The organism is Stutzerimonas tianxiuensis (assembly GCF_053470365.1).
Genome location: NZ_JBPVWS010000014.1, coordinates 1 through 56,037 on the forward strand (window position 1 = coordinate 1; position 56,037 = coordinate 56,037).

The 56,037-nt window shown below is 60.1% G+C and carries 54 protein-coding genes and 1 tRNA gene (1 of these 55 only partly in view); 28 read left to right on the top strand and 27 right to left on the bottom strand.

What is annotated here, in order from left to right; genetic code table 11:
• Nucleotides 1–162: 162 nt before the first annotated feature.
• From ACSSNI_RS16935 to ACSSNI_RS16980, 10 genes are all read right to left on the bottom strand, one after another.
• A complete protein-coding gene (locus ACSSNI_RS16935) occupies nt 163–342 on the bottom strand; it encodes a PA3496 family putative envelope integrity protein (protein ID WP_148926660.1) in 180 nt (59 codons plus the stop codon).
• Nucleotides 343–451: 109 nt separating this feature from the next.
• Nucleotides 452–1,090: an endonuclease III gene (nth, locus tag ACSSNI_RS16940; protein ID WP_148926659.1), complete on the bottom strand. Its 639-nt coding sequence runs from the start codon at nt 1,088–1,090 to the stop codon at nt 452–454.
• 20 nt (nt 1,091–1,110) lie between these two features.
• Nucleotides 1,111–1,824, bottom strand: coding sequence for an electron transport complex subunit E (locus tag ACSSNI_RS16945; protein WP_159968836.1), 714 nt, complete (start codon nt 1,822–1,824; stop codon nt 1,111–1,113).
• A complete protein-coding gene (gene rsxG / locus ACSSNI_RS16950) occupies nt 1,821–2,591 on the bottom strand; it encodes an electron transport complex subunit RsxG (protein WP_200638704.1) in 771 nt (256 codons plus the stop codon). Before rsxG ends, ACSSNI_RS16945 begins: the two co-directional genes overlap by 4 nt.
• Before the next feature lies 1 nt (nt 2,592).
• Nucleotides 2,593–3,621: an electron transport complex subunit RsxD gene (gene rsxD / locus ACSSNI_RS16955; RefSeq protein ID WP_200638705.1), complete on the bottom strand. Its 1,029-nt coding sequence runs from the start codon at nt 3,619–3,621 to the stop codon at nt 2,593–2,595.
• 90 nt (nt 3,622–3,711) lie between these two features.
• Complete coding sequence (rsxC, locus tag ACSSNI_RS16960; protein ID WP_200638715.1) at nt 3,712–6,570, bottom strand: electron transport complex subunit RsxC; 2,859 nt, start codon at nt 6,568–6,570, stop codon at nt 3,712–3,714.
• Nucleotides 6,567–7,142: an electron transport complex subunit RsxB gene (gene rsxB / locus ACSSNI_RS16965; protein ID WP_102835729.1), complete on the bottom strand. Its 576-nt coding sequence runs from the start codon at nt 7,140–7,142 to the stop codon at nt 6,567–6,569. The genes rsxC and rsxB overlap by 4 nt, the downstream gene beginning before the upstream one ends.
• Nucleotides 7,139–7,723 (bottom strand): electron transport complex subunit RsxA, encoded by a 585-nt coding sequence (rsxA, locus tag ACSSNI_RS16970; protein WP_019342223.1) that lies wholly within the window; start codon nt 7,721–7,723, stop codon nt 7,139–7,141. The genes rsxB and rsxA overlap by 4 nt, the downstream gene beginning before the upstream one ends.
• A gap of 790 nt (nt 7,724–8,513) precedes the next feature.
• Nucleotides 8,514–9,335 carry an enoyl-CoA hydratase gene (locus ACSSNI_RS16975; RefSeq protein ID WP_102835989.1) on the bottom strand — a complete coding sequence of 274 codons (822 nt, stop codon included), beginning with the start codon at nt 9,333–9,335 and terminating at the stop codon, nt 8,514–8,516.
• 191 nt (nt 9,336–9,526) lie between these two features.
• Nucleotides 9,527–10,771 carry an ABC transporter substrate-binding protein gene (locus tag ACSSNI_RS16980; RefSeq protein ID WP_200638717.1) on the bottom strand — a complete coding sequence of 415 codons (1,245 nt, stop codon included), beginning with the start codon at nt 10,769–10,771 and terminating at the stop codon, nt 9,527–9,529.
• A gap of 224 nt (nt 10,772–10,995) precedes the next feature.
• Between ACSSNI_RS16980 and ung the strand changes: the two genes are divergently transcribed.
• Complete coding sequence (ung, locus tag ACSSNI_RS16985; RefSeq protein ID WP_200638719.1) at nt 10,996–11,691, top strand: uracil-DNA glycosylase; 696 nt, start codon at nt 10,996–10,998, stop codon at nt 11,689–11,691.
• Between the two features lie 30 nt (nt 11,692–11,721).
• Here the strand turns inward: ung and ACSSNI_RS16990 are convergent, their stop codons facing one another.
• The 3 genes from ACSSNI_RS16990 to ygfZ all read right to left on the bottom strand — a co-directional run bounded on the left by ACSSNI_RS16990 (nt 11,722) and on the right by ygfZ (nt 14,286).
• Nucleotides 11,722–12,240, bottom strand: a complete 519-nt coding sequence (locus ACSSNI_RS16990) for a DUF4142 domain-containing protein (RefSeq protein WP_200638721.1) — start codon at nt 12,238–12,240, stop codon at nt 11,722–11,724.
• 215 nt (nt 12,241–12,455) lie between these two features.
• On the bottom strand, nt 12,456–13,292 hold the full coding sequence (locus ACSSNI_RS16995) for an HDOD domain-containing protein (protein WP_102835734.1): 837 nt from the start codon (nt 13,290–13,292) through the stop codon (nt 12,456–12,458).
• Between the two features lie 46 nt (nt 13,293–13,338).
• Nucleotides 13,339–14,286, bottom strand: coding sequence for a CAF17-like 4Fe-4S cluster assembly/insertion protein YgfZ (ygfZ, locus tag ACSSNI_RS17000; protein ID WP_448259704.1), 948 nt, complete (start codon nt 14,284–14,286; stop codon nt 13,339–13,341).
• A gap of 153 nt (nt 14,287–14,439) precedes the next feature.
• On the opposite strand from ygfZ, the gene ACSSNI_RS17005 reads away from it, so the two are divergent.
• Nucleotides 14,440–14,691 carry an FAD assembly factor SdhE gene (locus ACSSNI_RS17005; protein ID WP_102835736.1) on the top strand — a complete coding sequence of 84 codons (252 nt, stop codon included), beginning with the start codon at nt 14,440–14,442 and terminating at the stop codon, nt 14,689–14,691.
• Nucleotides 14,678–15,133 (top strand): protein YgfX, encoded by a 456-nt coding sequence (locus tag ACSSNI_RS17010; RefSeq protein ID WP_448259706.1) that lies wholly within the window; start codon nt 14,678–14,680, stop codon nt 15,131–15,133. Before ACSSNI_RS17005 ends, ACSSNI_RS17010 begins: the two co-directional genes overlap by 14 nt.
• Here the strand turns inward: ACSSNI_RS17010 and nadB are convergent.
• Nucleotides 15,102–16,715 (bottom strand): L-aspartate oxidase, encoded by a 1,614-nt coding sequence (gene nadB / locus ACSSNI_RS17015; protein WP_448259707.1) that lies wholly within the window; start codon nt 16,713–16,715, stop codon nt 15,102–15,104. The two genes, ACSSNI_RS17010 and nadB, sit on opposite strands and share 32 nt — an antisense overlap.
• A gap of 354 nt (nt 16,716–17,069) precedes the next feature.
• Between nadB and rpoE the strand changes: the two genes are divergently transcribed.
• The 11 genes from rpoE to pdxJ all read left to right on the top strand — a co-directional run bounded on the left by rpoE (nt 17,070) and on the right by pdxJ (nt 26,271).
• Nucleotides 17,070–17,651 (top strand): RNA polymerase sigma factor RpoE/AlgU, encoded by a 582-nt coding sequence (gene rpoE / locus ACSSNI_RS17020; protein WP_019342233.1) that lies wholly within the window; start codon nt 17,070–17,072, stop codon nt 17,649–17,651.
• A gap of 31 nt (nt 17,652–17,682) precedes the next feature.
• Nucleotides 17,683–18,282: a sigma-E factor negative regulatory protein gene (locus ACSSNI_RS17025; protein WP_448259709.1), complete on the top strand. Its 600-nt coding sequence runs from the start codon at nt 17,683–17,685 to the stop codon at nt 18,280–18,282.
• 8 nt (nt 18,283–18,290) lie between these two features.
• A complete protein-coding gene (locus ACSSNI_RS17030) occupies nt 18,291–19,238 on the top strand; it encodes a MucB/RseB C-terminal domain-containing protein (RefSeq protein WP_448259710.1) in 948 nt (315 codons plus the stop codon).
• Complete coding sequence (locus ACSSNI_RS17035; protein ID WP_448259712.1) at nt 19,235–19,684, top strand: SoxR reducing system RseC family protein; 450 nt, start codon at nt 19,235–19,237, stop codon at nt 19,682–19,684. Before ACSSNI_RS17030 ends, ACSSNI_RS17035 begins: the two co-directional genes overlap by 4 nt.
• Before the next feature lie 352 nt (nt 19,685–20,036).
• Nucleotides 20,037–21,836, top strand: coding sequence for a translation elongation factor 4 (lepA, locus tag ACSSNI_RS17040; RefSeq protein WP_102835742.1), 1,800 nt, complete (start codon nt 20,037–20,039; stop codon nt 21,834–21,836).
• Nucleotide 21,837: 1 nt separating this feature from the next.
• Nucleotides 21,838–22,692, top strand: coding sequence for a signal peptidase I (gene lepB, locus ACSSNI_RS17045; protein ID WP_159968822.1), 855 nt, complete (start codon nt 21,838–21,840; stop codon nt 22,690–22,692).
• 89 nt (nt 22,693–22,781) lie between these two features.
• Nucleotides 22,782–23,159 carry a DUF4845 domain-containing protein gene (locus ACSSNI_RS17050; RefSeq protein ID WP_102835744.1) on the top strand — a complete coding sequence of 126 codons (378 nt, stop codon included), beginning with the start codon at nt 22,782–22,784 and terminating at the stop codon, nt 23,157–23,159.
• Entirely contained in the window at nt 23,156–23,845 is a 690-nt protein-coding gene (gene rnc / locus ACSSNI_RS17055) for a ribonuclease III (protein ID WP_102835745.1), read from the top strand. The genes ACSSNI_RS17050 and rnc overlap by 4 nt, the downstream gene beginning before the upstream one ends.
• Nucleotides 23,838–24,749: a GTPase Era gene (gene era, locus ACSSNI_RS17060; protein ID WP_102835746.1), complete on the top strand. Its 912-nt coding sequence runs from the start codon at nt 23,838–23,840 to the stop codon at nt 24,747–24,749. The genes rnc and era overlap by 8 nt, the downstream gene beginning before the upstream one ends.
• A gap of 90 nt (nt 24,750–24,839) precedes the next feature.
• Nucleotides 24,840–25,532, top strand: coding sequence for a DNA repair protein RecO (gene recO, locus ACSSNI_RS17065; protein WP_448259715.1), 693 nt, complete (start codon nt 24,840–24,842; stop codon nt 25,530–25,532).
• Nucleotides 25,525–26,271 (top strand): pyridoxine 5'-phosphate synthase, encoded by a 747-nt coding sequence (gene pdxJ / locus ACSSNI_RS17070; RefSeq protein ID WP_102835748.1) that lies wholly within the window; start codon nt 25,525–25,527, stop codon nt 26,269–26,271. The genes recO and pdxJ overlap by 8 nt, the downstream gene beginning before the upstream one ends.
• Nucleotides 26,272–26,303: 32 nt before the next feature.
• Here the strand turns inward: pdxJ and ACSSNI_RS17075 are convergent, their stop codons facing one another.
• Together ACSSNI_RS17075 and ACSSNI_RS17080 are read right to left on the bottom strand one after the other, a co-directional pair.
• Nucleotides 26,304–26,510 carry a DUF2905 domain-containing protein gene (locus ACSSNI_RS17075; protein ID WP_148926642.1) on the bottom strand — a complete coding sequence of 69 codons (207 nt, stop codon included), beginning with the start codon at nt 26,508–26,510 and terminating at the stop codon, nt 26,304–26,306.
• A 40-nt stretch (nt 26,511–26,550) separates the two neighbouring features.
• Complete coding sequence (locus ACSSNI_RS17080) at nt 26,551–27,441, bottom strand: LysR substrate-binding domain-containing protein (RefSeq protein WP_448259790.1); 891 nt, start codon at nt 27,439–27,441, stop codon at nt 26,551–26,553.
• A gap of 156 nt (nt 27,442–27,597) precedes the next feature.
• Here ACSSNI_RS17080 and ACSSNI_RS17085 point away from each other — a divergent pair, with 156 nt between their 5' ends.
• Nucleotides 27,598–27,882, top strand: a complete 285-nt coding sequence (locus tag ACSSNI_RS17085) for a hypothetical protein (RefSeq protein WP_180981500.1) — start codon at nt 27,598–27,600, stop codon at nt 27,880–27,882.
• Here the strand turns inward: ACSSNI_RS17085 and cmoB are convergent.
• The 4 genes from cmoB to lon form a co-directional block, all read right to left on the bottom strand.
• Complete coding sequence (gene cmoB, locus ACSSNI_RS17090) at nt 27,879–28,841, bottom strand: tRNA 5-methoxyuridine(34)/uridine 5-oxyacetic acid(34) synthase CmoB (protein WP_448259717.1); 963 nt, start codon at nt 28,839–28,841, stop codon at nt 27,879–27,881. The genes ACSSNI_RS17085 and cmoB overlap by 4 nt on opposite strands.
• On the bottom strand, nt 28,838–29,581 hold the full coding sequence (cmoA, locus tag ACSSNI_RS17095; RefSeq protein ID WP_102835752.1) for a carboxy-S-adenosyl-L-methionine synthase CmoA: 744 nt from the start codon (nt 29,579–29,581) through the stop codon (nt 28,838–28,840). Before cmoA ends, cmoB begins: the two co-directional genes overlap by 4 nt.
• Before the next feature lie 96 nt (nt 29,582–29,677).
• On the bottom strand, nt 29,678–30,070 hold the full coding sequence (locus ACSSNI_RS17100) for a protease inhibitor I42 family protein (protein WP_448259719.1): 393 nt from the start codon (nt 30,068–30,070) through the stop codon (nt 29,678–29,680).
• Nucleotides 30,071–30,213: 143 nt separating this feature from the next.
• On the bottom strand, nt 30,214–32,595 hold the full coding sequence (gene lon / locus ACSSNI_RS17105) for an endopeptidase La (protein WP_148926638.1): 2,382 nt from the start codon (nt 32,593–32,595) through the stop codon (nt 30,214–30,216).
• Nucleotides 32,596–32,735: 140 nt separating this feature from the next.
• Here lon and ACSSNI_RS17110 point away from each other — a divergent pair, with 140 nt between their 5' ends.
• From ACSSNI_RS17110 to putP (ACSSNI_RS17120), 3 genes are all read left to right on the top strand, one after another.
• A complete protein-coding gene (locus ACSSNI_RS17110) occupies nt 32,736–33,491 on the top strand; it encodes a helix-turn-helix transcriptional regulator (protein WP_102835755.1) in 756 nt (251 codons plus the stop codon).
• 263 nt (nt 33,492–33,754) lie between these two features.
• Complete coding sequence (gene putA / locus ACSSNI_RS17115) at nt 33,755–36,916, top strand: bifunctional proline dehydrogenase/L-glutamate gamma-semialdehyde dehydrogenase PutA (RefSeq protein WP_159968816.1); 3,162 nt, start codon at nt 33,755–33,757, stop codon at nt 36,914–36,916.
• A 205-nt stretch (nt 36,917–37,121) separates the two neighbouring features.
• The gene (gene putP / locus ACSSNI_RS17120) at nt 37,122–38,606 is read left to right on the top strand and encodes a sodium/proline symporter PutP (protein ID WP_102835757.1); all 1,485 of its coding nucleotides are present in this window, start codon (nt 37,122–37,124) and stop codon (nt 38,604–38,606) included.
• 103 nt (nt 38,607–38,709) lie between these two features.
• On the opposite strand, the gene ACSSNI_RS17125 is transcribed toward putP (ACSSNI_RS17120), so the two are convergent.
• A complete protein-coding gene (locus tag ACSSNI_RS17125) occupies nt 38,710–38,934 on the bottom strand; it encodes a DUF3203 family protein (protein ID WP_102835758.1) in 225 nt (74 codons plus the stop codon).
• A gap of 232 nt (nt 38,935–39,166) precedes the next feature.
• Here ACSSNI_RS17125 and ACSSNI_RS17130 point away from each other — a divergent pair, with 232 nt between their 5' ends.
• From ACSSNI_RS17130 to ACSSNI_RS17170, 9 genes are all read left to right on the top strand, one after another.
• Nucleotides 39,167–39,838, top strand: coding sequence for a methylamine utilization protein (locus ACSSNI_RS17130; RefSeq protein WP_200638746.1), 672 nt, complete (start codon nt 39,167–39,169; stop codon nt 39,836–39,838).
• On the top strand, nt 39,822–42,179 hold the full coding sequence (locus ACSSNI_RS17135; protein WP_325166578.1) for a putative bifunctional diguanylate cyclase/phosphodiesterase: 2,358 nt from the start codon (nt 39,822–39,824) through the stop codon (nt 42,177–42,179). Before ACSSNI_RS17130 ends, ACSSNI_RS17135 begins: the two co-directional genes overlap by 17 nt.
• Nucleotides 42,176–43,033 (top strand): DUF3034 family protein, encoded by an 858-nt coding sequence (locus tag ACSSNI_RS17140; RefSeq protein WP_200638749.1) that lies wholly within the window; start codon nt 42,176–42,178, stop codon nt 43,031–43,033. The genes ACSSNI_RS17135 and ACSSNI_RS17140 overlap by 4 nt, the downstream gene beginning before the upstream one ends.
• On the top strand, nt 43,033–43,452 hold the full coding sequence (locus ACSSNI_RS17145) for a group I truncated hemoglobin (protein ID WP_200638751.1): 420 nt from the start codon (nt 43,033–43,035) through the stop codon (nt 43,450–43,452). The genes ACSSNI_RS17140 and ACSSNI_RS17145 overlap by 1 nt, the downstream gene beginning before the upstream one ends.
• 255 nt (nt 43,453–43,707) lie before the next feature.
• Complete coding sequence (putP, locus tag ACSSNI_RS17150; RefSeq protein WP_200638753.1) at nt 43,708–45,192, top strand: sodium/proline symporter PutP; 1,485 nt, start codon at nt 43,708–43,710, stop codon at nt 45,190–45,192.
• A 179-nt stretch (nt 45,193–45,371) separates the two neighbouring features.
• Nucleotides 45,372–45,551, top strand: a complete 180-nt coding sequence (locus tag ACSSNI_RS17155) for a hypothetical protein (protein WP_102835764.1) — start codon at nt 45,372–45,374, stop codon at nt 45,549–45,551.
• Nucleotides 45,552–45,870: 319 nt separating this feature from the next.
• Entirely contained in the window at nt 45,871–47,277 is a 1,407-nt protein-coding gene (locus ACSSNI_RS17160) for an alpha/beta hydrolase family protein (protein WP_200638756.1), read from the top strand.
• Between the two features lie 250 nt (nt 47,278–47,527).
• Complete coding sequence (locus ACSSNI_RS17165) at nt 47,528–47,959, top strand: LexA family protein (protein WP_159968813.1); 432 nt, start codon at nt 47,528–47,530, stop codon at nt 47,957–47,959.
• Nucleotides 47,946–49,226 (top strand): Y-family DNA polymerase, encoded by a 1,281-nt coding sequence (locus tag ACSSNI_RS17170; RefSeq protein ID WP_200638758.1) that lies wholly within the window; start codon nt 47,946–47,948, stop codon nt 49,224–49,226. Before ACSSNI_RS17165 ends, ACSSNI_RS17170 begins: the two co-directional genes overlap by 14 nt.
• A gap of 1,035 nt (nt 49,227–50,261) precedes the next feature.
• Here ACSSNI_RS17170 and ACSSNI_RS17175 read toward each other — a convergent pair.
• From ACSSNI_RS17175 to metG, 5 genes are all read right to left on the bottom strand, one after another.
• Nucleotides 50,262–50,993, bottom strand: coding sequence for a substrate-binding periplasmic protein (locus tag ACSSNI_RS17175; RefSeq protein ID WP_234484615.1), 732 nt, complete (start codon nt 50,991–50,993; stop codon nt 50,262–50,264).
• A gap of 357 nt (nt 50,994–51,350) precedes the next feature.
• A tRNA-Gly gene (locus ACSSNI_RS17180) sits at nt 51,351–51,424 on the bottom strand.
• Between the two features lie 69 nt (nt 51,425–51,493).
• The gene (locus ACSSNI_RS17185; RefSeq protein WP_200638760.1) at nt 51,494–52,186 is read right to left on the bottom strand and encodes a pseudouridine synthase; all 693 of its coding nucleotides are present in this window, start codon (nt 52,184–52,186) and stop codon (nt 51,494–51,496) included.
• Entirely contained in the window at nt 52,186–52,395 is a 210-nt protein-coding gene (locus ACSSNI_RS17190; protein ID WP_200638762.1) for a cysteine-rich CWC family protein, read from the bottom strand. The genes ACSSNI_RS17185 and ACSSNI_RS17190 overlap by 1 nt, the downstream gene beginning before the upstream one ends.
• Nucleotides 52,396–52,492: 97 nt before the next feature.
• Entirely contained in the window at nt 52,493–54,547 is a 2,055-nt protein-coding gene (gene metG, locus ACSSNI_RS17195; protein WP_200638770.1) for a methionine--tRNA ligase, read from the bottom strand.
• Nucleotides 54,548–54,740: 193 nt separating this feature from the next.
• On the opposite strand from metG, the gene apbC reads away from it, so the two are divergent.
• A complete protein-coding gene (gene apbC / locus ACSSNI_RS17200) occupies nt 54,741–55,835 on the top strand; it encodes an iron-sulfur cluster carrier protein ApbC (protein WP_200638771.1) in 1,095 nt (364 codons plus the stop codon).
• 171 nt (nt 55,836–56,006) lie between these two features.
• On the opposite strand, the gene ACSSNI_RS17205 is transcribed toward apbC, so the two are convergent.
• Nucleotides 56,007–56,037, bottom strand: partial view of a cold-shock protein gene (locus ACSSNI_RS17205; RefSeq protein ID WP_003282211.1) — the end only. 179 nt of this gene lie beyond the right edge of the window; only the last 31 of its 210 coding nucleotides appear in the window; the start codon falls outside the window, past its right edge — the gene reads right to left on this strand; its stop codon occupies nt 56,007–56,009.

Consider the following 56,037-nt stretch of genomic DNA (forward strand, 5'->3'; position numbering starts at 1 on the left):
GGACATGTGTGAAATAACCTAAGTATCTGATCTTGCGAGCAAATTTGATGTCCATAGAGGTGGGAACTTTGGGGTGCCTATGGCTACAAGGTCGAGCTGCTGTCGCCCTCGCGACGCGACTGATTTGGTGCAAAAAAGCCCCTGTGACGGGGCTTTTTCAGCTCAGAGGTCGAAGTCGAACTCGTTGAGTTGCTTCTGCAAACGACGCTCTTCGAGCAGGTTGTCGATGATCCGGCGCTTGGTCAGGTTGGTCTTGGCGACTTCGACCGGGGTCTCTGCGCCATCGTCTTCGTCATCTGCGGCGAAGTCATCTTCAATCTGGATCTCTTCTTTCTCGGACACTTGTGTCACTCCACGGCTAAGGCGCGCTGTTGGCGCACCTTATAGCGACAAAAGTGAAGGCCGTAAAAAAGATTTTTTCAATCAGGCGATAGGTTTTCTGTTTGGCGGCTCAATCGTCAGAGGTCTTGTGCTTGTATTCGCAGAGATCCTCGATACGGCAACTGCCGCATTGCGGCCTGCGCGCCTTGCAGACGTAGCGCCCGTGCAGGATCAGCCAGTGATGGGCGTCTAGGAGATAATCCTTCGGCACGAATTTGACCAGTTTGCGCTCGACCTCGAGCACGTTCTTGCCGGGCGCAATTCTGGTGCGGTTGGCGACACGGAAGATGTGGGTATCGACTGCCATGGTGAATTGGCGAAACGCCGTGTTCAGCACCACATTGGCCGTTTTGCGGCCAACGCCCGGTAGCGCCTCGAGGGCCTCACGGTTATCAGGCACCTGGCTGTCGTGTTGTTCGATCAGGATGCGGCAGGTCTCAAGAACGTTCTTGGCTTTGCTTGGATAAAGCCCGATGGTCTTGATGTAGCTGCACAGGCCGTCATAGCCGAGCGCATAGATGGCCTCGGGGGTGTTGGCGACAGGGTAAAGTTTGGCCGTTGCCTTGTTGACGCCCACGTCGGTGGCCTGGGCCGAGAGGATCACGGCAATCAACAGCTCGAACGGAGTGCTGTAGGCCAGTTCGGTCTTCGGCTCCGGGTTGTCTTCATGAAACCGGCGGAAGATCTCCAGGCGTTTGGCCGCGTTCATTTACCGCGCTCCATCCAGCATCATTCGATCACTCCGGTGACACGAACGCGACGGCTCTGCACTGGCGTCTCTGCCTGCGTCGCCTTGGCGCGCTCGGCGAGGTGCTCGTCGATACGATTCTTCAGGGCAATCAGCAGGCCGAGCACGATAAAGGCGCCTGGTGGCAGGATGGCCAACAGGAAGCCCTTGTAGTCGCTGAACAGCGTCAGCTGCCAGTCGCTGGCAATCGGGCCGAACAACAGATGCATGTTGGCGAACACCGCACCGGTGCCAACCAGTTCGCGCACGCCACCCAGCACCACGAGGACCAGGGCGAACCCGAGCCCCATGAGCAAGCCGTCAAAGCCCGCAATTAGCGGATTATGCTTGGCAGCAAAACCGTCGGCACGGCCGAGGATGACGCAGTTGGTGGTGATCAACGGGATGAAAATGCCGAGTATCTGGTACAGCTCATAGGTATAGGCCTGCATGAGCAGCTCGATACAGGTTGTCAGCGCCGCGATGATCATCACGAACGCGGGCAGGCGCACCGCAGTATTGACGACGCCCCGTACCAGCGACACGCCAACGTTCGAGCAGATCAGCACCAGGGCTGTGGCGAGCCCGAGCCCGAGCGCGTTGACCGCCGAGTTGCTCACGCCGAGTAGTGGGCACAGGCCGAGTAGCTGGACCAGTGCCGGATTGTTTTTCCACAGGCCGTTGACGCTCAGTTCGCGATAGCTTGGATTGCTCATTGGGTTCGGCCTTCCTGCTCGGCTTGCGGATCGTTGGTCTGCAATGTGTCGCGGGTCGCAGCGGCGCCGGCCCGCGAGTGGGTAGTGACCTCGTCCGGGTCAACCTCATCTTCCAGCGCAGCTTCGGCTGCTATCGGCGCCCTGTCGGCAGCGAGCAGCTCCTGCTTGTGGGCTGCAAAGTATTGCAGGGCCCGATGCACGGCGCCCACTACGGCCCGCGGCGTAATGGTGGCTCCGGCAAACTGGTCGAACTCGCCACGATCCTTCTTGACGGCCCAGCCTGACGCGTCTGGATCGCTCAGTGAGCGGTTTTCAAAGCTGCGTATCCAGGGGCTCTTGGCCAGTTCGATCTTGTCGCCCAAGCCGGGCGTTTCACGGTGAGCGACCACGCGAACGCCGGCGACTCGCCCGTCTGCCTGCACGCCTACCAGCAGCTGGATCGCACCGCTGTATCCGTCGGGTGCAATGGCTTGCAGGATCACCGCGCTTGGCTGGCCGTTCTTCATCGCGACATAGGCCGGCATGGGCTGGCGAGTGCCAAGCAGCGGATCTTGCACCAGAACGCTGCTGTCGAGCAGCTGATTGTCATAGCTGTCTCTAGGGAGGATCTCGTTGAGGGCCCGTAATTGTGCTGCACGCTCCGAGGCTTGAATTCGTTCTGCCGTGAACTGCTGGAGCAGGGTCACGCCGCCGACGGTGAAAATCGCAAACAGGCCGAGCACCAGGCTGTTCTTGAGCATCGAGCGACTGAGTTCAGGGATGATCATGTCATTCGCCCAGCTTGAAGCCGCGCTCGGCCTTGCGATGGCCGTAGGTGCGCGGACGGGTGTAATAGTCGATGGTGGGAGCTGACAGGTTCATCAGCAGCACGGCGAACGCCACGGCATCCGGATAGCCGCCCCAGGCGCGAATGACATAGACGAGAATGCCCACGCCTGCACCGAAAATAAGTCGGCCCTGATTGCTGGTGGCGCTGCTAACCGGATCCGTGACGATGAAGAAGGCGCCGAGCATGGTGGCGCCGCTGAGCAGGTGGAACAGCGGTGAACCATGGCTATCAGAGCCTGAACCGTTCCAGAACAACAAGCTCATGACGACCAACGCGGCAAGCATGCCAACCGGCGCGTGCCAGCTGAACAGGCGCTTGTGCAGGAGGAACAGGCCGCCGGCCAGAAACGCGAGGTTGACGACCTCCGAGCCGATCCCGCCGAAGTGACCGAAAGCTGGGTTGGCCCAAAGCTCGTCCACGGTCAGGCTCTTGTTGACCTTCAGAACATCGAGCGCGGTGGCCTGTGTCCATCCATCGGGCAGCGAGACGATGCCAAGGATGTGCTGCAGTCCGGCACTCAAGCCGACCGTGTGGGGCACAGGCCAGGTGGTCATTTCCACCGGAAACGAAACGAGCACCACCACGTAGCCAATCATGGCGGGATTGAAGGGGTTCTGACCCAGTCCACCATAGAGCTGCTTGCCGAGCGCGATGGCGCTGCCCGTGGCGATCAATGTCAGCCACCAGGGCGAGTAGGGTGGCAGCGCCAGTGCTAGCAGGACCGCCGTAACCAATGCGCTGCCGTCGCGCAGGAAGAATTGCACTGGGCGTTGCCTTAGTCTCAGGATCAGCGCCTCACATCCCAGGGCTACAGCGCTGGCCCAGAGCAGGTTGATCAGGGTGCCGGCGCCATACAGCCACGTCAGGGCGATTACGCCGGGCAAGGTTGCCGCCAGCACCAGCAACATGACTCGCTGGGTGCGGTTGTTTCCTTTGGTGTGCGGTGAGGTGATGCGGGGCAGGGCCATTGGCTCTCCGGTGAATACTTGAAAGGAAGGGCGATCACCTGTCGATCACCACACTCCCTGTAGCAGCGCCGACGGCGCTGCTCCTGACGATTAGGTATGTTCCTGAAGTTTGCGCTCGGCATCGCTCAGACGTGCCTGGGCGCGTTCGATGGCCGCTGGGTCGCCGTTGTCGTCGCGCTGGAGCTTGCGCAGATCGGCGCGTGCAAACGCAACTTCGGTCTTGAGTGTCCGGGTCTGCTTATCTATGGGCTGCTTGTCGGTGCGCACCAGGTCTGGTGCCGGCTTGCCGGATCCAGCCTCAGCGTCATGAAGCGCCTGCTCGGCACTCGCCAGAGCATCGCCCAGCTTGCTCAGCTGCGCCTCTTCGGCACCGGCCTTTTCGGCTTTCTTGAGTTCTGCTCGTTTCATCGCCAACTCGATCTTGGCTTTCTTGAGCGCCTCTTCGCCAGGTGTCTTGGCTGCAGGCTTGGTTTCTTTTGGCGGCTCGAGCGCGGTTTCAGCCTCGGCCAGTTGTGACCGCAAGCGGCTCAATTCTGCCTCCTGCTCAGCGTCTCTTGTTTCGAGCTTCTCCAGCTTGCGGACCTGAGCACGTAGCATCGCCGCTTCGATCTTGGCTTTCTTTGCCGCGTCGTCATTGGCGGGTTTGGCTGGCGTCGCAGAGGTGGTGTCCTGCACTGACGCTAGTGTTTTCTCCGCTTCGGTCAGTTGAGCCAGAAGGCGGCTCAGCTCGGCGTCCTGGTCGGCATCGCGGGCGTCGAGCTTCTCCAGCTTGCGAACCTGAGCGCGCAGCATCGCCGCTTCGATCTTGGCTTTCTTTGCCGCGTCGTCATTGGCGGGTTTGGCTGGCGTCGCAGGGGGAGTGTCCTGCAGTGCAGCCAGTTTTTTCTCCGCTTCGGTCAGCTCGGCCTGAAGGCGGCTCAGCTCGGCATCCTGGTCGGCATCGCGGGTATCGAGCTTCTCTAGCTTGCGGACCTGAGCGCGCAGCATCGCGGCTTCGATCTTAGCTTTCTTTGCCGCGTCGTCATTGGCGGGTTTGGCTGGCGTCGCAGGGGTGGTGTCCTGCACAGAAGCTAGTGTTTTCTCCGCTTCGGTCAGCTGGGCCAGGAGGCGGCTCAGCTCGGCGTCCTGGTCGGCATCGCGGGCGTCGAGCTTCTCCAGCTTGCGGACTTGGGCACGCAGCATCGCGGCTTCGATCTTGGCTTTTTTGGCAGCCTCATCGTTGACCGGCGGTGCCGCGAGGGAAGCATCATCAGGGCCAGCGGCTTCGTCCAGTGCCTTCTGCGCATTGGCAGCAGCGGTACGCAGCTCGGTAACCTGAGCTTCTAGTTCAGGCGTCGCATGGATGGCCAGCTGCTTTTCCGCTTTTTTCAGCGCGACCTGCGCCATGCTGGCTTCGATCTTGAGCTTCTTCTGCTGCTCGGACAGGCCCGCCTTTTGCGCCTGGACGCGGGCGACCGGATCGTCCTGATTCGGTACTGAACTGGTCTCGGCTTGAGCCGCCTTGGCTTTTGCCGCGCGCTCGGCGCGGGCTTTACGGTCGGCCTCTTTCTGCTCTTCGGCACGGCGCAAGCGCTCCTGGCGCAGCTCGAAGCGCTGCTTGGAGTGTTCGGCTTTCTGCTGTTTCTGCTCCAGTTCGCGGATTTCGCCCTTGGCAGCGCGGTAGTACTGCACCAGCGGAATACTCGACGGGCAGACGTAGGCACAAGCGCCGCACTCGATGCAGTCGAACAGGTTGTAGGCCTTGAGCTGCTCGTGCTCCTGGCCCAGCGCGAAGAAGTGTAATTGTTGCGGTAGCAGGCTTGCCGGGCACGCTTCTGCACACTCGCCGCAGCGAATGCATGGCAGTGCTGGTGGTGGCGGAGGCAGTTCCGAAAGTGTGCTGGCGAGCAGGCAGTTGGTGGTCTTGATCAGCGGCACGTCCATTGACGGCAGGGTATAGCCCATCATCGGTCCGCCCATGATCAACCGATTGACCCGGGCGGGGTCGAGACCGGCGAATTCCAGCAGATCAGCCACTGGCGTACCGATCAACGCCTCGACATTCATGGGGCGCGCCAAGGCTTCGCCGGTCAGTGTCGTAACACGGGAGATAAGCGGTTTACCCAGCAGTACGGCGTCATGGATGGCGACGCATGTACCGACGTTCTGGCACAGCATGCCGATGTCGGCCGGCAGGCCGCCGCTGGGGACCTCTTCGCCGGTCAGAATCTGTATCAGCTGCTTTTCGCCACCCGAGGGGTACTTGGTAGGAAACACCTTGACCAGGAATCCTCGGTCGCCCACGGCGGTGCGGACGGCTTCGATCGCCTCCGGTTTGTTGTCCTCAATTCCGATCAGCACCTGCTTCGGCTGGATCAGGTGAACAAGTATCTCAATCCCCGCGACAAGCTCGTTTGCCTTCTCGCGCATCAACCTATCGTCGGCCGTGATATAGGGCTCGCATTCGGTGCCGTTGATGATCAGTGCACGAATTTCCCGGGTGGGCGGCCCGTTCAGCTTGACGGCCGTTGGGAAGCCGGCGCCACCGAGTCCGCTTATGCCTGCCTGACGGATCTGTTCCAGCAGCTGGTCAGGCTGCGCTGCTCGGTAATCCGGTTGCGGCTGCAGTTCGATCCATTCGTCCTGGCCATCGCTGTCGATCACGACCGCCGCGCTGAGCATCCCTGACACGTGAGGGTAGGGCTGGGGGCCGATGAAACTGACCGTTCCGGACGTCGGTGCATGAACCGGCGCACTGACAAAGCCAGCGGCCTCGGCGATCTTCTGCCCCTTGAGCACACGCTCCCCCAGCGTAACGCAGGGCTCAGCGGGCGCACCGAGATGTTGGACCAGCGGAACCACCAGACGAGCGGGAAGGGGTGGCCGCTGAATCGGCGTGCGGTTGGAAAGCTCCTTGCACTCCGGAGGGTGTATGCCGCCATGAATATCCCAGACGTTCAGTGAGGTCATGCGGCCTGCTCCCGGTCACTGGCGATCAACTGGCCTGGCGTCAGCGGTTGGTCCCACTTCCAGCTCTGCAGATTGCTGCCGAGTTCAATCATGTCGATACAGTCCACCGGGCACGGCTCGACGCAAAGGTCGCAACCGGTGCACTCGGACACGATGACGGTGTGCATCTGCTTGGCGGCGCCGACAATGGCGTCCACCGGGCAGGCCTGAATGCACTTGGTGCAGCCGATGCATTCAGCTTCGCGGATATAGGCGACCCGCGGAGGCACTTCGCCTTCCACCGCGTCCAGCGGCTCAGGCTCGACATCGAGCAGGTCGGCCAGTGCCTGGATCGTTGACTCGCCCCCTGGGGGGCATTTGTTGATCTTGTCGCCGCCGGCGATCGCCTCGGCGTAGGGCTTGCAGCCGGGGTAGCCGCACTGACCGCATTGGGTCTGCGGCAGCAACGCATTGATCTGTTCGGCAATCGGGTCGCCTTCGACGCGGAAGCGCACCGCGGCGAAGCCGAGAATGGCTCCACAAACCAGGCACAGCGCGAGAAGCGCAAGCACCGCTATCACGACCAGACTCATAGCTTGATCAACCCACTGAAGCCCATGAACGCCAGCGACATGAGGCCTGCCGTGACCATGCCGATGGCCGCGCCCTGGAAGGATCTGGGCACATCGGCAATCGCGATGCGTTCACGCATGGCCGCAAACAACACCAATACCAGCGAAAAACCCAGGCCAGCGGCAAAGCCGTTTGCGGTAGCGGTCAGAAAGGTGAACTCGGATTTGTTGGCGTTTAGGAGCGCGACGCCCAGCACGATGCAGTTGGTCGTGATCAACGGCAAAAAAATGCCCAGCACGCGGTACAGCAGGGGACTGGTCTTATTCACCACCATCTCGGTGAACTGCACCACCACGGCAATCACCAGAATGAAACTGATGGTGCGAAGAAATTCCAGATCCAGCGGCTTGAGGACATACTGCTGAACGATGTAGCTGCACATCGCCGCCAGGGTCAGAACAAAGGTTGTGGCCAGCGACAGGCCAATGGCGGTTTCGATTTTCTTCGAAACACCCATGAACGGGCACAGACCGAGGAACTGCACCAGGACGAAATTATTGACCAGGATGGCGCTAACCATGATCAGGGCGAGTTCGGTCATCGCGGGTTCCTGTGGCGCTCTGCATGAGCCGAGGCTAAAAGGCCGCTATTATCGGGAAGCGGCAGCAGCCGTACAAGGCCGGGAGGTGATGTGGCCCCAAGGCAACTGCGGTCTGATGACACATATGGACATGCACCACCTGTCCGGTTGAAAGCCAGCCGACCATTTGCTGTGGTCTGATCAAGTGAGGCCGTAACTCTCAGGTGGAGCGGTTCTTGGAGGTGCATAGTGAAGATACCAATGGCGCTTTTGCTGCTGGCATTCGGGTTTGGGAACCATGCGTTTGCCGACTCCCGGGGTGGTGTGTGGGTCTACCAACCTGATGGCGGCAGCTATCGTGTAGGAAGCCGCGGATATCAGTACGATCCGCGCAGCCCATATCCGCAACACAGACAGTATCCACAGAACCTTCCGCCTCGCTATCAGGGGCAGCTCCCTCCGCAGTATTACGATCGCCACCGAGGGGCTGATCGGCACAGCTGGGACCATAGGAGAGGGACAGAAGGTCGTCATCCGCAGCGGTGGAAGGATGAGCGTAGCTCCAGGTTCGATCACCCTTCGCGCTGGGATCGTGATCATTCGAGAGATTTTCGCCGCCCACCGTTAGTGCGCGATGGTCGCGACTACCGTATGCATCACCGGCGCGATTTCGACGGTCGCCACTATCGCCGCTGAGGCACGTGGGGTTAACCGCCCCCGCTGTAGATAAGAATCGCGGACGCGCCACTATTGTTGTCTGCCGCGTTGCGTTTGGCGTAGATCCTTTGCTGCGTATGTATTCGGATTTTACTTAGCGGTTTCTCCAGCGAGGATCGCGCTTTTCCAAGAACGCATTGACTCCTTCCAGAGTGTCGTCGGCTTCGAACAGGTCGACGAATGCCTCACGCTCTGCCGCTGCAAGACTGGCCGGGCCGCGGCTGTGCATCGAATCAATCAGTGTTTTGATTGTGCGTACGGCCACCGGGCTCTGACGCGCCACGCGGGAGGCCAGCAACAGTGCGTGGCCTCGAGCTTCACCCGGCTCCACAACCTGTTCGACCAGGCCGATACGCATAGCCGTGTCCGCATTGATCCGTTCGCCGCAGAGAATCATCCGCTTCGCCCAGCCTTCGCCTACAAGCCATGCAAGTGCCTGGGTGCCGCCAGCGCAGGGCAGTAAGCCGACCGAGGCTTCAGGTAGGCCTAGCTGAGCCTGTTGCTCAACGATGCGCAGGTCACATGCCAGAGCGCACTCCAGACCTCCCCCAAGCGCGAAACCGTTTATGGCCGCTATGGATACCCCGCGAAACTCTCGAAGGGCTTCGAAGGCCTCACCGAAGCGCTTCGCCATTTCACGTGCACGGGTGCGGTCGCCATCGGCGAAGAGCTTGAGGTCGGCGCCCGCGCTGAAGAATTTTTCACCCTGGCCGGTGATTACCAGCGCATAGACCTCATCGTCATGGTTCAGGTGTTCGACGACTTGCTTAAGGCCAATCAGCGAGTCACGGTCCCAGGTGTTGGCAGGGGGGTGGTTGATGGTGATCAGCGCGGTGTGCCCATGCTTTTCGACGGTCAGTTTGTGGGTCAAATCGAAAAAACCGGACTTATACGGCTCTACTGCAGTGGTGCTCATGGTGTTGGTCATCCTCGTCAGGATCGAATACCTTCAACCGAGTCTAGTTGCAATCTTTTCGATCTGGCGAGGCGCTGTGGCGCGGGCGGGCGCATAGGGGGAGTTGTTGCAGGAGCGGCGCAAGGCGAGATAGGTACGTGCGATGGGCCTTGGAGCGGCCTGGTATCCCAGAGCCGCTCCTTTGCGTCCGTTTACTGGAGGGCGAGCGTCTGTCCGCCAGCGCGGCGCTCGGTCTGCCATTCGGCAAGCGATGGGGCTGCCTGGTCGCCGGTGAGGCGATGGACGATTTCGAAATAGTCCTGTTTGAAACGATCCTTGAGCACTTCCTCGCGCGGCTTGACCTTCACCGCGTACACCGTCTGCACGTTCTGGTGATCGAAGCTGCGCCATTCTTGTTCGCCCTTGAGTAGGCTGTAACGGTGGCCCTCCAGTGCGGCAATGATCCGTTCGCTATCGAGGCTACGGGCCCGAGTAGCCGCGTCGGCCCATTGATAGACGATGCTGTAGGCCGAGGCGGCCGAGCTGGACGGGTGGGTCTGATAGCGTTCATCGTAGTTCTGCACGAACTGCTTGCCCGCCACGGAGCCTTCCAGTTCTGGTACGCGCCAGGTCCAGGGTTCGGTGCCCAATACGCCGCGCATGATGTCCGGGCCGGCTGTTTCGACCATGCTCAGCGTCAGGTTGGGTACTGCGACCTGCATCCGCTTGTTCAGGCCGAGTTCGTCGGCGATCCGCATGGCGCGCACCAGGTCCTCGCCAAACAGGACCAGTACCAGGACTTCGGCATCGCTGCTGGCGACTTGGGTCAGGGCTTCACGGTAGTCGGAGAGGCGGGCACCGGGAAACGCCGTCTTGATGCCCGGGTGCTGATTACTGTTCTGGGTGCCTGTGGCCAGGCGTAGCGAGCTTTCGCTGGTGTGCCCCCAGGTGTAATCCGAGGTGATGTAGAAGTAGCGTTTGTTCGGCAGATGCTTGTTCAGGTATTGGCCCAGCACCTGCGCGCTCATCCAGGCGTTGTTGCATTCGCGGAACATGTAGCGGTGGGCGTCTTTGCCTGTTGTGTCGTTTGAATAGGTCAGGGTGCCGAAATAGAGTAAACCCCTTTCCTTGGCACGCTTGCCTGCGGCGATGGCCACGGCGCTGGACGCGCCACCGAACAGCATGACCGCACCCTCGTCGGCCAGTTTGTCCACGTTGGCGACGGCTTTCTCGGGTCTGGATGCGGAGTTACGGCTGGATAGCTGGAGCGGTCTGCCTAGAACGCCGCCTCTGGCGTTGATTTCATCGACTGCCAGCAACGCCCCACGCATCTGCGATAGTCCTTCTTCTTTATAGCTACCGGTGCGAGGGTAATTGAGGCCGAGGGTGATCGGATCGGCAGCTTCAACTGCCAGACAGAACCCCAGCCCGAGGGCGAGGAGCGTAGTCCGTTTCATTGCTGATTCCTTGTTGTATTTTTTATTGGCGAGAGGCTTTTTTACTGCGCGCTGCGGCCCTTCGTCACGCACTCATTGGTCGTATGGGGGCAGTCTTTCGCTTGGCTGTGAGGTAGCCGACATTTTCTGAGAGTTATTGGCGGTAAGGACATGCTCAGACTCGCGCATTGACTCCGCCAGATCCTTTCCCTAGGGTTCGGCGCCTCAGCAGCCAGGGCAACGCCATGAATCAAGATGACCGCGTCAAACTTGAAGAAAGCTGGAAAGCAGCGCTGAAGGAAGAATTCGAGCAGCCGTACATGAAACAGCTGGGCGAGTTTCTGCGTCGCGAGAAGGCGGCCGGGAAAGTCATCTATCCACCGGGGCCTCTGATATTCAACGCCTTGAATTCGACTCCGTTGGAGCAGGTTCGCGTCGTGATTCTGGGGCAGGATCCCTATCACGGGGCCGGTCAGGCGCACGGGCTGTGTTTTTCGGTGCAGCCTGGTGTGGCGCCGCCGCCGTCATTGCAAAACATCTTCAAAGAGCTCAAGCGCGACCTGAATCTGGACGTACCCAGCCACGGCTATCTTCAGTACTGGGCGGATCAAGGCGTGCTGATGCTCAATACTTCTCTGACTGTGGAGCAGGGGATGGCCGGATCGCACGCCAAGATGGGCTGGCAGGGTCTGACTGATCGGATCATCGAGGTGATAAGCGAAAAGCGCTCGGACGTGGTGTTTCTATTGTGGGGTGCCCATGCCCAAAGCAAAGCGAAGCTAATTGATCCGACCCGGCACCTGTTACTGAAGTCCGTTCATCCCTCACCACTTTCAGCGCACCGGGGATTCATCGGTAACGGTCATTTCAGTCGCACCAATCAATTTCTAAAACAGCGGGACCTTGAGCCTATCGACTGGAAGTTGCCAGAGTCAGTCTGAGCGGCGCCGAAGCGCCGCTGACCGGATCGGTTATTGCTGTTCGCCGTGCTTCGAGGCCAGCTCTTGAGCCTTGTTTAGATGCTGCTCTAGGGTCTTGAGCGTCGACTCAGCGTACTTCTTGAGCTCAGCGTTCTCACCATTTTTGGCGTACTCACGAAATAGCTCGATGGTTTGCTCATGGGCTACGACCTGATTGTTCGCATAGGCCTCATCGAAATTCTCGCCTTCTCGCAGTTCAAGAATCATCGCCTTTGCCTGGTCCATCAACGTAGCGTCGTCGGACATTTCGAGATCATCATGCTGGCGAGCTAGCTCAGCGAGTTTCTGGTTTGCCTTGGTGTGGTCGTCGATCATTTTCTGGGCAAACGTTTTGATGTCTTGGGACTTGCTTTCGCTCATGGCCAATTTGGCGGCTTCGATTTCGGCGATGCCTTTTGCCGATGCTTCGTCTACGAAATTTTCACCTTCTGCGGCGAGTGCGAAGTTCGCAGAAACACTGAACAGCAATGCTGCGGTCCCGGAAAAGAAAAAGTTGGTCGTGCGGTTCATCTTAAAGTCTCCTTCAACCTGACAAGCTCGTAGCGCCGGGGCATGTGCCTAGGGCGCGGGCAAGATGCGGCAAGAACGCCGTCTATCAAGTGACTTGAGGCTGCGGTAGCGGTTCCTCACAGCAGGCGAACGGTAGGCTGGTCGACGGGATTAAGATGGAGGTGACAGCAGAAGTGACGGTATACGCGGGCGCTGAATGGCACCCGCACGGCTATTTACTGGAGCATGCTCATCGCGGCGTCCATCGCGGCGGAGAGATCTTCGTCTTCCTGTAACAATGTGCTCGGGTCGAGGCCGAGCTGGGCGAATGCGGGGATCTGATTCCAGTCGAGTTGGGTATAGGGGTGCGAGGTGCCGATATAGCTCTGCAATGTCGCCACCTGGACGATATCTACATAGTCCACCTTCACTGAGGCTCGGGAAAAATCCAGGTACTGGCCGGGGACCGTGGCTATTGGGTCGGGAAACTCCCAGGCGCGAAGGATCTTTTCCCCGATAATCGGATGGATCCGATCAATGACGTGGTTGAGGCTGATCGAATCGCTGAGCAGCGCGCTGTGCTCTTCTGCGTAGGTGAGAATCGGCAGGACTCCGATCTGATGAACCAGGCCCGCGAGCGTCGCTTGGTCGGCCGGCAGGCGGGTGTAGTTGCGGCAAAGCACATGACTGATAGCGGCAATCTCGGTGCTCTTGTTCCAGACCTCACGCATCTTGCGATCCACCACGTCGGTAGTCGCTTGGAACATCTGTTCCATGGCCAAGCCGGTCGCCAGGTTTGACGTGTAGTTGATGCCCAGGCGGCTGATCGCCATCTGTAGGTCGTTAATCTCCCTGTTGGTACGCAGCAGCGGGCTGTTTACCACTTTGATGATGCGAGCAGTAAGGGCGGTATCATTGCCGATCACCTTGGCCAGCGTCGGAATACTAACGTCCGGATCCTCTGCGGCTTCTCGCACCCGCAGCGCGACTTCCGGAAGCGTCGGCAGGACCAGTTCGTCATTTTCGATAGCCTGTGTAAGCGCCTGCTGGACCTTGTCGGCAAGAGTGCTCATGTCTTTCCTTACTTTATAATTCGGTGTGGAATGTGGCTGGCAACGGTTAGCGCTGGATCTCACGGTCCGCGTCTAGCGTGTAGGGCAACTGCAGCACGGTCAGCGGGAGGCCGTCAGGGGACCCTAGGAAAAGTCGACCATCAGCCGCCGCATCTTCCTGCAGCACGGCCAACAGTTCTAGCGAGCCCTCGGCGTTTGCTGCCATGACGACTTCGCCAACGCTTGAGCCATGCACCGGGGAGTAGATCTCAAGCCCAGCGGCCGGCACCGGTGCATCGATGTTCTGAACCGCAAGGCGATGCAGCCGGCGCTTCAATTTACCCAGATACTGCATCCGCGCGACAATTTCCTGGCCGGTGTAACAGCCCTTTTTGAAGCTGACGCCGCCCAGCGCCTGCAGGTTGATCATCTGTGGGATAAACAGCTCACGGGTCGCGGCTACCACCTGGCCGATACCGGCGCGAATCTGTGCCAGCAGCCAGCGATCAGTTGACGCCTCGGGGAGCTGGGCCGCCAGCCGAAGCTGGGTGGTCTCGGCGTCCTTTGAGCGGGTCCAGAGCTCGGCGCGGCCATCGCTAAGGCGCACGGCGATCAATCCGTGCGCGGCGGCCACGGCGTCGGCCGTCTGGGGAAGATCTAGGCCAAGGCTGACAAGAGCACCGTCACCTTCGCTGAGTCCGAATCGAACCCATTCTGCACTCTCATCATGCAGTTTGGATTTTGAGAACGCGGCGAACTTGGTCAGCTCGGCGAGTTGTGGCTGGACCAATTCGAGATCCATCGCCAGCAGATAGCCGTCTCCATCTGGGAGGATGCGGAAACTGGACTGCATCCGACCTTTGGGTGTGCAGCGCGCACCGAGACTCGAATGCTGTTCATTAAGGTAATTGAGGTTGCAGGTCAGTTGTCCCTGCAGAAACTTGCTCGCATCCGCGCCGCGTACGGCCAGGACGCCTTCGTGCGACAAAACGCAAAAGAAAGCAGTGTCAGTCATGACGAGTCGCCGTGGAGAAATCCGGACCGGCATCATAGCAGGCCATCGGTGAAATACAGTGTGCGCCAACTGCCACTCCGGGCCCTGTTAATGCGTGTGCCGCCTGAACGCTGCAGTCGGTATAATGCCGTGCTTCAACTCAGGAGCTTTTGCATGGTCGAACAATCCGAACTCAATCGCCTGTTCTGGCAGAGCCGTCGCGGCATGCTCGAGCTGGATGTGCTGCTGGTGCCTTTCGTCAAGGAGGTCTATCCGCAGCTCGACGAAGAGGATCAGCGCCGTTACCGCAAACTGCTGAGCTGTGAGGACCAGGACATGTTTGGCTGGTTCATGGAGCGCGCCGTGCCCGACGACGAAGATCTACGCTACATGGTTCGAATGATTCTTGACCGTGTCCAGCCATAGTAGCCAGGCATTCGAATGTCGGTGGCATGCATCTGGCACGCTGTTGGCGCTGTATCTGCTGATGGTGATGCTGGCCGTAATCACACTCTTGTCATTGCCGGTGCCATCCTGGCTAAGTGTGCTCGGGTTGTTGCTGTGCGCGCTGCACGCAGCCTGGGTTATACCGTCGCACGTCTTGCTCTGTCGTGGTTGTTCATGGCTTGGTCTGCGCCATGATCAGCACGGCTGGTCGCTAAGGAGTCGGGAGGGCGGTTGGCAGCCGGTGCAATTGTTACCTGACAGCATTGCGCTACCGCTGGTTGTGGTGCTGCGATTCAAATTGCCGGGCGATTGGTTCTCTCAAGGGCTCTGCATCCCACGCGGGGCTATGACGCCCGAGCAGCACCGACGCTTGCGGCTCAGACTGAAGTTCAGTCGTCGTAGGTGGGCGGCACCAGAATAGTGTCTGTCGCTTCGGGTAGCTGTTCAGGGTAGTCCAGCGTGAAATGCAAGCCTCGACTTTCCTTGCGTTGCATAGCCGACCCGATCATCAACTCGGCAACAGTTGCTAGGTTCCGCAGCTCGATGAGGTCCCGACTGACTTTGTAATTACTGTAGAACTCATCGATTTCCCCAAGCAGCAAGCGAACCCGGTGTTGTGCGCGCATCAGTCGCTTGGTGGTGCGAACGATGCCAACGTAGTCCCACATGAACCGTCGCAGCTCGTCCCAGTTGTGCGCAATGATGACGTCTTCGTCTGAGTCCGTAACCTGAGTTGCATCCCACGTCGGCAGGACGTTGGGCGAGGCGACGCCTGGTAGTTCGCGCAGCATGTCCTGGGCAGCAGAGCGCGCGTAGACGAAACACTCGAGCAGCGAATTGCTGGCCATGCGATTGGCGCCGTGCAGGCCGGTGAAGCTGGTTTCGCCGATTGCATAGAGCCCAGGTATGTCGGTTCTGCCGGCTTGGTCAACCAGCACGCCGCCGCAGGTATAGTGAGCCGCAGGCACTACGGGAATTGGCTCGCAGGTAATGTCGATGCCGAACTCCAGACAACGCTCATATACGGTCGGAAAGTGCGCTTTGATGAATTCCGAAGGCTTGTCGCTGATGTCCAGGAAGACGCAATCGATGCCGAGGCGCTTCATTTCATGATCGATCGCGCGGGCCACGATGTCACGTGGCGCCAATTCCGCGCGCGGGTCGAAACGTGGCATGAAGCGTTCGCCGTTGGGCAATTTCAGTACGGCACCCTCACCGCGTAATGCCTCGGTAATGAGAAAGCTTTTGGCTTTTGGATGATAAAGGCAAGTTGGATGAAACTGATTGAACTCCAGGTTGCCCACTCTGCATCCTGCGCGCCACGCCATCGCGATGCCGTCGCCGCATGCCCCGTCGGGGTTGCTCGTATATAGGTATACCTTCGCCGCGCCACCCGTTGCCAGTACGGTGAACTTCGCGTGAAAGGTATCCACTTCGTCGGTGTTTCGGTTCAGCACGTACGCGCCAAGGCACCGCCTGCCGCTCAATCCCAACTTGCGTTCAGTGATCAGGTCAACGGCGACGCGCTGATGCAGCAGATCAATGTTTTCCCGATTATGAGCGCGGGCAAGCAAGGTGTTGAATATGGCCGCGCCGGTCGCATCGGCGGCATGAATGATGCGTCTGTGACTGTGTCCGCCCTCCCGGGTCAGGTGATATTCGAAGCCGTCTTCTTCGCGTTCGGCGTCGTCGCGGGTGAAGGGGACGCCTTGTTCGATCAGCCACTGGATGGCTTCGCGGCTGTGTTCGACGGTAAAGCGTACCGCTTCTTCCTTGCACAGTCCGCCGCCCGCAACGAGGGTGTCGGCGACATGCGATTCGATTGTGTCGGTGTTGTCCAGTACTGCGGCCACACCGCCCTGAGCCCAATACGTCGAGCCGTTGGCCAGCTCGCCCTTACTCAGCACCGCGACCCGAAGCGAGGGTGGAAGGTTGAGCGCCAGGGTCAGACCGGCTGCGCCGCTGCCTATGACTAGAACGTCGTATTGATAATGTCGGCTCATTTCGAATCTCACGTTGAGGCGAGCGCTAGTATATAGGCGCGTCCCCCGGCAAAATAGCGGGCCTTGTTGGACTTGGCTGGATGCTTTGGAACTTTTCTTGCAGGCTCGTCTCTATAGACAGTTGTGGATGCTGACCGGCTGGCCATCGTTCGGTGGGCGGCGGTTTTTTGCTGTGGATATTAGAGGGGTGTCGTCGAAACGGTTCGTTTTGGCGCGTCGCTCGTCAATGCCGTCAGGTGTGTTGCAGGAATGCTTGCTTGGAGGGGGAGAACTTTTGTGTAAAGCCCGGGTCTATTCTGGCAGGTCAGCTCGTAGGCGAGCGCAGCACCCCTTCCGGGTCATGGAGGAGTGTTTATGCTAACCCAGGAGCAGGACCAGCAACTGGTCGAACGAGTGCAGCGGGGAGATAAACGGGCTTTCGATTTATTGGTATTGAAATACCAACACAAGATTCTAGGGTTGATCGTGCGCTTTGTGCATGATTCTCACGAAGCCCAGGATGTTGCGCAGGAAGCCTTTATTAAAGCCTATCGCGCGCTTGCGAATTTCCGCGGGGACAGTGCTTTTTATACATGGCTGTACCGCATTGCCATCAATACGGCAAAGAATCATCTGGTTGCTCGAGGAAGGCGGCCGCCTGACAGCGATGTCAGTTCCGAGGATGCCGAGTTCTATGAAGGCGATCACGCCCTCAAAGATATCGAGTCGCCGGAACGAGCGCTTCTCAGGGATGAAATTGAAGACACAGTTCATAGAACTATCCAGCAACTTCCAGAAGATTTACGTACCGCTCTAACACTGCGTGAATTTGATGGTCTTAGTTATGAAGACATTGCAAACGTCATGCAGTGTCCGGTGGGTACGGTCCGCTCACGGATATTCCGGGCGCGGGAAGCCATCGATAAAGCATTGCAACCCTTGTTGCATGAATCCTGAGACAGCGGCGATAGCCAAGAGAGGAACCGCCATGAGTCGTGAAGCCCTGCATGAATCGCTGTCCGCGGTGATGGATAACGAAGCGGACGAGTTGGAATTACGTCGAGTGCTCTCCGCAGAGGGCGACAATGAAATGCGGTCGACCTGGTCGCGCTACCAGATCGCGCGTGCCGCAATGCATAAGGAGCTGATCGAGCCTCGTCTGGATATTGCCTCGGCAGTGTCGGCGGCGTTGGCTGATGAGCCTGCAATCACCGCCGTTAAGCCACAGCGCTTCGCTTGGCGTAATGTTGGTCGTCTCGCTGTAGCGGCATCGGTTACAGTCGCTGTGTTGGCAGGTGTGCGCCTGTACAATCAGAGTGAAGTAGCCGGGCCTCAGATTGCTCAGCAACCTGCGCAACCGAGCATTGCAGTCCCGCAAGCTACTCAAGGTCCGGCTGTACTAGCTGGATATAGCGAAGGTACGGTTACTTCCGGTGCCCAGGTGTCGGGTGCGGACGCGCCGGCTGAAAGCTGGCATGAAAAGAGATTGCCGGCTTACGTGCGTCAGCATGCCCAGCAGGCCGCTTTCGGTAGCGGTTCGGAAAGTGCTCTGCCCTATGCTCGTGCTGCCAGCATGGAAGATCGTTAAGGAACAACATGCGTGTAATGCCGCTGTTTGTGGTGCTCGGAGGCTGGCTATCAATGCCGGCCTTTGCTGCTGAGGCCGATGTGCTGATGCAGCGACTTGCTGATGCTGAGAAAAAACAAAGCTATCAAGGCACTTTCGTCTATGAGCGCAATGGAAGTTTTTCCAGTCACTCTGTTTGGCAGCTGGTAAAAGAACAACAGCTGCATGAGCGACTTTTGCAGCTTGATGGTCCGGCTGCAGAGGTAGTGATGCTCAACGGGAAGATTCAGTGTGCATCTGAAGACATGGCGTCCCAAGTGCGGGAGGTTACGCCATGGCGCCAGCAGCAACTGGAGCCGGAGCTGCTCTCCAAGTGGTACAACTTTCAAGTTATCGGCGAATCCCGAGTTGCAGGGCGACCCACGGTCGCGCTAGCGGTTCGTCCCCGGGATCAGCATCGCTATGGCTTCGAGCTGCATCTCGATCGTGAAACCTCCCTGCCGCTTAAATCGTTGTTGCTTGACGAAAGTGGACAGCTGCTCGAGCGTTTTCAGTTCACGCATTTTGCACCAGGCTCAGTGGCTGCCGCAGAGGTAAAAGGTGGAGCTGATTGCAAATCGGTCTCGGTTCCGGCAGGGCAAGCGGAGCCGGCATCAACCCAATGGCGCTCTGATTGGCTGCCTGATGGGTTTCAGCTAATCGACTCAAGCGTGCGTCCAAGCCCCGCTTCAAAAGAGTCGGTGACTTGGCTGGCTTACGGTGATGGCATTGCTCGTGTATCGGTATTTATCGAGCCATTGGGCGGCGCTGTGGTCGAGGATGCGCGTAGTCAGATGGGGCCGATTGTGGCCGTATCGAAGCGTATATCCACGGCTGGCGGCGATGTCATGGTCACTGTCATTGGGGAAATTCCTCTAGGTACTGCGGAGCGAATCGCATTGTCCATGCGCTCTGGAGTTGATCAGACGCCGCAATGATCGAGGAGTCAGGTCGTGTAGTCGCGTTGGCGCCCGGTGCTGTTTGGGTTGAGACTGAGCGCCATAGCACCTGTTCAGGTTGCTCTGCGAGGAGTGGCTGCGGCCAGGGGCTGGGTGAAAAACTTGGTATTCGCGAGCGCCGGGGTTTAATACTGGCGGTTTCTGACCTTCGGCTCAGTGTAGGGGACACCGTTGTGGTCGGTATCCGCGAAAGCGTGTTGCTACGTGGCGCAGTGCTTGTCTACCTTTTTCCGCTGATCATGCTCTTCATCGCTGCACTCGTCGCTTCTGAGCTTTCGGCTGCCGAGCCATACGTGATGCTCGCCGGGCTTGGTGGGTTTCTGGTGGCCTGGCTCCTCGTGCGCAAGCGCAGTCAGCAAACAGCAATGGATCCAGCGTTACAACCGGTCGTTCTACGCGCCTCAATGGCTACTGCGGCGGTGTAATCAGGCTTTGTGGCTGCAGGTATGTCAAGGCCAGCCTGGCCAGTCATCCACTTCTATCTCCTCGTCCTTTGCGTCAACCATCTTCGGCAAATCGCTCAGGTTTAATTCGCGTGTTGCTCAGCGGCAGTGAAATTTCCATCGTATATGGCGTCGGACCGCATGCCCGCAGTGATGATAAGCGCTAGTTCGAGCGCTTTTCGCGCCTATTGGTGGCTACGGTGTGCAGTTGGTGTCCAGGAGGCCTGGTGTTGCAAGTGGCTGGGAGCGGCGTGGCACTGATTAGACCTATCAGGTACACTTTGCGGCTATTTTCGGCGGGCAATCGGCCCGCGACGTATTAGAGTGTTGAGCTGTGAGCGACCTGAGTCATATCCGCAATTTTTCCATCATCGCGCACATCGATCATGGCAAGTCGACCCTGGCTGACCGTTTCATTCAGATGTGTGGCGGTTTGACCGAGCGTGAAATGAACGCTCAGGTGCTTGATTCGATGGATCTCGAGCGCGAACGAGGCATCACCATCAAGGCGCACAGCGTCACGCTGTACTACAAAGCGAAGGATGGCAAAACTTATCAGCTGAACTTTATCGACACTCCAGGTCACGTGGACTTCACCTACGAGGTCAGTCGCTCGCTGGCCGCCTGCGAGGGTGCGTTGCTGGTGGTCGATGCGGGGCAGGGCGTAGAAGCGCAATCGGTAGCCAACTGTTACACGGCAATTGAGCAGGGCTTGGAAGTCATGCCAGTGCTGAACAAGATGGACCTGCCTCAGGCCGACCCAGATAAGGTCAAGGATGAAATCGAACATATCATCGGCATCGATGCGACCGACGCAGTGGCTTGCAGCGCCAAGAGCGGCATGGGCGTAGACGATGTGCTTGAGCGTCTGGTTGCGGTCATTCCTCCTCCAACCGGCGAAATCGATGCGCCGCTGCAGGCTCTGATCATCGACTCCTGGTTCGACAACTATCTCGGTGTTGTCTCGCTGGTCCGCGTTCGCCATGGTCGGATCAAAAAAGGCGACAAGGTCCTGGTCAAGTCCACCGGCAAGGTGCACCAGGTCGATAGCGTCGGAGTATTCAATCCGAAACATACCAGTACGGCCGACCTCAAGGCCGGCGAAGTAGGCTTTATCATCGCCGGCATCAAAGATATCCATGGTGCCCCCGTTGGTGACACCCTGACGCTGTCCAATACGCCTGATGTCGAGATGCTGCCTGGTTTCAAACGGGTCAAGCCGCAGGTTTATGCGGGCCTGTTTCCCGTAAGCTCGGACGACTTCGAAGACTTCCGTGAAGCGCTGCAAAAGCTAACGCTGAACGATGCCGCGCTGCAGTACGAGCCCGAGAGTTCGGACGCCCTTGGGTTCGGCTTCCGTATCGGCTTCCTCGGCATGCTGCACATGGAAATCATCCAGGAGCGCCTCGAGCGTGAGTACGATCTGGACCTGATCACTACGGCACCGACCGTGGTCTATGAGCTGTTGTTGAAGAGCGGCGAGACTATCTATGTCGATAGCCCATCCAAGCTGCCCGATCTGTCTTCCATTGAAGACATGCGTGAACCTATCGTCCGGGCCAACATTCTTGTACCTCAAGAACATCTGGGCAGCGTTATTACGCTTTGCGTCGAAAAGCGTGGCATTCAGCGCGACCTGCAGTTTCTCGGAACGCAGGTCCAGGTTCGCTATGACCTGCCTATGAGCGAAGTGGTACTCGACTTCTTCGATCGCCTCAAATCAGTCAGTCGGGGGTACGCTTCGCTGGATTACAGCTTCGAATGCTTCCAGTCAGCCAATCTCACCCGTCTCGATATCCTGATCAATGGTGACAAGGTCGACGCGCTAGCGCTGATCGTGCATCGGGACAATGCGCATTACAAAGGCCGAATCCTCGTCGAGAAGATGAAGGAACTGATTCCCAGACAGATGTTCGACGTGGCCATCCAGGCTGCGCTGGGCGGTCAAATCGTCGCGCGAAGCACAGTCAAAGCCTTACGCAAGAACGTTCTGGCGAAGTGCTACGGCGGCGACGTGAGCCGTAAACGCAAGCTTCTTGAGAAGCAGAAGGCCGGTAAAAAGCGGATGAAGCAGGTAGGCAACGTGGAGATTCCGCAAGAAGCCTTCCTCGCAGTGCTCAAGGTAGATAGCTGATATGTCGATCAACTTCCCGCTGTTGCTGGTCATTGCCGTTGCTGTGTGCGGTTTTCTGGCGCTGCTCGATCTGGTGGTGTTCGCACCTCGTCGTCGGGCTGCAATCGCTAACTACGAGGGCCAGACCGGGGAGCCTGATCAGTCAACGCTGGACGCTTTGAATAAAGAGCCGGTTCTGATCGAGTACGGCAAATCGTTTTTCCCAGTTCTGGCAATCGTGCTGGTATTGCGCTCGTTTCTGATCGAGCCGTTCCAGATTCCGTCGGGCTCAATGATTCCAACACTTGAGGTCGGCGATTTCATTCTGGTCAATAAGTTCGCCTATGGCATTCGGCTGCCGGTGGTCGACACCAAGATCATCGAGGTCAGTGATCCGCAGCGTGGCGATGTCATGGTGTTTCGTTATCCCAGCGATCCCAATATCAACTACATCAAGCGTGTCATAGGCCTGCCGGGCGATGTGGTTCGGTACAGCAGCGACAAGCGGCTGAGCATTAACGGCGAGCTGGTTCCTGAAATGCTTATTGGCGAAGAGCCCGGGAGTCTGGGCAGCGCCAAGCTCTACCAGGAAAAACTCGGCGAGGTGGAACACCTGATTCGCAAGGAAATGGCCCGCTATCGGATCGAACCCAACCGCGAGTGGCGGGTTCCGGCTGGTCATTACTTCATGATGGGTGACAACCGCGACAACTCCAATGACAGTCGCTACTGGCATGACGCGGCCATTCCGGCGGAATTTGCCGGTATGGTTCCGGACCGCAACATCGTCGGCAAGGCCTTCGCCGTATGGATGAGCTGGCCCGATCCGAAGTTCAGCAACCTGCCGCACTTTTCGCGCGTCGGATTGATTCACTAAGTCTGTGAATCAGGGCCCGGTTCCAGCGAGCCGGACCGTTATATTTGCACAGCCCCGATCCGCGGGTAACGTACGACATAGAGGTCGACATGAGTTTCGCTCGTTCGCAAAAAGGGCTGTCCATGCTGAGCTGGATCATGGTGCTGGCACTGGTGGCGTTTTTTGCCAGTACCGCATTCAAGATGCTCCCGCATTACTTCGACTATATGTCGATGGACAAGATCATCTCCGGGGTCGAAAGTGACAAGGCCGCAGACATCCGCACCGTACGAGACTTTTACAGCCATGTACGCAAGGGCATGGATGTCAACGGCATCCGCGATCTGAACCTCGAAGAGGCGCTGAAGGTCGTGATTGAAAATAACGAGTTCAAGGTGCACTTGGACTATGAAAAACGCGAGCCCCTGATCCGTAATCTCGATCTAGTGGCGAACTTCGATAAAGAATATCGCCTAAGGATGCCGTGAGCACTTCGTTAGCCCGTCTCGAGCGTAGGCTCGGATACCAATTCAAGGACCAGGAGCTGATGCTCCTGGCACTGACCCATCGCAGCTATGCCGGACGCAATAATGAGCGTCTTGAGTTTTTGGGCGATGCCATTCTCAACTTCATCGCTGGCGAGGCGCTATTCAACCATTTCCCTCAGGCTAAGGAAGGGCAGCTGTCGCGCCTTCGAGCACGCCTGGTTAAAGGTGAAACGCTTGCTGTACTTGCTCGGGGGTTTGAGCTCGGTGAATACCTGCGGCTCGGCTCCGGTGAGCTGAAGAGCGGTGGTTTCCGCCGCGAGTCGATTCTTGCCGATACTCTGGAAGCCCTGATTGGCGCCATCTATCTTGATGCCGGCATGGAGGCGGCGCGTGACCGCGTGCTGGCTTGGCTTGCCAACGAGCTGGAAGGGCTTACGCTGGTTGATACGAACAAGGACCCAAAGACCCGTTTGCAGGAGTTTTTGCAATCGCGGGCGTGCGAATTGCCAAAGTATGAAGTCGTGGCGATTCAAGGGGACCCACATTGCCGGACCTTCTTCGTCGAGTGCCAAGTGTCACTGTTGCATGAGAAAACACAAGGGCAGGGCGCCAGTCGGCGTATTGCCGAACAGGTTGCCGCTGCCTCGGCACTGATAGCGCTGGGCGTGGAGAACGGTAATGACTGAAGAACGAGTTGAAGGTGAAGAAATCACCCGCTGCGGCTATGTAGCCATTGTCGGAAGGCCCAATGTGGGTAAGTCGACCCTGCTTAATCACGTCTTGGGCCAGAAGCTCGCGATCACCTCGCGTAAGCCGCAGACAACCCGTCACAACATGCTTGGAATCAAGACCGAGGGGGCCGTTCAGGCGGTCTACGTCGACACCCCCGGCCTGCACAAGAATGGCGAGACGGCGCTGAACCGCTATATGAACCGCACCGCCTCTTCAGCGTTGAAGGACGTCGACGTGGTCGTCTTCGTGGTTGATCGCACTCGCTGGACTGATGAGGATCAGCTCGTGCTTGAGCGTGTCCAGTATGTCGAAGGTCCGGTCATCGTTGCGGTGAACAAGACCGATCGCGTCGAAGACAAGGGCGAGCTGCTGCCGCATTTCGAATGGTTGGCTCAACAACTGCCAAGAGCGGAGATCGTGCCGATCTCCGCCCAGCACGGGCAGAATCTGGATGTATTCGAAAAGCTGGTAGCTTCCCACCTGCCCGAGGGCGAGCACTTTTTCCCCGAAGACCAAATCACCGACCGCAGCAGCCGTTTCCTGGCCGCAGAGCTGGTGCGTGAAAAGATCATGCGTCAACTCGGCGCCGAGGTGCCTTACCAGATCACCGTCGAGATTGAGGATTTCAAGCAGCAGGGCCATGTGCTGCATATCCATGCGCTGATTCTGGTAGAGCGCGACGGCCAGAAGAAAATCATCATTGGCGACAAGGGCGAGCGCATCAAGCGCATTGGCCAGGAGGCGCGCAAGGACATGGAGGTGCTATTCGACTCCAAGGTCATGCTCAATCTCTGGGTGAAGGTGAAGAGCGGCTGGTCCGACGACGAGCGCGCACTGCACTCGCTCGGCTACAGCTGACGCAAGTTCTGCGACACCTGCCCGACTGCCGCAGCCTTTGGCGGTCGGGCAACCAGCATTTGTTCCGTCTCTGCACTTGACCTACCTCTCATGACCGCCCAAACCGCTTTTGTGCTGCACAGCCGGCCCTATCGTGAAAGCAGCGCGCTTGTGGATTTTTTCACGCCCGAAGGGCGGCTACGGGCAGTGTTGCGCGGTGCGCGCGGCAAGGCGGGCACGCTGGCGCGTCCCTTCGTGCCACTCGAGGTCGAGTTTCGTGGTCGCGGGGATCTGAAAAGCGTCGGGCGGCTAGACAGTGCTGGCCTGGCGTACTGGCTCGATGGCAACGCGCTATTCAGTGGCATGTACCTGAACGAATTGCTGATCCGGTTGCTGCCGGCCGAAGATGCTCATCCCGCCATGTTCGATCACTACGCTGCAACTCTGCCAGCGCTGGCGGCTAAACGACCGCTGGAGCCGATTCTCCGTTCGTTCGAATGGCGCCTGCTGACCGAGCTTGGTTATGGCTTTGCCCTGGACCGGGATGTGGCTGACCAGCCCATCGCTGGCGATGGGCTATATCGTTTGCGTCCCGAGACCGGGCTCGAGCCGGTCGGGCATTTTCAGCCGGGTCTGTTCAATGGTGCGGAACTCCTGGCCATGGCAGAGGCCGATTGGAGTGTGCCGGGGGCTTTGGCCGCCGCAAAGAGACTCATGCGTCAGGCGTTGGCGCCGCATCTGGGCGGTCGACCATTGGTTAGCCGCGAACTGTTCATGAACATCAAGGAGGTCCCGCGTGACTGAAGCGAATCGAATCCTGCTCGGCGTCAATGTTGATCATGTCGCCACCCTGCGACAGGCGCGTGGTACCCGCTACCCTGACCCAGTCAAGGCTGCGCTGGATGCCGAGGAGGCCGGGGCCGACGGCATTACGGTACACCTGCGCGAGGATCGTCGGCACATCCAGGAGCGTGACGTGCTAATGATGAAGGATGCGCTGCAGACGCGGATGAACTTCGAGATGGGTGTCACCGAAGCGATGCTGGCATTTGCCGAGCAATTGCGGCCCGAACACGTTTGCCTGGTGCCTGAAACACGACAGGAGCTCACCACCGAGGGCGGCCTGGATGTCGCGGGCCAGGAAGCGCGGATCCGAGAAGCGGTCAACCGCCTGGCTGCTTGCGGTGCTGAGGTGTCGCTATTCATTGACGCCGATCCGCGTCAGATTGAAGCGGCTGCTCGTGTGGGCGCGCCGGCGATCGAGCTGCACACCGGCCGTTACGCCGATGCGCATGGCGTGGCCGAGCGGGCCTGCGAGCTCGCCCGCATTCGCGACGGTGTCGAGTCCGGCTTGAGCCATGGGCTGATCGTCAATGCTGGCCATGGTCTGCACTACCACAACGCCGAAGCGATCGCCGCGATTCGTGGCGTCAACGAGCTGAACATTGGCCACGCGATAGTTGCTCATGCCTTATTCGTCGGGTTCAAACAGGCTGTCAAGGAGATGAAGCACCTGATCCTTACCGCCGCAGCTCGCGGCTGACAACGCTAGGTGGCTCGCATAAGGCGGGTCACCTAGCGTTTGAACAGGTTTACCAGTACGGTCAGCACAACGCTCAGCACAATCATCGACGTGATCGGAATGTACGTCTTGCTGCGTTCTGATTCGAGCCGAATGTCGCCGGGCAGCTTGCCGAACCAGCTCAGCAGGCCGGGCGCGTAGTGAAGGGCAACGCCGAGCAACAGCAACACGACGCCTGCGCCGATCAACCATTTAGCCATTTCCGCTCCCCCTCCTGCGCGTATTCGCTTGAGCTGCTCATCAGTGGTACGCCGCAAAGGCCGCCACTACCTGCTGCGATAGCACTTTTACCGGCTCGCTGCATTGTGCGGCGCTTAGCAACTTGATCTGGTACTCACCGAGTGCTGGCAGGTTTGCCTCTTCGTCCAGCCGTCTGAGCGGTGGTCTGATCAGGCTCAGCGGATAGGGCGCAACTGCGAGATCGGCAACCATGGCAGCCTCCTGTCCGGCGCATTGCTCGCTGGAATAGGCGATGCGGTAGCTGCGACCGACACGGTCGAGTGCATCCAGAGCCTGGCGGCGCCAGGCACATTCGGCGCTGGCCAGCGCCAGCGGCAACGGGTTGCGCCTCATCGCGACGCCACCCGCCCGACCGGCCCAGACCAGTGGCTCACGGTGGACGACCTCGCCGCGGGTGTCGTCCTGACCAAGATTGCCAACGCTGATCAAGGCGACGTCCAGTTCACCTGCATCGATTCGCTGGATCATGTCGACGCTGCGCCCGACCGACACGTTCACCTCGATGCCGGGATGCGTTCGTGCAAAGAGCGACAGTAGTCCCGGCAGGATATGTGTGCCGATGTCGGCTGGCGCGCCGAAGCGCACCTGGCCACTCAGGCTTGGCTTGATGAAAGCGCCCACGGCTTCTTCGTTTAGCTTGAGCAGGCGCCGAGCGTAACTGATGAGTCGCTCGCCCTCAGCGGTCAGGGCGACGCGCCGGGCCTCTCGGCTGAACAAGGCGCAGCCCAGGGTGTTTTCCAAGCGTTTGATCTGCATGCTGACGGCGGATGTGGTGCGAAAAATCTGCGCGGCCGTGCGGGTAAAGCTGCCGCTTTCTGCAATGGATACGAACGTACGCAGCACATCGATCTCGAGTAAAGGCATGGCGGATTGCGGCAGTCGTTCAGGCATCCCGGACATTGATCGACCCTTCAATATTTCTTAAGTGACGATTCTATTCTAGTCGTTTGTTTGAAGTGTCAACGAGGCTCAGTCTGGTTCTGTCGACATCAAGTCGTCGGCAGGTAACGGGTGCATTAATGCATCCTTTCTAGCCAGGAGCATCTGATGAACTGTACAGAAGAGCAGTTGAAGCGTGATCGATCAGCGGGAATACAAGAGCCGTCCATTCCTAACGTGTATCTACCCGCGATGTGGCCGGTGGAGATGCACGCGTTAGCGCTCGACTGGTTCAAGGCATGGCGCAAGCGCCGCTTGTATCGGCGTCTGCTCCGCCTCAGCGACAGGCAGCTGCGGTTGCGTGACCTCAGCCGCCCCCTTCTGCTGGCGAAGGCTTCGACGCCGTTGCGGCAGATCGTGCAAGAACAGCGAAACGGGCGGGCTCGGCGTTAAGGCTTACGGGCGATCATCACGGCGCGCATCGGTGCGGGAAGACCTTCGATGGTCTTGCTGTGATCCTGTGGGTCGAGGAACTCGGGGAGCGACTGATAGCGCATCCAGTCGGTGCTGCGCTGCTCCTCGACGCTGGTGATACTGACGTCTACGCAGCGCACATCGACGAATCCGGCGCGGCGCAGCCAGCATTCCAGCGCGGCTACCGATGGCAGGAACCAGACGTTGCGCATCTGCGCGTAGCGGTCTTCGGGAACCAGAGCGGTGTGCTCGTTTCCGTCAACCACCAGCGTTTCCAAGACCAGTTCGCCACCCTTGTTCAGGCAGTCTTTCAGGTCCAGCAGATGATCGACAGGCGAGCGCCGATGGTAGAGCACGCCCATGGAAAACACGGTTTCGAAGCCCTCGAGCTTGCTCGGCAGCTCCTCCAACGCCATCGGCAAATGCCAGACCGGCAGGGCGTCGAGGTAGCGCTTCATGGCGTGAAACTGGCAGAAGAACAGCCAGTTCGGATCGATACCAACAACCGAGTCGGCGCCAGCACCGAGCATGCGCCACATGTAATAGCCGTTACCGCAGCCGACATCGAGGATGCGCTTGCCGGTCAGGTCCAGGTGCGGGGAAACGCGGTCCCACTTCCAATCCGAGCGCCATTCGGTGTCGACATGCACGCCGAACACATCGAAGGGCCCTTTGCGCCAAGGCGACAGGCCGAACAGAGCATCGTGTGTGATGGCACGTGTGGCCTCGTCGCAGTCGGACTCCAGCCGGAAGGCCTCACGTAGCTCTACCCCACTAGGCTGGATATCAGGCAGTGCTTCGACGGCACGGCGCCAGCGCGGCAAGTCGCCGTGGCCAATGGCGAGTTTGGCGTCGAGTTGCGCTTGCAGGCCGTTGGCCCAGGCCGCCAGCGGGGTGCCGGCCAGGCGCCAGGCGAGGGGAGTCAGGTCGAGATTCATGGCAGGGCAATCAGGGAGGCAAAATTCAGGCATTGGAACCAGGGCACGACTTTGGAAAAACCGGCGTCCAGCAATCGCTGGCGATGGGTTTCCAGGCTGTCGGGTTTCATCACGTTCTCGATGGCGCTGCGTTTCTGCGCAATTTCCAGCTCGCTGTAGCCATTGGCACGCTTGAAGGCGATATGCAGCTCCGTCAGCAGATCCTGTTCCTGGTCGTCTTCGAAGCGCAGCTTTTCCGAGAGGATCAGCGCGCCGCCCGGCACCAGCGCCTGGCGAATGGCGCTGAGCAGCTCGGGCCGCTGTTCAGGCGGGATGAACTGCAGGGTGAAGTTGAGGGCGACCAGCGAGGCGGGCTGGAACTGGAGAGCAAGCACGTCGGCTTCGATCACTTCAACCGGGAGCAGCTCCTGGAACATCGAATCCTGCCCGTGCAGATACTCACGGCAGCGCTCGACCATCGCTGCAGAGTTATCAACGGCAATTACATGACAGTTATCGGTCTTGACGTGCCGACGCAGCGCTTGTGTCACCGCACCCAGCGAGCAACCGAGGTCATACAGGCAGGTGTTCGGCTGGGCGAATTGCGCCGCCAGCACGCCGATGTTCTCGACGATGGTGGGGTAGCCCGGCACCGAGCGCTTGATCATGTCGGGGAACACCCGCACGACGTCTTCGTTGAAAACGAAGTCCTGGGGTTGGGCAAGGGGCTGGGCGAACAGGCGATCGGGTTCGTGGCTCACGGCGGCGTCTGGGCAGGCTGGAAAACAGGGGCGGCATTGTAGCGGAAAGCCGCGCCGATGGCCGTGCCCGAGTGGACGGCCGGTGTCCGTTCCCGGCTACTCTACTTCGATGCGGCAGTCGAACAGCCCGGCCGGTTCGGCGTCGACTTCCCAGGGTCGCTGATAGGTGAGGTAGAGGCGGCCACTGCCGGCCTCGGCTGCCTCGAAGCGCCAGGTAGACAGACCATCGCCACCAATGACGTCGCTTTCAGGCGAGCTGAACACTTCCGGGCCGAGGCTTTTCAGTTGTTCGCTCGAAACCTCGCGCAGGTTCCAGCGATAACCCGTTGCGGGATTGCTTGGCAGGCTCAGGATCAGCATCTGGCCGGGCTGCAAGGTCAGTGGACAGTCAGCATCATCGCTCAGCGCGATACTGCTGGACGGGCCACTGGCGCAGCCGGCAAGCAGGAGCAAAGGGGCGAACGACGACAGCAGGCGGGTTACGGGCATAGGCGACCGACTCAAACAAGGGAAAGGAAACGCTCGGGCGTCGGTTGAACCATAAGACCCGCAGACTCGCGCGTAAAGCCATTCTCTGCTGGCCGAGGGTCCGGGCAGCGGGGCCGTGGTGCTGGGTTCACGGCCCCGCATTGTCAGAACAGGACCTTGACCACGTCGCTGAAGCGCTTGGCGAAATGCATCGTCAGCCCTTCCTTGAGGTAATCCGGCAGTTCTTCGAAGTCACCCCGGTTCAGTTCGGGAATGATCAGCTCGTAGAGCTTCAAGCGCCGCGCGGCAATCACTTTTTCCCGCAACCCGCCGATGGGCAGGACCAGCCCGGTCAGGGTCAGCTCACCGGTCATGGCCACGCCTTTCTTGGGCGCCTGGTTGCGTGCCAGCGAGAGCAGGGCGCTGGCCATGCTGATGCCGGCGCTGGGGCCGTCCTTAGGCGTGGCGCCTTCCGGCACGTGCATGTGCACAAAAGCCTGGTCGAAGAATTTCGGGTCGCCCTTGAACTCCTTCAGGTGTGAGTTCACGTAGCTGAAGGCGATTTCGGCCGACTCTTTCATCACATCGCCGAGCTTGCCGGTGAGCTTGAAACCGCGGTTGAGCGTATGGATACGCGTTGCCTCGATGGGCAGCGTGGCGCCGCCCATGCTGTTCCAGGCCAGACCGGTGACCACGCCAACCCCGGTGAGCAACTGCTCGGGATGCCAGAACGGCATGCCCAGGTAACTCTCGATGTCCTTCGGACCGATCTTGATGTTGGCCTCTGGCTCATCAAGCAGCTTGACCACTGCCTTGCGCACCACCTTGCCGAGCTGCTTGTCTAGCTGGCGCACCCCCGCTTCGCGTGCGTAGCCCTCGATCAGACTGCGTAGAGCGCTGTCGCTGATCGAAAGCCGTTTCTTCGGCACACCGGCGCGGTCCAGTTGCCGCGGCCAGAGATGACGCTTGGCGATGGCCAGCTTTTCCTCGGTGATGTAGCCGGACAACCGGATGATTTCCATGCGGTCGAGCAGTGGGCCAGGGATCGAGTAAAGGCTGTTGGCGGTGCAAACGAACAGCACCTTGGACAGGTCCACGCGCAGGTCGAGGTAATGGTCGAGAAAGCCGACGTTCTGCTCGGGGTCGAGGGTCTCCAGCAGCGCCGACGCCGGGTCGCCCTGATGGCTGTTGCCGAGCTTGTCGACCTCGTCGAGCATGATCACCGGATTCATCACCTCGACTTCTTTCAACGCCTGGACCAGCTTGCCGGGCAAAGCGCCGATATAAGTGCGTCGATGGCCTTTGATCTCGGCCTCGTCACGCATGCCGCCGACGCTGAAGCGATAGAAGCGGCGCCCGAGTGACTCGGCGATGGACTTGCCGATGCTGGTTTTGCCCACGCCGGGCGGGCCCACCAGCAGCACGATGGAGCCGGAAATTTCGCCACGGAAGGCGCCGACGGCGAGAAACTCGATGATCCGGCTCTTGATGTCGTCGAGCCCGGCGTGGTGAGCATTGAGCACCTTGCGCGCATGTTCGAGGTCCAGCTTGTCCTCGCTGTACAGGCCCCAGGGCATGGAGGTGGCCCAGTCCAGATAGTTTCGGGTGACGGCGTATTCCGGGGATCCGGTCTCCAGCACTGATAGCTTTTGCAATTCGTCGTCGATGCGTTTCTGTGCCGCGGGTGGCACGACCTTGCCCTCCAGTCGCGAGCGAAATTCATCGGCGTCGGCGCTGCGGTCATCCTTGGTGATGCCGAGTTCCTGCTGGATGATCTTTAGCTGTTCCTTGAGGAAGAACTCGCGCTGGCGTTCGCCGATCTTGCGGTTCACTTCGCCGGTCAGCTCCTTCTGCAACTTGGCGACCTCGACCTCCTTGCGCAGCAGCGGGAGGACCTTTTCCATGCGCTTGAGTACCGGCACGGTGTCGAGCACTTCCTGCAGTTCCGGGCCTGGCGCAGTGGTCAGCGCGGCGGCGAAATCGGTCAGGGGCGAGGGCGCGTTCGGGCTGAAACGGTTGAGGTAGTTCTTCAACTCTTCGCTATACAGCGGGTTGAGCGGCAGCAGCTCTTTGATCGCGTTGATCAGCGCCATGCCGTAGGCCTTCACCTCATCACGCGGGTCTTCGTCGCTTTGCGGGTAGTCCACTTCCACCAGATACGGCGGCTTGCGCCGCAGCCAGCCGCGGATTCGTACCCGCGCCAGGCCCTGGGCTACGAATTGCAGTTTGCCGCCTTCTTTCGATGCGTGATGCACGCGAACCATGGTGCCGTGCTCGGGCAGGCTGTCCGGGTCGAAGCTGGCCGCATCCTGCGCCGGCGAGTCCATAAAGAAGAGGGCCAGGCGCTGATGCGGCGTTTTGGAGACCAGGTCCAGGGTTTCGGCCCAGGGCTCTTCGTTGACAATGACCGGCAGCACCTGGGCCGGGAAGAACGGCCGGTTGTGGATCGGGATGATGTACAGCTTGTCGGGCTGCTCCTGGTCCGGCAACACCAGCCCGGTAGATGAATGGTCCTGCTCGAGGTCCTGATGGATGTCGTCGTTCATGCGGCACCTGTGGCGAGTACGTGCTCTTTAGATGGGTATCCGACAAATGATTTCAATCCAATCCCGTCATCGACCGCTGGGGCTGGCTGTAAAAACGGGTTTACCTTCGGTAGAGTGCGGCAATACGTCAGGTGTCCCCCATGCTCAACGCACGTCTGCTTCGCCTCGATGACCAGGCTCACGAACACGCTCACGACTACCACCAGTTGGTCATGTCGCTGTCGGGCTGCGCCGAATTTGAAGTGGACGGGACGGGTGGAGAGGTGTGCCGTATGCGTGCCTGCCTTGTGCCGGGATATGCCGAGCACGAGTTCGCCGGCAAGGGCGACAACCGCATGCTCATCATTGACCTCGATGAGAATGACCTGAGTGCCGACGACCCACGCCTGCTGGCGCAATTGTTCGAAACCCCGCGTTACCCCGCGCTCGACGCTGACTTCCACAACCTGTTGAACTATGCCGGTGCCGAACTGGCCCGTTATGGCAGTGACCCGTTGCTGGCGCGGGCGCTGGGTGGCGTGTTGTTGCGTGCGTTGCACCTGCGGGTGTTCGGGGAAGGCACGCGCCAGCCGACTGGCCCACTGGACGTTGCCCGGCTGGATGCACACATCGAAAGCAATCTTGCTCGACGGATTACTGTTGCCGAGTTGGCGCAGGTCGTCTGCCTGAGCCCCAGCCATTTTCACGCGCAATTCAAGGACAGCGTCGGCCTGACGCCGCATCAATACCTGCTCAAAAGTCGCCTCAACCGTGCCGCACGGCTGCTACGCGAGAGTCCGCTGCCCTTGGTTCGGATTGCTGAGGAGTGCGGTTTTTCAAGCCAGAGTGCCTTGACGACGGCGACACGCCGTTATCTGGGGCTGACGCCTAAAAAGCTGCGACACAGCGACGGCTAGAACTATAGAACGCACCGCATCGGTGCGTTTTTCGTTTTTCAGCTAACTTTTTGCACCGCTCTAGTGAGCTTTTATGACCGTATTTCGACGGCCACGTAAAGCCGTAGGTTTTTGTAAAAGTTCAGTAGATATCTGCAACAACGCAAAACTCTCTCGCCGTAGATTCCCCTACCCGTTTGGCGGCCACCGCTGCGCCATCATTGGTGTGGGCGACCCGCCGGGCCTGATTCATCACAACAACACTCCACGAGAGGAGCGGCGCGATGTTCAAAGCCGGTCAAGTCTTGCAGGGCGATTTCGCCAACCTGAAAGCCGCCGAATTCTTCCCCGCCATCAGCGCGAATTACAGCGTTGACGAGGCGGCCTACCTGAACGAGCTGTTGCAACTCGCCGACCCCGGCGAGGCGGGCATCGAAGCCATTCGCCGCGAAGCACGTGGCCTGATCGAGGCCGTACGCGGCCGTGATAACGCCGTCGACACCCTCGACGCGCTGCTGCGCCAGTACAGTTTGGACACCCACGAAGGCCTGATGCTGATGTGCCTGGCCGAAGCGCTGTTGCGCGTGCCGGACTCGGCCACCGCTGACGCTTTGATCCGCGACAAGCTCAATGCCGCCGAGTGGGAACGCCACCTCGGCCAGAGCGACAACGTGCTGGTCAACTTCGCTGCGTGGGGCCTGGTGATGACCGGCAAGGTGGTCGACCCGGAAAACGCCGACGGCCGCCCAAAGAATGTCATCGGCCGCCTGGTCAAGCGTTCCGGCGAGCCGGTCATTCGCGCCGCGATGAATCAGGCGATGAAGCTGATGGGCAAGCAGTTCGTGCTCGGCCGGACCATCTCCGAAGCGCTCAAGAATGGCCGCCCCGAGCGCGAGAAGGGCTACACCTATTCCTTCGACATGCTCGGCGAAGCGGCACTGACTGTCGAGGACGCGCGCAAGTACATGGCCGACTATCGTCAGGCCGTGGAAACCGTAGGCGCAGAGCCCCAGGTAGGCCTCGGTCCACGTCCGTCGGTGTCGATCAAGCTGTCGGCGCTGCATCCGCGTTATGAAGTGGCTCAGCGTGAGCGCGTACTGACCGAGCTGTTCGCCAGCGTCCGCGAACTGGCGATCCTGGCGCGCCGCCTGGATGTCGGCATCACCATCGACGCCGAAGAGGCCGATCGCCTCGAGCTGTCGCTGGAGCTCTATGAAAAGCTGATGCGTGACCCAGCCATCGCTGGCTGGGGCGAGTTTGGCCTGGTCATTCAGGCGTATTCCAAGCGCTGTCTGCCGGTGCTGGTCTGGCTGACCCTGCTGGGCAAGGAGCTGAATGCACGGATTCCATTGCGTTTGGTGAAGGGTGCCTACTGGGACAGCGAGATCAAGCAGTGCCAGGTGCAGGGCCTCGACGGCTATCCGGTCTACACCCGCAAGGAAGGCACCGACACCTCCTATCTGGCCTGCGCTCGCTACCTACTGTCCGAACAGACACGCGGCGTGATCTACCCGCAGTTCGCCAGCCACAACGCGCACACCGTCAGCTGCATCCTGTCGATGGTCGGCGCGCTGAAGACGCCGCGTGAATTCGAGTTCCAGCGCCTGCACGGCATGGGCGATGCGCTCTACGACACCGTGATCGAGAAGTACCGCAAGAACGTGCGCATCTACGCGCCGGTCGGTGCGCATAAAGACCTGCTGCCGTACCTGGTGCGTCGTCTGCTGGAGAACGGCGCGAACTCCTCGTTCGTCCACCAGCTGGTCGACCCGCGTGTGCCGGTCGATTCTCTGATCGACCACCCGGTGACCCAGCTGCGTCAATTCAAGACCCTCGGCAACCATCGCATTCCGCTTCCGCCGGCGCTGTACGGCAACCGGACCAACTCGCAAGGCATCAACATGAACATCCAGACCCAGTGGAACGAACTGTCCAGCGCCTATCAGAAGTTCCTTGGCCGCCAGTGGCAGGCCGCCCCGGTAATCGCCGGACAGAAGCTCACCGGTGCGCCGCACAAGGTGCACTGCCCGTATCAGCTCAGCCAGGAGGTGGGCACCGCTCAGTTCGCCACCGCCGAGCAGGCCAAGCAGGCTATCGACGGTCTGGCCGCTTTCTGGCCGCGCTGGAACGCCACGCCGATCGAACAGCGCGCACAGATCCTCGAGCGCCTTGGTGACCTGCTCGAAGCCAACCGTGCAGAGCTGATGGCCATGTGCACGCTGGAAGCAGGCAAGACCCTGCAGGACGGCATCGACGAAGTCCGCGAAGCGGTGGATTTCTGCCGTTACTACGCACTGCAGGCACGCCTGAAGCTCGGTCGTGAAGAGCTCAAGGGCCCAACCGGCGAGCGCAACGAGCTGTTCCATGAAGGCCGCGGCGTGTTCGTCTGCATCAGCCCCTGGAACTTCCCGCTGGCGATCTACCTCGGTCAAATCACCGCGGCGCTGGTGGCCGGCAATACCGTACTGGCCAAGCCAGCCGAACAGACCAGCCTGATCGCTGCCCGTGCGCTGGAGCTGATGTTTGAAGCTGGCCTGCCAAAGGAGGCGATTGCCTTCCTGCCAGGCGACGGCGCCACGCTCGGTGGCGTGTTCTGCCGCGATCCGCGCGTGGTGGGCGTGTGCTTCACCGGCTCCACTGACACGGCACGTATCATCAACCGCCAGCTGGCCGAGAAGGAGGGCGCCATTGCCGCGCTGATCGCTGAGACCGGTGGCCAGAACGCGATGATCGTCGATTCCACCGCGCTGCCTGAGCAGGTGGTCAAGGATGCCGTCGGTTCGGCGTTTACCAGCGCCGGTCAGCGTTGCTCGGCCCTGCGCGTGCTCTACGTCCAGCGCGACATCGCCGACCGTGTGATCGAACTGCTCAAGGGCGCCATGGCCGAGCTGAAGGTCGGCCCGACCCACCTGCGCGAAAACGACCTGGGCCCGGTGATCGATGCCGAAGCGCGCGAGGGCCTGCTGGCGCACATCCAGCAGCTCAAGGCCGAAGGCAAGCTGATCGCCGAAGCAGAGCTGCCTGGTAGCCTCAACGGCCATTTCGTGGCGCCGGTAGCGTTCGAGATCGGCAGCATTCTCGAGCTGAAGAAGGAGCAGTTCGGTCCAGTTTTGCACGTGGTGCGTTTCGATGCGGCCGATCTGGAGAAGGTCGTCGCCGACATCAATGCCACCGGTTACGGCCTGACGCTTGGCGTGCACAGCCGTAACGAGGAAACCGCTGAGCGCATTGAAGCGCTGGCGCGGGTCGGCAACCTCTACGTCAACCGCAACCAGGTCGGCGCGGTGGTCGGGGTACAGCCCTTCGGTGGCTGTGGCCTGTCCGGTACCGGCCCGAAGGCGGGTGGTCCGAGCTACCTGCTGCGCTTCGTCAACGAGCGCACCACCTCGACCAACACCACGGCTGTCGGCGGTAATGCGTCCTTGCTGTCGCTGGGTGACGACTGACCGTCAACTCAGCAGAAATGGCTGGCGGCTCGGTTCAGAGACCGCCAGCTCATCAAAACAACCAGAACAGTTGGCGGATCGCTCTTCCGCCTCTGATGGGCTCAATTGAGCCCGTCCCGGTGATGGCGCGAACCGCCATCGCCCTCTGCCAGGTGGGATCGGGAATACCCTCGCACCCATCAACAACAACTAACGAGGGAACAAAATGAGCATCAGTACTCCCACTTTGATTACGTTCGTGATCTACATCGGCGCGATGCTGTTGATCGGCTTCATTGCCTACCGTGCAACCAAGAACTTCGATGACTACATCCTCGGGGGACGTAGCCTGGGCAGTTTTGTCACGGCGCTGTCTGCCGGCGCTTCGGACATGAGCGGCTGGCTGCTGATGGGCTTGCCGGGCGCAATTTTTGTCGCCGGTCTTTCGGAAAGCTGGATCGCCATCGGCCTGATCGCCGGTGCCTGGCTGAACTGGCTGTTCGTAGCCGGACGCCTGCGTGTACACACCGAGCGCAACAAGAATGCGCTGACCCTGCCGGACTACTTCTCGCACCGTTTCGAAGATGAAAGCCGCATGCTGCGCATCTTCTCGGCGCTGGTCGTACTGGTGTTCTTCACCATCTACTGCGCCTCGGGTGTCGTGGCTGGTGCGCGGCTGTTCGAGAGCAGCTTCGGCGTGCCGTACGACGTCGCGTTGTGGATCGGTGCAGCAGCCACCATTCTTTACGTGTTCATCGGCGGCTTCCTCGCGGTCAGCTGGACTGACACCGTGCAAGCCACCCTGATGATCTTCGCTCTGCTGATCACCCCGGTGTTCGTGATCCTGGCCTTGGGCGACATGGGCGCTGCGATGGACACCATCGCGACCCAGAACCCGGCCGCCTTCGATATGTTCAACGGGCTGTCCTTCGTTGCCATCATCTCGTTGCTGGCCTGGGGCCTTGGCTACTTCGGACAGCCGCACATCCTGGTGCGCTTCATGGCCGCCGACTCGGTGAAGACCATCCCTAACGCTCGCCGCATCGGCATGGCGTGGATGATCCTGACCCTGGCCGGTGCCGTGGCGGTGGGCTTCTTCGGTATCGCCTATTTTGCAGGCCATCCGGAACTGGCCGGCCCGGTCAGCGAGAACGGTGAGCGTGTGTTCATGGAACTGGTGAAGATACTGTTCAACCCATGGGTGGCCGGCATCATCCTTTCCGGCGTACTGGCTGCCGTGATGAGTACGCTCAGCGCCCAGCTGCTGGTGAGCTCCAGCGCGCTGACCCAGGACTTCTACAAGGCCATGCTGCGCAAGAACGCCTCACAGACCGAGCTGGTCTGGGTCGGTCGTGCGATGGTGCTGCTGATCGCCTTCATCGCCCTTGGCATCGCTTCGAATCCTGACAGCAAGGTGCTGGGTCTGGTGTCCTACGCCTGGGCCGGCTTTGGTGCCGCCTTTGGCCCGGTGGTACTGATCTCGCTGCTGTGGAAGCACATGACCCGCAATGGCGCGCTGGCGGGCATGGTCGTCGGTGCGGTCACTGTCGTGGTGTGGAAGGAATTCATCGGCATGGGTCTTTACGAGATCATTCCGGGCTTCATCCTCGCCAGCCTGGCTATCGTGATCTTCAGCAAAGTCGGCGCCGGTGCTTCACCGAGCATGCTCAAGCGCTTCGAAGACGCCGAGAGCGAATACCAGGGTCGCTGATTCATCGACCCACCCAAAAACCCCGCTGCCGGCGTTCCGGCAGCGGGGTTTTCTTTTATGCACTACCGCCTACCGCTGGTCGGCAGTGGCTCATGCGGCGGGCTCAATCGTCGACAACAAGGTTCCTGCGATCGTCCTTTGCGCCAGCGGCGATCAGGTGCTCGGCCATGTCTTCGGTCACGTGAACGCTGTGGCCGCTGATATGCGCCATGGACATGCGGGCAGCAGGATCTGTCGAGACACGGACGTCCTTGATTGCGCTGGTATGGGTGGCGTTTTCGAGTGTGGTTGAACAGGTGCCGTTATCGGTATCGAGATGGACTGTCATAGCGGGCTCCTTGGGTTGCGGTGAAACCGCACAGAAAAGTGCAGCTACTGAGAGTGAGACCGTGGCCAAGAGGATCCGTTTGGCGTGCAGCGCTAATCGAGCCTGATGGAAGCACGCCGGAGCATGAAAATTATGCTGATCAAGTGATGGCGATAGGCTAGCCTGATGCGGCCAGCAGGTTGCCAAGGAAGGCGGTAGTCCCAACGGTAATCACGATGGCGGAGTCAGCCAGATGTTCAACGGTGTTTTGCGGTCCAGTTTATTTATGCTGTGTTGCGCATTTGCGGCGTCAGCGCAGGCCCAGCCTTTCAGTGCGCTTGTCGTCGACGCCCAGGGGCAGCCGGTTGCGGGCGCTGTACTCAGCCTGGCGGGCACGGCACAGGTCAAGCCCCGCGCCGCAGCGGTCATGGATCAGATCGACAAACAGTTCGTGCCGGCAGTGCTCGCCGTAGCGACCGGCACAGCGGTGAGCTTCCCCAATCGTGACGACATTCGTCATCAGGTCTATTCCTTTTCCCCCGCCAAGCGGTTCGAACTGCGCCTCTACGAGGGCACGCCGAGCGCACCAGTAACCTTCGACCAGCCAGGCCTGGTGATACTGGGCTGCAACATTCACGACTGGATGCTGGGTTACGTCTACATCACCGATGATCCCTGGTTTGGCGTCAGCGACGCAGAAGGGCGCATCCAGCTGGACGCGCCTGCCGGCCAGTATCCAGCGCCTCTCTGGCACCCGGCCCTGGTTGATATGCAACCAATCGATGCGGGCACGCTGCGGCTGGGCGAGGCGCCGGTCGAGCTGAAGCTGCCGGTTGCGGTCACTGCCGCGCTGCAACCTTCGGCTCCGGCCCCCACGGCGTTCGCCGATGCTTTCAGGAAGGCCACCCGTGACGCGCAGCCTTAGCTTCCACGCGCGACTGTCGTGGATCCTCGCCGCCTTTCTGCTGGTGGTGATCGCCGCGTTGTATTTCTCTGTGCGCCTGGTCACCGAGTCGGCCGTGAGCAGCCAGGCCGCTGAGCGGCTGGAGTCGGGTCTACGGGTATTCGAGCGCTTGCTGGACATGCGTGGCCGCCAGTTGCGCGATGGCGTTCAGGTGCTGGTTGCCGACTTCGGTTTCAAGGAAGCTGTCGCCAGCGGCGACACGCTTACCTTGCAATCAGCCATGACCAATCAAGCGGCCCGTATCAGCGCCAGTGAGGCGATGCTGCTGGATCTCAACGGCAAGGTGCTGGCGTCGAGCCTTTCCGTCGCGAGGCCGGGCGATACCTTCCGTTACGCTGACGAGCTGCGCGCGGCGCGTCAGCAAGGGCAGTCGATGCTGGTGGTTTCACTGGATGGGCAGGCGCACCTGATGGTCGAGGCCGAGGTCCGGGCGCCACTGCCCATCGCCCGTGTGGTGATGGGCTTCGCCATGGATCAGGCGCTGGCGGATGAACTCAAAGAGCTGACTAGCCTGGACGTGTCGTTCCTGACCCGAGAGGGCGAAAGTAAGGGCGAGCTGGTCACGACGCTCGCTCAAGAAACACGCGACGATTTGATCGATGGATGGAGTCAGCATGACCATGCAACCGGCATCGAAGAATTGCTGCTCAACGGTGAGCGCTATCTCAACGAGGACATCGTGCTGTCGGTGGGTGAGAACTTCAGTGTCATCGCGCTTGTGCACCGGTCGCTGGATGATGCCTTGGCCGGCTTCCATCAGCTCGATTCAAGAATTCTGCTGATCGCCTTTGTCGGCCTGATCGCCTCGCTGCTCGGAGCGCTGCTGCTGGCGCGCAGCTTGTCCGAGCCGGTCAATGCGCTGGCCCGAGCGGCCGAGCGGGTTGGGCGCGGCGATTACCAGACGCCAATCGAGCTGAATCGTGGTGACGAACTGGGCGCGCTGGCCAGCGCCCTCAACCAGATGCAGAGTGGCATCGCTGAGCGCGAACAGCTGATCGCCCACAACATGCTCCACGATGATGTGACCGGCTTGCCGAACCGCTCGTTGGTTGGCGAGCTCTTGTCCAATGCCATTGGCGCCGGGCGAACCACCGCGGTGCTGCACATCGGCATCGGCAATCTGGCTGGCGTGCAGGACAGCGGCGGTCCCGAAGGGGTCGATCAGGCGCTGCGTGAGCTGACCCAACGCCTACAGGCCGGTTTGCAACCTGGTGACCACCTGGCGCGGATGCTCAGCGACGAATTCCTGCTGATCGTCAGTGATACCTCGGCGGACAACGCCTTCAGCGCCGCGGTGGCGGTGCAGCAGGCGCTGGCCTTGCCAGTACGCGTCGCCGAGCTGGAGATGCGCATTGAGGCGCACATCGGCGTGGCCGGTTACCCGGACGATGCCGGCAGCGTCGACGAATTGCTGCGCCGCGCACGGATCGCCATGCAGGACGCCGCGCAGCTGCCGGACGGCCTGCAGCTCTACCAGCACGGCCGTGACGATGCACATCAGCGGCAGATCACCCTGATTCGCGATCTGCGCCACGCCGCTCAGGTTGGCGGGCTGCATTTGCATTTTCAGCCGAAGATCGACCTGGAGCACGGTCGGGTTTATCAGGCCGAGGCGCTGCTGCGCTGGAATCATCCGGTCCACGGCATGGTGTCGCCCGGCGAATTCATTCCATTGGCTGAGCGCACGGGCAGTATCCAATTGCTGACGGCTTGGGTGATCGAGGCGGCGCTGCGGCAGCTGCATCTCTGGAACTGTCGCGGCCTGTACATGGAAGTGTCGTTGAATATCTCCGCCGAAGACCTCTCCAGCCTGACTCTGGAGCAGCGGGTCGGGGAGTTGCTGCAACGCTACGTCATCCCCGGCGACCAGCTGGTGTTCGAGATCACTGAAAGCGCAATGATGCGCGACCCGGATCGCGCCCTGGCGATGCTCCATCGGTTGCGCTCGCTGGGCATTCGGCTGTCGGTCGATGATTTTGGCACCGGCTACTCGTCACTTGCTCAGCTGCGGCGCATGCCGGTGCAGGAGCTGAAGATTGACCAATCCTTCATTCGTGAGCTGGATGACACCTGCGGTGATGCGGTGATCGTCCGTTCGACCATCGACATGAGCCACGCGCTGGGCCTTAAGGTCGTGGCCGAGGGCGTCGAGCATGGTGAAACACGCGACCTGTTGCGGGCCTGGGGTTGCGACACACTGCAAGGTTATTTCTTCAGCCGCCCGTTGCCGGCCGACGCCTTCGAAACCTGGTTGAAGCAACAACCTCATCTGGCCGCGCGGCCGCGCAAGGAGCATTCATGAGAGGTTGGCGAACGCTGCTGCTGGCGGTGGGCTGGGCGCCGATGTTGGCCAGTGCCGATGCAGGCCGTCTGTTGGCCACTGGTGGGGCGACCAGTCTGGAAGGCGCAGCGGGCGGCGGGATCACACCCTGGGCCGTGCTGGCGGGCTACGGTGAGCGCGGTGAGTGGGGCGGCGACGTCTTCGCTACCCGTGTCGAAACTGGCGACTACCGACTGGACGTCGCTGGCGTGGCGGTGGCCTTCGATAACCGCCTTGAGTTGTCCTTAGCGCGGCAGCGCTTTGATCTCGGCACATTGGCGCGCGACCTTTCGCTCCCCGAGAACAGCCTCAGCCAGGACATCTTCGGCGCCAAACTGCGGCTGTTCGGCGATCTGGTCTACGACCGGCTGCCCCAGGTGTCGCTAGGTGTGCAGCATAAGCGCCAGAAGGATTTCCTGATCCCATCGCTGATCGGCGCGCAGCGCGATGAAGACACCGAGGCCTACCTCACCGCCAGCCGCCTGATCCTTGCCGGTGCCTTTGGCTACAACCTCCTGCTCAATGGCGGCGTGCGCTACAGCCGCGCCAATGAGCTGGGCCTGCTTGGATTTGGCGGCGACCGTCGCGACAGCCGCAGCCTGCTCAAGGAGGGCTCGGCTGCCGTGTTGTTCAACCCAAGCTGGGCGCTGGGCGTTGAGTACCGTGAAAAGCCGGACAACCTGTCCTTTGCGGGCGAAAGCGACTGGGCCGATCTGTTCCTCGGCTACTTCCCCAACAAGCGCCTTGCCGTGGTCCTGGCTTATGCGCGGCTGGGTGAAATCGCCACGTTGGACAACCAGGATGGCCTGTACCTGTCCGTCCAGGGGAGCTTCTGATGCGCCGGTTTGTCCTGCTGTTTTGCCTGTTGCTCGGTGCCTGTGCTGGGCAAGCGCCCAAGGATGACAGCCTGTATCGGCAGCTCGGTGGCGAGCCCGGTGTGACGCGGATTGTCGAAGGCATGCTGCTGCGCATCGCTGGAGACCCCCGCATCGTCGAGCATTTTCAGGACATCGACATCCAACGCCTGCGCGACAAGCTGATTGAGCAGGTCTGCGCCGAGGCGGGCGGTCCCTGCGTCTACACCGGCGACAGCATGGAAGAAAGCCACAAAGGCCTGGCGTTGACACCCAGCGACTTCAACGCGTTGGTGGAAAACCTGCAGGCGGCGATGACCGTCGAGGGCGTGCCGATCCCTGTGCAGAACCGTTTGCTGGCGCGCCTGGCGCCCATGCGCGGGCAAGTCATCGAGCGCTGACTGCGCGAGCGGTGAGACCGAAGCGAACCGCCTGCGTTATTGGCCTGCTGCCCTGAGCGTTTCTGGATCGGTCTTTCGATCGCTCCGCTCGCACCTTTACCCGCCAAAACTGTCTGGTCGCGAGCGAAGAGCGCTTCGAGACGCTATGCTTTCGTTCTAACCCGACCGTCCGTTGCCAGCGCTGCGCCACAAGCGTTCGCGTCTAGTCAGTGGAGGCGGGGGCTAGGTCCCCGCAGCACAAGGAATACAAGACTAATGAATGTGAGCACCCCCACCCTGATCACTTTCGTGATCTATATCGCGGCGATGATTCTCATCGGTTTCACCGCCTACCGCGCCACCAAGAATTTCGACGACTACATCCTCGGCGGGCGCAGCCTCGGCAGTTTTGTCACCGCTCTTTCTGCGGGCGCTTCGGACATGAGCGGCTGGTTGCTGATGGGCTTGCCCGGCGCGATTTTCGTTGCCGGCCTGTCCGAGAGCTGGATCGCTATTGGCCTCATCGCCGGCGCCTGGCTTAACTGGATATTCGTCGCGGGGCGGCTGCGTGTGCACACCGAGCACAACCACAATGCGCTGACCCTGCCGGACTATTTCTCCCATCGTTTCGAGGACACCAGCCGCCTGCTGCGGATCTTCTCAGCGCTGGTGATTCTGGTGTTCTTCACCATTTACTGCGCGTCCGGGGTAGTGGCCGGTGCGCGTTTGTTCGAATCGACCTTCGGCATGGATTACGGTACGGCGCTGTGGGTCGGTGCGGCAGCGACCATCCTCTACGTGTTCATCGGCGGTTTCCTGGCGGTGAGCTGGACCGATACCGTGCAGGCCACGCTGATGATCTTTGCGCTGTTGATCACGCCGGTGTTCGTCATCCTAGCCCTGGGCGACATGGGCACCGCCATGGACACCATCGCGGCCCAGGACCCGTCGAATTTCGACATGTTCAAGGGGCTGTCCTTTATCGCGATCATCTCGCTGCTTGGCTGGGGCCTTGGTTACTTCGGCCAGCCGCACATCCTGGTGCGCTTCATGGCTGCCGACTCGGTGAAGACCATCCCCAACGCCCGCCGCATCGGCATGGCCTGGATGATCCTGACCCTCGCAGGCGCTGTAACCGTAGGCTTCCTCGGCATTGCCTACTTCGCCGATAACCCCGCGCTGGCCGGCCCGGTCACCGAGAACGGCGAGCGTGTGTTCATGGAACTGGTCAAGCTGATGTTTAACCCCTGGGTGGCCGGTATCATCCTCTCCGGCGTGCTAGCCGCCGTCATGAGTACGCTCAGCGCGCAGCTGCTGGTCAGCTCCAGCGCACTGACACAGGACTTCTACAAGGCTTTCCTGCGCAAGGGCGCGTCGCAGATTGAACTGGTCTGGGTTGGTCGGGCCATGGTGCTGCTGATCGCGTTGATTGCCATCGGCATCGCGTCGAATCCGGACAGCAAGGTACTGGGCCTCGTGTCCTACGCTTGGGCCGGCTTTGGTGCAGCCTTTGGTCCGGTGGTGTTGATCTCACTGGTGTGGAAGCGCATGACCCGCAACGGCGCGCTCGCCGGCATGTTGGTCGGCGCGATTACCGTGGTGGTCTGGAAGCAATTCATCGGTCTCGGCCTGTACGAAATCATCCCGGGTTTCATCCTCGCCAGCATCGCCATCTATGTGGTGAGCATCATGGGCAAGGAGCCGGCGGCTTCCATTCAGCAGCGTTTCGAAGTGGCCGACGCGGAATATCACGCGGGCTAGGAAAGGGCCTTGTGGGGATCAGGGCCTGCTGAGCGATCAGCGCAGCAAGCCTTGAAACCGTCATTCGTGGTTGGCGCCGCGCCGCCGCAAGAATGGGCTGTCGCCCATTGATGCAGCATTGGATACTGTGCGCCGGGCGCCGTTGAGTGGCGCACGTCAGGAAATTCAGGAGTATTCCAATGAAAGCGCAATCTACGATGATGATCCGGGCCATGGCCGTTGTATTGGCTTCTGTACTGATGACTGGCTGCAGCCTGCGCTTGCCAGGCGTCGGTATCGATATCGGCGACGGTGGTGGGCATGGTGGTCATGGCGGAACTCATTGCCCGCCGGGCCAGGCGAAGAAAGGAAACTGCTGACTTCACAGGGTTTTCCCGGGACTGGATGGCGCATGCCATTCGGTCCGCTTTATCCCCGTCTCTCTCCTCCTTGCTGCTCCGCATTAGTCATGCTTTAGCGCACATCAATGAATCTTGCGCGTGAATAAGCGAGGCGTTAGTCCTGCTATTCACGTGACGACGCTACCGCTCATCCCTCCGATATTCCGTCAATTTGACAGGTCCAAGCTTTCTGCCACGGTTAGTGGAAATGCGTGTACCGCTTGTGGTCGGCAAGCCCGGCAAAGCTCGTATCGCTAGCAAGGCCTGTAAAACAAAAACAATAATCGAGGAAACTCCCATGCTCCCAAGCAAGTTGGCTTCAGCCTGCGCGCGTGCCATCGTTGGTGTCATGCTGGTTGGCGGTGTCGGCATCGCTGCCGATGTTCAGGCTCGCTCCAAACCGATCAAGCCGCCCGTATCCCACAGCGAGTCCCGCGAACAGGACTCGCGCGTCTTCGTCCCAGTCGTATCGCCTTTGGCAGCATTCCCCGGTCTGCCCAGCGAGCGCTGGACCGGTATCCACGATGGGGCGTCCTACCAGATCGAAGTGCCACCCAACTGGAACGGCATGCTGGTCATGTATGCGCACGGCTACCGCGGCACAGGGCCGGAGCTCACTGTTGGGCCGCCACCGATCCGGCCATGGCTGCTGCAGCAGGGCTACGCTTGGGCCGCTTCGAGCTACAGCAAGAACTACTACGACGTACGTGCAGGCATTGAAGATACCAACGCCCTGGCGCTCTCCTTCAGTGAGCTGACCGGCAAAGCCCAGCCCAGCAAGACCTACATCACCGGGCACTCCATGGGCGGCCATGTTGCGGCCGCCGCGGTGGAAGCCGAAACCTACGCCACCGCCAATAACCCGCTGCGCTACAGCGGTTCGGTGCCGATGTGCGGCGTTACTGGCGACGTCTATGAATTCGAATACCTGATGAACTTCACCCTGGCTGCCCAGCACCTGGCAGGGCAGGGGCCGACCACATTCCCGGCGACGGACTTCCAGGCCAAGCTCCCGCTGATCATCGGCGCGTTGTGGGACAGCTACCCGACCGATCCGTCGCCGCAGGGTGAAAAGCTTGAAGGGGTCGTTCGTGAGCTCAGCGGTGGCGAGCGGCCGATCTTCGCTGAAGGTTTCCGCACCGGCCTGCAGAGTGTCGTGCTGGGTACGGGAGGGCAGGACGGTTCGGTGAACGGCATCTTGGCCGACTCGCTCAGCGGCAACCTCGCCACCCGCTATCAGTTCGACACGAACAAGGCGATGTCCCGCGAGGAACGCGAGTTCAACGACTCGATCATCCGCGTGATCGGTCATCCACCGGCCAACAGCATCCGCCCGGACGGCCTGCGCTGGATCCCGGTGGTAAATGGCCAGTTCAACGTCCCGGTGGTCAGCATCCACACCCTGGGCGACCTCTACGTGCCGTTCAAACACCAGCAGATCTATCGCCGCAACGCCGTCGCCAACGGCAACGGCGACCTGCTCGTGCAACGCGCCATCCGAGCACCCAGTCACTGTGATTTCACTTATCAAGAACAGGTCGAAGCAATGGCTGCGATGCTGCAGTGGGATCAGCAGGGCATCAAGCCAGCCGGTGACGAGGTCCTCAATCCGCGCGTAGTGGCCAACCCTGCCTATGGCTGCCAGTTCACGCGTAACGACGGCACCCAGAACCGGACTTCGCTGCCTGCTTGCCCCGGGAATTGATGAACTGGCCCGTTGATCCGGGTCGGGATCATTGACCGAAAAAAGCCCTGCCAGTCAGGGCATTTTTGCGGTCGGAACAGCGACGGGATATTGCAAAGCAAGGTGAGCATGAGACGGCGCATAACCTCAGCCACTTGCTGTACCGATTGTTGGCGTATCGCATCAAGCCAGATCGTCCTTACGTCCGGTTCGATTGACCCGGCTCTTGGCTCTCAATACTGTACGCATATACAGTTTTGAGGTCTGTGCCATGCCCGTGCATTTCCTGGGGCCCGCTGCTCCATCCACCATTGCCCTGCCGTTTTTCAGCTTTTGTGTGCCCGCCGGCTTCCCCAGCCCGGCGCAGGATCACATGGAAGGCACGCTCTCGCTCGATGAGCTGATGAACATCCGCGCGCCGCACACCTACCTGGCGCGCGCAGACGGCGACAGCATGATTCACGTCGGTATTTTCGACCGGGACATACTCATCATCGATCGCGGGCGGGAAGCGGAGAAGGGCGAAATCGTCATCGCCGCGCTCAACAACGAGCCGCTGGTGAAGATCTTCGACCGGCAGGGCGAACAGATCATCCTGCGCTCGGCCAACCCCAAGTTTCCCCCGCGCTATCTGCTTGAAAGCGAAGAGCTCTACGTCTGGGGCGTGGTGCCCTTCAGTGTGCGTTTCCATGGCAAATACTGAGCGCGTGCTGGCGCTGATCGACTGCAACTCGTTCTACGCCGCTTGCGAGCGCGTCTTCCGCCCCGACCTGCGCACCACGCCCATCGTCGTACTCTCCAATAACGACGGCTGTGTGATCGCTCGCTCGGCGGAGGCCAAAGCCCTCGGCATCAAAATGGGCGCGCCATATTTCAAGGTCCACCGTGATCTGGAGCGCTGGGGCGTCGTGGTGTTTTCCAGCAACTACGCGCTCTACGGCGACATGAGCGAGCGCGTGATGACGGTGATCGAACAGCGCGTGCCGGCCGTCGAGGTGTATTCCATCGACGAAGCTTTCGCTGATCTTTCCGGCGTGCCAGATGCGGAATCCATCGGGCGACGCATCCGCGCCGATGTGCTGCGCCTCACCGGCATACCCGTCGGCGTGGGTATCGCCAACACCAAGACCCTCGCCAAGCTCGCGAATCACTCGGCCAAGCGCTGGCAGAAGCAAACCGGCGGCGTGGTGGACCTGAGCGACCCGGGTCGGCGCGACAAGGTATTGCGCGTCACGGGCGTGAGCGATGTGTGGGGCGTTGGCCGGCGCATGACCGAACACCTCAACAGCATGGGCATCCGTAGCGCCTGGGACCTGGCCAACGCCGACGCCTGGACCCTGCGTCAACAGTTCAGCGTGGTGATCGAGAAAACCGCCCGCGAACTGCGCGGAATGCCCTGCCTCGAACTGGAAGACGTGACGCCGCTCAAGCAGGAAATCTGCTGCTCGCGGATGTTCGGCGACCGCCTGCGCGAACTCGCCCCCATCCGCGAAGCCGTCGCCACCTACGCCGCCCGCGCCAGCGAGAAGCTGCGCGCCCAGCAGTCCCTGTGCAAGCGCGTAAGGGTCAGCATCCGCACCGGCATGTTCAACCCGGACGAGCCCAGGTTCGCCAAAGGCATCGTCTGTGAACTGCCATACCCCACCGACGACACCCGCTACATCACCCGCGCCGCCATCGCCGGGCTGGAGCTGATCTATCGCGAAGGCTTCGCCTTCAGCAAAGCCGAAGTGCTGCTAATGGACCTCTGCCAGCGCGGCGAATACACCGACGACCTCTTCACCGAAACCCAACCCGCCGCCACGGAGCGCGTCATGGGCGTGCTCGATGCGGTTAACGCGAAGTGGGGGAGGAACACGCTCAGACCGGGGCGAATCCCTACAGCGCCGGATTGGGGGATGCGGCGGGAAATGATGAGCCAGAGTTTCACGACGCGGATGGATCAGTTGTGGAGGGTGGGGTGTCGGTAAATGGCAACAAAAAGCTTGGAACAGATCGATATGCTCAGACAGCTGCTAGAGCAAAGGTCAGCCCATCGGATTAAAACTACTCGCGGCTCCGCAATAACGGGTTCTCATCCGCTCGCTATGATCTTTGCGGTCACCGTCAAAGCGCGCACGCGATGTCCGGCACTGCTCATGGAAGTGCTGTTTGGCAGCTTGCGACATTCTCGATAGTCGATTGAGCCTCTGCGGTGATTTCCGCATACGCTCGTTCCGTCGATGTAGTTGTTTACTGCTATCCATTCCGCCAGATAGTTGGTGCCGCCGTTCCAGCTTTTGATCCACTTAGAAGTGCGTTCCCGATTTACCGTGCGCGCCCTGCGTTCGTTAGTGGTGGGCGTGGCTGCGGTAACCCGATGAAATGCCGGTGGTGTATAGGTGCTGGCTGGCTGCTTGGGCGTGTAGTTATCGTCAATGGAAGATGTTTGGCGTGGTTCGGAGGCGCGTGCGACGGGTTGTTTGAACCATTCGATTTGTTCTTGGCTCGTGTGCGGCTGCTGCGGCTGCTGCGGCGCTGCGGTCGGTTCTGTTCAGGCGCGCCGTAACTGGCAACAGGAGGCTGGCTAACCATCTGCATGGGTTGTGCTTGCTCTTTGTTAAACCACGGCACGCCGCCAATGTCGCCTCCCTGCTTTTGCCGATGGCAAGTAATAAGCTTCAAATCAGGGCCGTAGCATTCAGAGTCGTAAACGTTACGAACATTAAAAAATCAGTAACAGAATAAATAGAAGCCCGATGAAGCCAGGGGAGATACCAATAACTATTAGTGTCTTCGTGGCGCCCGAAAGTCAGAGCTTTCAGTAACCAAAGCCTGAGAGCCCTAAGCGCAACCTCAAAGATAATCTTAAGATCGTCTGTCTCGTACTTCCGCTGCCTTCCTTGCCCCCAGTAGGGACGGGACATCAAATAAGATTCATGACGTGGTGTCAGGGATCAAGCCACCGGACTTATCACGCCAAGCCCGCGGACGTTACGGTGATGCTGAGTACAACGGCTAGTGGATTAATCTTGTCGCTTAGTAGGTGCCTCGTATTGTTGCCAGATGCGCTGTAGTTCGCCCGAGCGTCGCAGTTGATCAAGTGCACTACCCCAAGCGGCTACCAGCTCGTCGTCGCAGTCACGGCTGAAGGCGATGTAAAGGGGGGCCCGAAATATCTCGATTGGAATTTGCCGCAACGCATCCGGTGCGATCCCCAGCTCAGCGCTGTGATAAGCGACGCCAGCATCGGTGTCGCCAATGATGATGCTGGCCCGTCCGGCCATTAGCATGCGGTATAGCTGCACGCTGTTGGATGCGCTTTTGTCGAGATTCTTAAAGCCCCACGATTGCAGCATCGTCGGGATCAAACCGGCACGGCGCGTAGCAATCCGCGGGGCGGTAAGCAACTGTTCCAGCGTGTAAATCGGGTTTTGAGTGCTGGCCAGCTGGTAGGGATGAATGGCAGTTTCCACGATTGGTCCGACCCATTTGTACATCGGCTCTCGCCCAGGCGTGCGAAACACTGCATACATGATGGTCTTGCCCTGAGTCTGTAACGCATGGGCAGCCCGCATGCTGGGTAGCACCATCATCTCGAAGTCATCCCCGGTCAACGCCATAATGCGCCGCACGATATGCGTGGCCAGGCCGGTCAACTGCCCGTCCTTCACGTAGTTATAGGGCGCCCAGTCTTCGGTCACGATTCGATACTGCGTGGCCTGGACTGAAGGACCGAGCAGCAGGAAAAGCAGCATCGCAGTTACTAACGGGTGCTTCACACTGGCAGCCTTTGCTTTCGGGTGAAAGGACGTCTCAAGGAATGAGGCAAGCATAGACGCTCCCAGAGCGACGCCTTATCGCGTGGACTATAACGCCGGGCTGGTCTGTTCGGCATTTCACGTCGAGCAACCAAACCATGACCGAGGTAGGGGATAGACGTTTAGACCATTGGGGTGGAGCTACCGCTTAACAAATGACGAGCCTTGATCCGGCCACTAAGATCTCTGAGATCTCTGTTGAAGCGTGCTTGCTATGTCTGATCAGACTTGGTTCGGTCGCGGCAAGTGAAACGCTAAACGAAAAAGCCCCGCAAATGCAGGGCTTTTCTGATTTGGAGCGGGCGAAGGGAATCGAACCCTCGTCATGAGCTTGGGAAGCTCAGGTAATGCCATTATACGACGCCCGCGTAGGCACCCTTTGTACCAGAAGGGTGGCGCTAGTAGAAGCGGGTGCGGCGTTTAGGTCGATGAATGTTTCAGATCTGTTCGATTTCAGTCGCGGTAAGGCTGCGGTATTGACCGGGAGCGAGGGTGGGATCGAGCAGCAGCGGACCCATGCGTTCGCGGTGCAGGGCGGTGACCTTGTTGTTAAAGTGGCCGAACATGCGTTTGACCTGATGGTAGCGGCCTTCATGCAGGGTCAGGCGAGCCTGGTGCGAGCCGAGCAGTTCGAGTTCGGCGGGTAAGGTGGTGAGGTTCTCGAAGCGGAAGTAGAGGCCCTCGGCGAAGCGCTCGATGCAGATAGGGTCGATCGGGCCTTCGGTTTCGACCAGATAGGTTTTGCCCAGCAGACTCTCTGGTTGTGTCAGGCGACGGGACCAGAGGCCGTCGTTGGTCATGATCAATAGCCCTGTGGTGTTGAAGTCCAGCCGCCCGGCGATGTGCAGTTCTTCCTTATCCGGTTCGTCCAGCAGATCCAGCACCGTGGGGTGTTGCGGGTCGGCGGTGGCGCTGACGCAGCCGACCGGCTTGTTCAGCATAAAGAAGCGGGCAGGTTTGCCCGCCTGCAGGACCTCGCCATCCAGCTCGATACGGTCGAAGACGCGAACGTCATGCATGCCGTCGCAGGTCGTCTTTCCATTGACCGCAGCGCGGCCCGACGCCAGCAGCAGGCGCGCCTGGCGATGGCTGCAATGGGGCAGGTTTGCAAGGAAGCGGTCTAGGCGCATTAGAGTTTGGCGGGAGGCTCGCCGCGGGCGCAGCGCGGGCAGATGCAGGCCTTGTTTAGCGCGTCATCAGGAATTCGTTCGCGGGCTTCCGGTGCGATCTCGGCGGTAAAACACCAGCACGGCTGTGTGGCGGTGGCCGGGTTACTGAGTGCGCATTGATTCGGCTCGCCGCAGATTGGGCATTTACTGGAATCGGGCGTATCGGTCATAACCGCCTCCGGGCAGTGGCAGTGCTTGATGCGGTGGAACTGGTTGTAAGCGTGAAAAAGAAGCCCGGCATTGCGCCGGGCTTCTCGTGCTGCGTGATTACTTCACGCGCTGACCGGGCTTGGCGCCGCTGTCGGGGCTGAGCAGGTAGATCTCTTCACCGCCAGGGCCAGCAGCCAACACCATGCCTTCGGACACGCCAAACTTCATCTTGCGCGCGGCAAGGTTGGCGACGTACAGGGTCAGGCGACCTTCCAGCTTGCTTGGATCCGGGTAGGCGCTCTTGATGCCGGAGAAGACGTTGCGCTTGGCATCGCCGATATCCAGCGTCAGGCGCAGCAGCTTGTCGGCGCCTTCGACGAACTCGCACTTTTCGATCAGTGCGATGCGAAGGTCCACAGCGGCAAAGGCATCGAAGGCGATCTCGGCGGCAATCGGCTCCTTGGTCAGCTCGCCGTTGCCAGTCTCGGGGGTTGCGCCGGGCGCGGCGGTTTCGGTGGAAGCGAGGTCTTCCTTGGATGATTCGATCATGGCTTCGATTTTCGCAGGCTCGATACGGGTCAATAGCGGGGTGAAGGCGTTTAGCTGGTGGTTGGAGAGCAGCGTTTGCAGGTCCGTCCAGCGCAGGGGCTCGACGTTGAGAAAGCGCTCGGCGTCGGCGGCGAGGTTGGGCAGCACCGGCTTGAGGAAGATCACCAGCTGGCGGAACAGGTTGACGCCAGTGGCGCAGATCGCCTGCACTTCATCCTGCATGCCGTCCTGCTTGTTCAGTGCCCAGGGTGCCTTGTCGGCGATCCAGGCATTGGCGCGGTCAGCCAACGCCATGATTTCGCGCATGGCGCGGGCGAAGTCACGGTTCTCGTAAGCATCGGCAATGGACGGTGCGGCGCTCTGGAAGGCGTCGGTCAATTCCGGTGCGGCATTGCGGTCGACCATCACACCGCCGTTGCCCTTGTGAATAAAGCCGGCACAACGGCTGGCGATGTTTACGACCTTCCCCACCAGGTCGGAGTTGACCTTCTGCACGAAGTCTTCGAGGTTCAGATCCAGGTCATCGACGCCACGGCCCAGCTTGGCCGCGTAGTAGTAGCGCAGGTACTCGGGATTCAGGTGATCGAGATAGGTGCGCGCTTTGATAAAGGTGCCCCGCGATTTGGACATCTTCTGCGCGTTCACCGTGAGGTAACCATGCACCGCGACGGCGGTGGGCTTGCGGAAACCGGCACCTTCGAGCATGGCGGGCCAGAACAGGGTGTGGAAGTTGATGATGTCCTTGCCGATGAAGTGGTACAGCTCGGCGCTGGAATCCTTGTTCCAGAAAGCATCGAAGTTCAGCTCAGGGCGACGTGCACAGAGGTGCTTGAAGCTCGCCATGTAGCCGATGGGCGCATCCAGCCAGACGTAGAAGTACTTGCCTGGCTCATCCGGAATCTCGAAACCGAAGTAGGGCGCATCGCGGGAGATGTCCCACTCGTGTAGCCCGCCGTCGAGCCACTCGGCGATCTTGTTGGCGACCGAATCCTGCAGGCTGCCGCTGCGGGTCCATTCCTTAAGCATCGCCTCGAAATCGGGCAGCTTGAAGAAGAAGTGCTTGGAGTCGCGCAGCACTGGGGTTGCGCCTGAGATGGCCGAGCGCGGGTTCTTCAGTTCGGTGGGTTCGTAAGTGGCGCCGCACTTTTCGCAGTTGTCGCCGTACTGGTCTTCGGCAGCACACTTCGGGCAGGTGCCCTTGATGAAGCGGTCGGCGAGGAACATGCCCTTTTCAGGATCGAAATACTGGGTGACCGAGCGCGTGGCGATGTGGCCGACGTCGCGCAGCCTGGTGTAGATCAGGCTCGACAGCTCGCGGTTTTCTTCCGAGTGGGTCGAATGAAAGTTGTCGAAGTCGACCAGGAAGTCGGCGAAGTCGGCACTGTGTTCGGCCTGCACGTTGGCGATCAGTTGCTCGGGCGTGATGCCTTCCTTTTCGGCGCGCAGCATGATGGCCGACCCATGCGCGTCGTCCGCACAGACGTATATGCACTGGTTGCCGCGAAGCTTCTGGAACCGCACCCACATGTCCGTCTGGATGTACTCGAGCATGTGGCCAAGGTGAATCGAACCGTTGGCGTAGGGCAGGGCACTGGTGACGAGGATTTGGCGAGCTTCGGACATGGGAAAGTCTGCAGTCGAGGTTGCGAAGTGAGTCGGCCACTATAAAGGTCACGCAGTTTTTTTTCATCCGCACTGGTGCGGACGGCACGGGTCGAATAGCGAGTGCCGCGCCACATTGACGCGCTTGATGAGCCCTTGTGGCGGCACGGGGTAAGATGCCCGTCTGTTTTAGTAGGTTTTCTTGGGAGTAGTCATGACCGTCACACGCGAAGCTGTCGAAGCCGTACTGCGCCAGTACACCGACCCTAACCTGAACCAGGACCCGGTGGCTGCTGGTTGCGTGCGTTCCATTGATGTAGTGGGTGATCACGTTAGCGTGCAGATCGAATTGGGTTATGCGGCTGGGCTGTTTCGCAGCGGTTGGGCGCAGATGCTGGCGATGGCCATTGAGCAGCTCGACGGCGTGACCCGCGCGGATGTGCAGGTCGACTGTGTGATCCGCTCACACAAGGCGCAGGACCAGGTTGAGGCACTGGCCAACGTCAAAAACATCATTGCCGTAGCGTCCGGCAAGGGCGGCGTCGGTAAATCGACCACGGCTGCCAACCTGGCGCTGGCGCTTGCGCGCGAAGGGGCGCGGGTGGGCGTGTTGGATGCGGATATCTACGGGCCTAGCCAGGGCATCATGTTTGGCATTCCCGAAGGGACGCGACCGGAAATCCGCGACAATAAGGCGTTCATCCCGTTGGAAGCGCATGGCGTTCAGGTCATGTCGATGGCCTTCCTGTCCGACGACAAGACGCCGATGGTCTGGCGAGGCCCGATGGTCTCCGGTGCCTTGCTGCAGTTGATCACTCAGACGGCCTGGAATGATCTCGACTATCTCGTGGTGGACATGCCGCCGGGTACGGGCGATATCCAGCTGACCCTGGCGCAGAAGGTGCCGGTGGTGGGTGCGGTGATAGTCACTACACCGCAGGATCTTGCACTGCTGGATGCAAAGAAGGGCGTGGAGATGTTCCGCAAGGTGAACATCCCTGTGCTCGGTGTGGTGGAAAACATGGCCATCCACATCTGCTCGAATTGTGGGCATGCCGAGCATCTGTTCGGCGAAGGGGGTGGTGAGAAGCTGGCAACGCAGTACAACGTTGAGTTGCTGGCTTCGTTACCGCTTTCCATGGCAATCCGCAGCCAGGCTGACGCAGGTAAGCCAACCACCATTGCCGATCCGGAAAGCCAGATTGCGATGATCTATCAGCAGATGGCACGCAGTGTGGGGGCGCGGATTTCTCAGAGCGGACAGATCATTGCGCAGTCGATGCCAAACATCACTGTGTCCGACGACTGACCTTCGGTATGGCGGCGCTCTGTGCGTCGCCTTGGTCGACCGAGGAGGTCTGATCGACTGAGTAGAATCGTCCTTGGAGGGAGGCTGTCGCCCTCTGACGCTGAATACAGTAAATCGCAGGCATAAAAAAGCCCCGCCGAAGCGGGGCTTTTTCAGCAGAAAAGCTTCAGGTTAGATAACCTGAACTTCCTCAGCTTGCATG

Coding starts and splice junctions, on each gene's coding strand:
- ACSSNI_RS17025 (WP_448259709.1), top strand. CDS start 17,683: ATGAGTCGTGAAGCCCTGCATGAATCGCTGTCCGCGGTGATGGATAAC.
- lon (WP_148926638.1), bottom strand. CDS start 32,595: ATGAACGACGACATCCATCAGGACCTCGAGCAGGACCATTCATCTACC.
- rsxB (WP_102835729.1), bottom strand. CDS start 7,142: ATGAGTCTGGTCGTGATAGCGGTGCTTGCGCTTCTCGCGCTGTGCCTG.
- ACSSNI_RS17035 (WP_448259712.1), top strand. CDS start 19,235: ATGATCGAGGAGTCAGGTCGTGTAGTCGCGTTGGCGCCCGGTGCTGTT.
- ACSSNI_RS17190 (WP_200638762.1), bottom strand. CDS start 52,395: ATGACCGATACGCCCGATTCCAGTAAATGCCCAATCTGCGGCGAGCCG.
- ACSSNI_RS16975 (WP_102835989.1), bottom strand. CDS start 9,335: ATGAGCACCACTGCAGTAGAGCCGTATAAGTCCGGTTTTTTCGATTTG.
- ACSSNI_RS17075 (WP_148926642.1), bottom strand. CDS start 26,510: ATGGCTAAATGGTTGATCGGCGCAGGCGTCGTGTTGCTGTTGCTCGGC.
- ACSSNI_RS17030 (WP_448259710.1), top strand. CDS start 18,291: ATGCGTGTAATGCCGCTGTTTGTGGTGCTCGGAGGCTGGCTATCAATG.
- cmoB (WP_448259717.1), bottom strand. CDS start 28,841: ATGAATCTCGACCTGACTCCCCTCGCCTGGCGCCTGGCCGGCACCCCG.
- rsxG (WP_200638704.1), bottom strand. CDS start 2,591: ATGATCATCCCTGAACTCAGTCGCTCGATGCTCAAGAACAGCCTGGTG.
- ACSSNI_RS16990 (WP_200638721.1), bottom strand. CDS start 12,240: ATGAACCGCACGACCAACTTTTTCTTTTCCGGGACCGCAGCATTGCTG.
- ACSSNI_RS17085 (WP_180981500.1), top strand. CDS start 27,598: ATGAACTGTACAGAAGAGCAGTTGAAGCGTGATCGATCAGCGGGAATA.
- ACSSNI_RS17185 (WP_200638760.1), bottom strand. CDS start 52,186: ATGCGCCTAGACCGCTTCCTTGCAAACCTGCCCCATTGCAGCCATCGC.
- ACSSNI_RS16945 (WP_159968836.1), bottom strand. CDS start 1,824: ATGAGCAATCCAAGCTATCGCGAACTGAGCGTCAACGGCCTGTGGAAA.
- ACSSNI_RS17165 (WP_159968813.1), top strand. CDS start 47,528: ATGCCCGTGCATTTCCTGGGGCCCGCTGCTCCATCCACCATTGCCCTG.
- ACSSNI_RS17145 (WP_200638751.1), top strand. CDS start 43,033: ATGCGCCGGTTTGTCCTGCTGTTTTGCCTGTTGCTCGGTGCCTGTGCT.
- ACSSNI_RS17005 (WP_102835736.1), top strand. CDS start 14,440: ATGGTCGAACAATCCGAACTCAATCGCCTGTTCTGGCAGAGCCGTCGC.
- ACSSNI_RS17080 (WP_448259790.1), bottom strand. CDS start 27,441: ATGCCTGAACGACTGCCGCAATCCGCCATGCCTTTACTCGAGATCGAT.
- rpoE (WP_019342233.1), top strand. CDS start 17,070: ATGCTAACCCAGGAGCAGGACCAGCAACTGGTCGAACGAGTGCAGCGG.
- lepB (WP_159968822.1), top strand. CDS start 21,838: ATGTCGATCAACTTCCCGCTGTTGCTGGTCATTGCCGTTGCTGTGTGC.
- apbC (WP_200638771.1), top strand. CDS start 54,741: ATGACCGTCACACGCGAAGCTGTCGAAGCCGTACTGCGCCAGTACACC.
- recO (WP_448259715.1), top strand. CDS start 24,840: ATGACCGCCCAAACCGCTTTTGTGCTGCACAGCCGGCCCTATCGTGAA.
- putA (WP_159968816.1), top strand. CDS start 33,755: ATGTTCAAAGCCGGTCAAGTCTTGCAGGGCGATTTCGCCAACCTGAAA.
- ACSSNI_RS16980 (WP_200638717.1), bottom strand. CDS start 10,771: ATGAAACGGACTACGCTCCTCGCCCTCGGGCTGGGGTTCTGTCTGGCA.
- ACSSNI_RS17050 (WP_102835744.1), top strand. CDS start 22,782: ATGAGTTTCGCTCGTTCGCAAAAAGGGCTGTCCATGCTGAGCTGGATC.
- nadB (WP_448259707.1), bottom strand. CDS start 16,715: ATGAGCCGACATTATCAATACGACGTTCTAGTCATAGGCAGCGGCGCA.
- putP (WP_200638753.1), top strand. CDS start 43,708: ATGAATGTGAGCACCCCCACCCTGATCACTTTCGTGATCTATATCGCG.
- era (WP_102835746.1), top strand. CDS start 23,838: ATGACTGAAGAACGAGTTGAAGGTGAAGAAATCACCCGCTGCGGCTAT.
- ACSSNI_RS17140 (WP_200638749.1), top strand. CDS start 42,176: ATGAGAGGTTGGCGAACGCTGCTGCTGGCGGTGGGCTGGGCGCCGATG.
- ung (WP_200638719.1), top strand. CDS start 10,996: ATGAATCAAGATGACCGCGTCAAACTTGAAGAAAGCTGGAAAGCAGCG.
- ACSSNI_RS17100 (WP_448259719.1), bottom strand. CDS start 30,070: ATGCCCGTAACCCGCCTGCTGTCGTCGTTCGCCCCTTTGCTCCTGCTT.
- ACSSNI_RS17175 (WP_234484615.1), bottom strand. CDS start 50,993: ATGCTGCTTTTCCTGCTGCTCGGTCCTTCAGTCCAGGCCACGCAGTAT.
- ACSSNI_RS16995 (WP_102835734.1), bottom strand. CDS start 13,292: ATGAGCACTCTTGCCGACAAGGTCCAGCAGGCGCTTACACAGGCTATC.
- ACSSNI_RS17130 (WP_200638746.1), top strand. CDS start 39,167: ATGTTCAACGGTGTTTTGCGGTCCAGTTTATTTATGCTGTGTTGCGCA.
- ygfZ (WP_448259704.1), bottom strand. CDS start 14,286: ATGACTGACACTGCTTTCTTTTGCGTTTTGTCGCACGAAGGCGTCCTG.
- metG (WP_200638770.1), bottom strand. CDS start 54,547: ATGTCCGAAGCTCGCCAAATCCTCGTCACCAGTGCCCTGCCCTACGCC.
- rsxD (WP_200638705.1), bottom strand. CDS start 3,621: ATGGCCCTGCCCCGCATCACCTCACCGCACACCAAAGGAAACAACCGC.
- rsxA (WP_019342223.1), bottom strand. CDS start 7,723: ATGACCGAACTCGCCCTGATCATGGTTAGCGCCATCCTGGTCAATAAT.
- ACSSNI_RS17110 (WP_102835755.1), top strand. CDS start 32,736: ATGCTCAACGCACGTCTGCTTCGCCTCGATGACCAGGCTCACGAACAC.
- rsxC (WP_200638715.1), bottom strand. CDS start 6,570: ATGACCTCACTGAACGTCTGGGATATTCATGGCGGCATACACCCTCCG.
- ACSSNI_RS17160 (WP_200638756.1), top strand. CDS start 45,871: ATGCTCCCAAGCAAGTTGGCTTCAGCCTGCGCGCGTGCCATCGTTGGT.
- ACSSNI_RS17155 (WP_102835764.1), top strand. CDS start 45,372: ATGAAAGCGCAATCTACGATGATGATCCGGGCCATGGCCGTTGTATTG.
- ACSSNI_RS17170 (WP_200638758.1), top strand. CDS start 47,946: ATGGCAAATACTGAGCGCGTGCTGGCGCTGATCGACTGCAACTCGTTC.
- ACSSNI_RS17125 (WP_102835758.1), bottom strand. CDS start 38,934: ATGACAGTCCATCTCGATACCGATAACGGCACCTGTTCAACCACACTC.
- nth (WP_148926659.1), bottom strand. CDS start 1,090: ATGAACGCGGCCAAACGCCTGGAGATCTTCCGCCGGTTTCATGAAGAC.
- putP (WP_102835757.1), top strand. CDS start 37,122: ATGAGCATCAGTACTCCCACTTTGATTACGTTCGTGATCTACATCGGC.